At 52.1% G+C, this 56,255-nt stretch carries 61 protein-coding genes and 1 riboswitch (2 of these 62 only partly in view); of the genes, 47 read left to right on the top strand and 14 right to left on the bottom strand.

Going from position 1 to position 56,255, the window contains the following annotated elements:
- Window positions 1–397 carry the end of a DMT family transporter gene (locus tag L1D43_RS06110; protein ID WP_239851054.1) on the top strand. Its footprint begins 488 nt before the window's first position, so only the last 397 of its 885 coding nucleotides appear in the window; the start codon falls outside the window, past its left edge; its stop codon occupies window positions 395–397.
- Between the two features lie 92 nt (window positions 398–489).
- Here the strand turns inward: L1D43_RS06110 and L1D43_RS06115 are convergent, their stop codons facing one another.
- Window positions 490–987, bottom strand: a complete 498-nt coding sequence (locus L1D43_RS06115) for an ACT domain-containing protein (RefSeq protein WP_239850334.1) — start codon at window positions 985–987, stop codon at window positions 490–492.
- Window positions 988–1,267: 280 nt separating this feature from the next.
- Here L1D43_RS06115 and L1D43_RS06120 point away from each other — a divergent pair, with 280 nt between their 5' ends.
- From L1D43_RS06120 to L1D43_RS06165, 10 genes are all read left to right on the top strand, one after another.
- Window positions 1,268–3,526, top strand: coding sequence for an ABC transporter permease subunit (locus L1D43_RS06120; RefSeq protein WP_239850335.1), 2,259 nt, complete (start codon window positions 1,268–1,270; stop codon window positions 3,524–3,526).
- A 60-nt stretch (window positions 3,527–3,586) separates the two neighbouring features.
- The gene (pstA, locus tag L1D43_RS06125) at window positions 3,587–5,239 is read left to right on the top strand and encodes a phosphate ABC transporter permease PstA (RefSeq protein ID WP_239850336.1); all 1,653 of its coding nucleotides are present in this window, start codon (window positions 3,587–3,589) and stop codon (window positions 5,237–5,239) included.
- Between the two features lie 77 nt (window positions 5,240–5,316).
- Entirely contained in the window at window positions 5,317–6,135 is an 819-nt protein-coding gene (gene pstB / locus L1D43_RS06130) for a phosphate ABC transporter ATP-binding protein PstB (protein WP_011865499.1), read from the top strand.
- Window positions 6,136–6,186: 51 nt separating this feature from the next.
- Window positions 6,187–6,888, top strand: coding sequence for a phosphate signaling complex protein PhoU (gene phoU / locus L1D43_RS06135; RefSeq protein WP_041511503.1), 702 nt, complete (start codon window positions 6,187–6,189; stop codon window positions 6,886–6,888).
- A 203-nt stretch (window positions 6,889–7,091) separates the two neighbouring features.
- A complete protein-coding gene (locus L1D43_RS06140; RefSeq protein WP_239850337.1) occupies window positions 7,092–7,544 on the top strand; it encodes a hypothetical protein in 453 nt (150 codons plus the stop codon).
- Between the two features lie 12 nt (window positions 7,545–7,556).
- Window positions 7,557–7,922 carry a hypothetical protein gene (locus L1D43_RS06145; protein ID WP_239850338.1) on the top strand — a complete coding sequence of 122 codons (366 nt, stop codon included), beginning with the start codon at window positions 7,557–7,559 and terminating at the stop codon, window positions 7,920–7,922.
- A gap of 92 nt (window positions 7,923–8,014) precedes the next feature.
- Window positions 8,015–8,407, top strand: a complete 393-nt coding sequence (locus tag L1D43_RS06150) for a GFA family protein (protein WP_239850339.1) — start codon at window positions 8,015–8,017, stop codon at window positions 8,405–8,407.
- Between the two features lie 330 nt (window positions 8,408–8,737).
- Entirely contained in the window at window positions 8,738–9,700 is a 963-nt protein-coding gene (locus L1D43_RS06155) for a hypothetical protein (RefSeq protein ID WP_239850340.1), read from the top strand.
- A 113-nt stretch (window positions 9,701–9,813) separates the two neighbouring features.
- Window positions 9,814–10,392: a GrpB family protein gene (locus L1D43_RS06160; RefSeq protein ID WP_239850341.1), complete on the top strand. Its 579-nt coding sequence runs from the start codon at window positions 9,814–9,816 to the stop codon at window positions 10,390–10,392.
- 175 nt (window positions 10,393–10,567) lie between these two features.
- Window positions 10,568–10,933, top strand: a complete 366-nt coding sequence (locus tag L1D43_RS06165) for a YajD family HNH nuclease (RefSeq protein ID WP_239850342.1) — start codon at window positions 10,568–10,570, stop codon at window positions 10,931–10,933.
- Between the two features lie 13 nt (window positions 10,934–10,946).
- Here the strand turns inward: L1D43_RS06165 and L1D43_RS06170 are convergent, their stop codons facing one another.
- Window positions 10,947–11,189, bottom strand: coding sequence for a DUF1289 domain-containing protein (locus tag L1D43_RS06170; RefSeq protein ID WP_239850343.1), 243 nt, complete (start codon window positions 11,187–11,189; stop codon window positions 10,947–10,949).
- 161 nt (window positions 11,190–11,350) lie between these two features.
- Between L1D43_RS06170 and L1D43_RS06175 the strand changes: the two genes are divergently transcribed.
- The 6 genes from L1D43_RS06175 to oleD all read left to right on the top strand — a co-directional run bounded on the left by L1D43_RS06175 (window position 11,351) and on the right by oleD (window position 19,062).
- A complete protein-coding gene (locus L1D43_RS06175; protein WP_239850344.1) occupies window positions 11,351–12,514 on the top strand; it encodes a chemotaxis protein in 1,164 nt (387 codons plus the stop codon).
- Between the two features lie 133 nt (window positions 12,515–12,647).
- Window positions 12,648–13,895, top strand: a complete 1,248-nt coding sequence (locus L1D43_RS06180; protein ID WP_239850345.1) for a methyltransferase — start codon at window positions 12,648–12,650, stop codon at window positions 13,893–13,895.
- A 276-nt stretch (window positions 13,896–14,171) separates the two neighbouring features.
- Entirely contained in the window at window positions 14,172–15,221 is a 1,050-nt protein-coding gene (locus L1D43_RS06185) for a 3-oxoacyl-ACP synthase III (protein ID WP_041511492.1), read from the top strand.
- 90 nt (window positions 15,222–15,311) lie between these two features.
- Window positions 15,312–16,184 (top strand): alpha/beta fold hydrolase, encoded by an 873-nt coding sequence (locus L1D43_RS06190; RefSeq protein WP_239850346.1) that lies wholly within the window; start codon window positions 15,312–15,314, stop codon window positions 16,182–16,184.
- Between the two features lie 52 nt (window positions 16,185–16,236).
- Window positions 16,237–17,928 (top strand): olefin beta-lactone synthetase, encoded by a 1,692-nt coding sequence (gene oleC / locus L1D43_RS06195; protein ID WP_239850347.1) that lies wholly within the window; start codon window positions 16,237–16,239, stop codon window positions 17,926–17,928.
- A gap of 48 nt (window positions 17,929–17,976) precedes the next feature.
- Window positions 17,977–19,062 carry a 2-alkyl-3-oxoalkanoate reductase gene (oleD, locus tag L1D43_RS06200; RefSeq protein WP_239851056.1) on the top strand — a complete coding sequence of 362 codons (1,086 nt, stop codon included), beginning with the start codon at window positions 17,977–17,979 and terminating at the stop codon, window positions 19,060–19,062.
- A gap of 102 nt (window positions 19,063–19,164) precedes the next feature.
- On the opposite strand, the gene L1D43_RS06205 is transcribed toward oleD, so the two are convergent.
- Together L1D43_RS06205 and bioA are read right to left on the bottom strand one after the other, a co-directional pair.
- Complete coding sequence (locus L1D43_RS06205; protein WP_239850348.1) at window positions 19,165–19,590, bottom strand: globin domain-containing protein; 426 nt, start codon at window positions 19,588–19,590, stop codon at window positions 19,165–19,167.
- 177 nt (window positions 19,591–19,767) lie between these two features.
- Window positions 19,768–21,108, bottom strand: a complete 1,341-nt coding sequence (bioA, locus tag L1D43_RS06210) for an adenosylmethionine--8-amino-7-oxononanoate transaminase (protein ID WP_239850349.1) — start codon at window positions 21,106–21,108, stop codon at window positions 19,768–19,770.
- Between the two features lie 149 nt (window positions 21,109–21,257).
- On the opposite strand from bioA, the gene bioB reads away from it, so the two are divergent.
- From bioB to L1D43_RS06320, 22 genes are all read left to right on the top strand, one after another.
- Entirely contained in the window at window positions 21,258–22,310 is a 1,053-nt protein-coding gene (gene bioB / locus L1D43_RS06215) for a biotin synthase BioB (protein ID WP_041511487.1), read from the top strand.
- An 18-nt stretch (window positions 22,311–22,328) separates the two neighbouring features.
- Complete coding sequence (locus L1D43_RS06220) at window positions 22,329–23,492, top strand: 8-amino-7-oxononanoate synthase (RefSeq protein WP_239850350.1); 1,164 nt, start codon at window positions 22,329–22,331, stop codon at window positions 23,490–23,492.
- A 42-nt stretch (window positions 23,493–23,534) separates the two neighbouring features.
- Window positions 23,535–24,386 (top strand): methyltransferase domain-containing protein, encoded by an 852-nt coding sequence (locus tag L1D43_RS06225; RefSeq protein WP_239850351.1) that lies wholly within the window; start codon window positions 23,535–23,537, stop codon window positions 24,384–24,386.
- An 11-nt stretch (window positions 24,387–24,397) separates the two neighbouring features.
- Window positions 24,398–25,111 carry a dethiobiotin synthase gene (bioD, locus tag L1D43_RS06230; protein ID WP_239850352.1) on the top strand — a complete coding sequence of 238 codons (714 nt, stop codon included), beginning with the start codon at window positions 24,398–24,400 and terminating at the stop codon, window positions 25,109–25,111.
- Window positions 25,112–25,428: 317 nt separating this feature from the next.
- Window positions 25,429–26,292 carry a protease HtpX gene (gene htpX, locus L1D43_RS06235; protein ID WP_239850353.1) on the top strand — a complete coding sequence of 288 codons (864 nt, stop codon included), beginning with the start codon at window positions 25,429–25,431 and terminating at the stop codon, window positions 26,290–26,292.
- A 337-nt stretch (window positions 26,293–26,629) separates the two neighbouring features.
- Window positions 26,630–26,980, top strand: a complete 351-nt coding sequence (locus tag L1D43_RS06240) for a cytochrome c3 family protein (RefSeq protein WP_041511609.1) — start codon at window positions 26,630–26,632, stop codon at window positions 26,978–26,980.
- Between the two features lie 284 nt (window positions 26,981–27,264).
- The gene (locus L1D43_RS06245; protein WP_239850354.1) at window positions 27,265–27,795 is read left to right on the top strand and encodes a curlin; all 531 of its coding nucleotides are present in this window, start codon (window positions 27,265–27,267) and stop codon (window positions 27,793–27,795) included.
- Between the two features lie 431 nt (window positions 27,796–28,226).
- Window positions 28,227–28,853 carry a LuxR C-terminal-related transcriptional regulator gene (locus tag L1D43_RS06250; RefSeq protein WP_239850355.1) on the top strand — a complete coding sequence of 209 codons (627 nt, stop codon included), beginning with the start codon at window positions 28,227–28,229 and terminating at the stop codon, window positions 28,851–28,853.
- Window positions 28,850–29,317, top strand: coding sequence for a curli production assembly/transport protein CsgE (locus tag L1D43_RS06255; RefSeq protein ID WP_239850356.1), 468 nt, complete (start codon window positions 28,850–28,852; stop codon window positions 29,315–29,317). The genes L1D43_RS06250 and L1D43_RS06255 overlap by 4 nt, the downstream gene beginning before the upstream one ends.
- Window positions 29,318–29,332: 15 nt before the next feature.
- A complete protein-coding gene (locus tag L1D43_RS06260; protein WP_239850357.1) occupies window positions 29,333–29,752 on the top strand; it encodes a curli assembly protein CsgF in 420 nt (139 codons plus the stop codon).
- A gap of 2 nt (window positions 29,753–29,754) precedes the next feature.
- Window positions 29,755–30,603, top strand: a complete 849-nt coding sequence (locus L1D43_RS06265) for a CsgG/HfaB family protein (RefSeq protein ID WP_041511482.1) — start codon at window positions 29,755–29,757, stop codon at window positions 30,601–30,603.
- 214 nt (window positions 30,604–30,817) lie between these two features.
- Window positions 30,818–31,384: a hypothetical protein gene (locus L1D43_RS06270; RefSeq protein ID WP_239850358.1), complete on the top strand. Its 567-nt coding sequence runs from the start codon at window positions 30,818–30,820 to the stop codon at window positions 31,382–31,384.
- Between the two features lie 200 nt (window positions 31,385–31,584).
- On the top strand, window positions 31,585–31,935 hold the full coding sequence (hinT, locus tag L1D43_RS06275; protein ID WP_041511480.1) for a purine nucleoside phosphoramidase: 351 nt from the start codon (window positions 31,585–31,587) through the stop codon (window positions 31,933–31,935).
- A 30-nt stretch (window positions 31,936–31,965) separates the two neighbouring features.
- On the top strand, window positions 31,966–32,463 hold the full coding sequence (locus L1D43_RS06280) for a PaaI family thioesterase (protein ID WP_239850359.1): 498 nt from the start codon (window positions 31,966–31,968) through the stop codon (window positions 32,461–32,463).
- Window positions 32,460–32,924 carry a PaaI family thioesterase gene (locus L1D43_RS06285; RefSeq protein WP_041511478.1) on the top strand — a complete coding sequence of 155 codons (465 nt, stop codon included), beginning with the start codon at window positions 32,460–32,462 and terminating at the stop codon, window positions 32,922–32,924. The genes L1D43_RS06280 and L1D43_RS06285 overlap by 4 nt, the downstream gene beginning before the upstream one ends.
- Window positions 32,925–32,956: 32 nt before the next feature.
- Window positions 32,957–33,346, top strand: coding sequence for a YcfL family protein (locus L1D43_RS06290; protein ID WP_239850360.1), 390 nt, complete (start codon window positions 32,957–32,959; stop codon window positions 33,344–33,346).
- Window positions 33,347–33,473: 127 nt separating this feature from the next.
- A riboswitch (TPP riboswitch) is annotated at window positions 33,474–33,595 on the top strand.
- Between the two features lie 72 nt (window positions 33,596–33,667).
- Complete coding sequence (locus tag L1D43_RS06295) at window positions 33,668–35,809, top strand: TonB-dependent receptor (RefSeq protein ID WP_239850361.1); 2,142 nt, start codon at window positions 33,668–33,670, stop codon at window positions 35,807–35,809.
- A 62-nt stretch (window positions 35,810–35,871) separates the two neighbouring features.
- Window positions 35,872–36,132, top strand: coding sequence for a hypothetical protein (locus tag L1D43_RS06300; protein ID WP_041511475.1), 261 nt, complete (start codon window positions 35,872–35,874; stop codon window positions 36,130–36,132).
- 41 nt (window positions 36,133–36,173) lie between these two features.
- Complete coding sequence (gene pnuC, locus L1D43_RS06305; protein ID WP_239850362.1) at window positions 36,174–36,821, top strand: nicotinamide riboside transporter PnuC; 648 nt, start codon at window positions 36,174–36,176, stop codon at window positions 36,819–36,821.
- A gap of 39 nt (window positions 36,822–36,860) precedes the next feature.
- Window positions 36,861–37,877, top strand: coding sequence for a phosphotransferase (locus tag L1D43_RS06310; RefSeq protein WP_239850363.1), 1,017 nt, complete (start codon window positions 36,861–36,863; stop codon window positions 37,875–37,877).
- Window positions 37,878–38,029: 152 nt separating this feature from the next.
- Window positions 38,030–38,620, top strand: coding sequence for a DoxX family protein (locus tag L1D43_RS06315; RefSeq protein WP_239850364.1), 591 nt, complete (start codon window positions 38,030–38,032; stop codon window positions 38,618–38,620).
- Window positions 38,621–38,715: 95 nt separating this feature from the next.
- Window positions 38,716–39,264 (top strand): NAD(P)H nitroreductase, encoded by a 549-nt coding sequence (locus tag L1D43_RS06320; RefSeq protein ID WP_239850365.1) that lies wholly within the window; start codon window positions 38,716–38,718, stop codon window positions 39,262–39,264.
- 238 nt (window positions 39,265–39,502) lie between these two features.
- Here L1D43_RS06320 and L1D43_RS06325 read toward each other — a convergent pair whose 3' ends face one another.
- Together L1D43_RS06325 and L1D43_RS06330 are read right to left on the bottom strand one after the other, a co-directional pair.
- Entirely contained in the window at window positions 39,503–40,234 is a 732-nt protein-coding gene (locus tag L1D43_RS06325) for an MBL fold metallo-hydrolase (RefSeq protein ID WP_239850366.1), read from the bottom strand.
- 42 nt (window positions 40,235–40,276) lie between these two features.
- The gene (locus tag L1D43_RS06330; protein WP_239850367.1) at window positions 40,277–40,894 is read right to left on the bottom strand and encodes a chemotaxis protein; all 618 of its coding nucleotides are present in this window, start codon (window positions 40,892–40,894) and stop codon (window positions 40,277–40,279) included.
- Between the two features lie 76 nt (window positions 40,895–40,970).
- On the opposite strand from L1D43_RS06330, the gene L1D43_RS06335 reads away from it, so the two are divergent.
- The 5 genes from L1D43_RS06335 (at window position 40,971) to L1D43_RS06355 (ending at window position 43,913) form a co-directional block, all read left to right on the top strand.
- Window positions 40,971–41,474, top strand: a complete 504-nt coding sequence (locus L1D43_RS06335) for a GNAT family N-acetyltransferase (RefSeq protein WP_239850368.1) — start codon at window positions 40,971–40,973, stop codon at window positions 41,472–41,474.
- Between the two features lie 217 nt (window positions 41,475–41,691).
- Entirely contained in the window at window positions 41,692–42,297 is a 606-nt protein-coding gene (locus L1D43_RS06340; protein WP_239850369.1) for a GNAT family protein, read from the top strand.
- A gap of 190 nt (window positions 42,298–42,487) precedes the next feature.
- A complete protein-coding gene (locus L1D43_RS06345; protein WP_239850370.1) occupies window positions 42,488–42,940 on the top strand; it encodes a GNAT family N-acetyltransferase in 453 nt (150 codons plus the stop codon).
- Window positions 42,941–42,987: 47 nt separating this feature from the next.
- Complete coding sequence (locus L1D43_RS06350) at window positions 42,988–43,386, top strand: hypothetical protein (RefSeq protein ID WP_041511466.1); 399 nt, start codon at window positions 42,988–42,990, stop codon at window positions 43,384–43,386.
- Between the two features lie 137 nt (window positions 43,387–43,523).
- Window positions 43,524–43,913: a hypothetical protein gene (locus L1D43_RS06355; protein WP_239850371.1), complete on the top strand. Its 390-nt coding sequence runs from the start codon at window positions 43,524–43,526 to the stop codon at window positions 43,911–43,913.
- Between the two features lie 339 nt (window positions 43,914–44,252).
- On the opposite strand, the gene L1D43_RS06360 is transcribed toward L1D43_RS06355, so the two are convergent.
- Window positions 44,253–44,486, bottom strand: coding sequence for a hypothetical protein (locus L1D43_RS06360; protein WP_041511464.1), 234 nt, complete (start codon window positions 44,484–44,486; stop codon window positions 44,253–44,255).
- 658 nt (window positions 44,487–45,144) lie between these two features.
- Between L1D43_RS06360 and L1D43_RS19870 the strand changes: the two genes are divergently transcribed.
- From L1D43_RS19870 to drt3b, 3 genes are all read left to right on the top strand, one after another.
- A complete protein-coding gene (locus L1D43_RS19870; RefSeq protein WP_275659053.1) occupies window positions 45,145–46,761 on the top strand; it encodes a hypothetical protein in 1,617 nt (538 codons plus the stop codon).
- 1,041 nt (window positions 46,762–47,802) lie between these two features.
- Window positions 47,803–49,068, top strand: a complete 1,266-nt coding sequence (gene drt3a, locus L1D43_RS06370; RefSeq protein ID WP_239850372.1) for an antiviral reverse transcriptase Drt3a — start codon at window positions 47,803–47,805, stop codon at window positions 49,066–49,068.
- A 117-nt stretch (window positions 49,069–49,185) separates the two neighbouring features.
- Window positions 49,186–51,057 carry an antiviral reverse transcriptase Drt3b gene (gene drt3b / locus L1D43_RS06375; protein WP_239850373.1) on the top strand — a complete coding sequence of 624 codons (1,872 nt, stop codon included), beginning with the start codon at window positions 49,186–49,188 and terminating at the stop codon, window positions 51,055–51,057.
- 812 nt (window positions 51,058–51,869) lie between these two features.
- Here drt3b and L1D43_RS06380 read toward each other — a convergent pair.
- The 7 genes from L1D43_RS06380 to hypF all read right to left on the bottom strand — a co-directional run.
- The gene (locus L1D43_RS06380) at window positions 51,870–52,034 is read right to left on the bottom strand and encodes a hypothetical protein (protein WP_181006099.1); all 165 of its coding nucleotides are present in this window, start codon (window positions 52,032–52,034) and stop codon (window positions 51,870–51,872) included.
- A gap of 25 nt (window positions 52,035–52,059) precedes the next feature.
- A complete protein-coding gene (gene hypA, locus L1D43_RS06385) occupies window positions 52,060–52,410 on the bottom strand; it encodes a hydrogenase/urease nickel incorporation protein HypA (protein ID WP_239850374.1) in 351 nt (116 codons plus the stop codon).
- Window positions 52,410–53,420, bottom strand: a complete 1,011-nt coding sequence (gene hypE / locus L1D43_RS06390) for a hydrogenase expression/formation protein HypE (RefSeq protein WP_239850375.1) — start codon at window positions 53,418–53,420, stop codon at window positions 52,410–52,412. Before hypE ends, hypA begins: the two co-directional genes overlap by 1 nt.
- A 2-nt stretch (window positions 53,421–53,422) precedes the next feature.
- Window positions 53,423–54,538 (bottom strand): hydrogenase formation protein HypD, encoded by a 1,116-nt coding sequence (gene hypD, locus L1D43_RS06395; RefSeq protein ID WP_239850376.1) that lies wholly within the window; start codon window positions 54,536–54,538, stop codon window positions 53,423–53,425.
- The gene (gene hypC, locus L1D43_RS06400; protein ID WP_239850377.1) at window positions 54,535–54,783 is read right to left on the bottom strand and encodes a HypC/HybG/HupF family hydrogenase formation chaperone; all 249 of its coding nucleotides are present in this window, start codon (window positions 54,781–54,783) and stop codon (window positions 54,535–54,537) included. The genes hypD and hypC overlap by 4 nt, the downstream gene beginning before the upstream one ends.
- A 2-nt stretch (window positions 54,784–54,785) precedes the next feature.
- The gene (hypB, locus tag L1D43_RS06405) at window positions 54,786–55,598 is read right to left on the bottom strand and encodes a hydrogenase nickel incorporation protein HypB (RefSeq protein ID WP_239850378.1); all 813 of its coding nucleotides are present in this window, start codon (window positions 55,596–55,598) and stop codon (window positions 54,786–54,788) included.
- 113 nt (window positions 55,599–55,711) lie between these two features.
- Window positions 55,712–56,255, bottom strand: partial view of a carbamoyltransferase HypF gene (gene hypF, locus L1D43_RS06410; RefSeq protein WP_239850379.1) — the 3' portion only. 1,820 nt of this gene lie beyond the right edge of the window; only the last 544 of its 2,364 coding nucleotides appear in the window; its start codon lies off the right edge, out of view; it ends in the stop codon at window positions 55,712–55,714.

Consider the following 56,255-nt stretch of genomic DNA (forward strand, 5'->3'; position numbering starts at 1 on the left):
GGTGGACCATTTTACCTCCCGGGTTGCCCCTGTGGTGTTGGCCTGTGGCCAGTTTTTGGTCTGTGCCTTGGCAAGCTTCCTGGTCTCGCTGGTGCTGGAAACCACCACTATGGCAGGTGTTCAGCAGGCCTGGGCGGCGCTGGCCTATGCCGGACTGGTGTCTGTGGGTGTGGCCTATACCCTGCAGGTGCTGGCGCAGAAACATGCCCATCCCGCCCATGCGGCGATCATTCTGAGCCTGGAGACGGTATTTGCCGCCATCGGCGGTATCCTGTTTCTGGGGGAGAGCCTGTCGGGACGGGCCCTGTTTGGCTGCTCTTTGATGTTGCTGGGGATGTTGATAAGCCAGTTGCCGCTGCGTTATCTGGTAAAGTCTCGCCACGAGAAGGCGGCATAAAAAATCAGTATAAAAAAATCAGTATCAAAAAGTGGCATGAAAAAGCGGCATAAACTGCCGCTTTTTCATGCCGATCTAGTCTTGCCTAGAGGTTAATCGACAATATCCAGCACCACGTCATCGCCTATGGTGTAGAGGGCCTGGGTGAGTCGCTGCTCGGCGGCCTCATCTTTCACGCTCAGGCTAAAGTTGGCGCGAAACAGAGCGACACCCGTGTGGCTGGCGGTCTCATAGTGGGTGGAGAGACGCTCGATATTGGCGCCCAGCTCATTGATCTTATTTGAGATATCATGCACCAAGCCGGGTCTGTCATAGGCGACCAGGGAGTAACGGCGAATGGTCTGCGGCGCCTGGGACTTGCGCGTCTTGGCGTAGGTGAGGGTGAGGCCTTCGATGCATTCCAGGTTTTCAAGCAGGGTGTCCCAGTTGGCGGCGGGGACTTCCAGCAGCAAGATGGCGGCGAAGATGCCGTCGATATGGCGCAGCTCAGAGTCGAGCCAGTTGCCGCCGTGACGGCTAACGCTGTGGGCTATCTGTTCGACTAATCCCGGTTTATCGGCGACTTGCAGGGTAACTAAATATCGTAACATTTCGCATAGGCTCCATCAGTTGGTTTTGTGCGGTTTCGCCGCGCGCCCAGCTCCAGGCACGCTTGATTCAATTTCCTGTCATAACAATATGAAAAGCGGCTGAAAAAGTTTAACAAGCTCCTATAATGATGACATTTTCTGGCTGTAACATTAGTGTCATCTTTGCGTCATATAATCCCGACTGTCAGAAAAAGGGCTTGCCTCGATTCACTATAGTTAACATAGCAGAAACGACAATCCCAGCGAAAACTCTACTGAACAAAAATTAACGAGGTTCTTAATGGAAACTCAGGTCATTCAACCTGGTTCTACTGCAACAGATTTGTTGATGGGCAAGGGCTCCAGCAAGCGAGCATTTAAGGATAAGCTCACCCAGTTTGGGGTGACAATGGGCGGCACCATGGTCTTCGTGGCGCTCTTGCTGATCTTTTTCTACCTTCTCTATGTTGTAAAGCCGATTTTCGATGGGGCAGATATCACACCAGTGATAAATGTCGAATTGCAAGATGCTAAGGCGCCTGCGCTCATGGTGGGTAGCGACGAGCAGAACGAGATCCTCTATCGCGTGTCGCAAGATGGCGGGGTCAGCTTCTATAGCGCCCTGAGTGCCAATCTGGTCAAGCAGGCGCACATCGATGTGCCACAAGACGCCGAGATCGTCAGCAGCGTGGCATCGGTTCCGAGCGAGCAGCGCTTTGCCTTCGGCCTCTCTAACGGTCAGGTGATCATCGGTGGCGTTAACTTTGCCGTGACCTACCCAGATAACAAGCGTCTCATCACCCCAAGCCTGCGTTATCCGCTGGGCGAAACGCCGCTGCAGGTGTCTGAGGCAGGCACGCCGCTCTATCAACTGGCCTTCGCATCGGCCTCTGACAAGCTTAGCTTTGCCTACCATGACGCCAACGGTCGTTGGTTCCTGACCCGTCACAACGGCGAAGAGAACATGATGACCGAAGAGGTGGAGTGGGAAGCGACCACCAGTCAGATCAACGAGGCGCCTGCCCAGGTGGATCAACAGCTGATGACCCCTGACCAGCGCCAGCTACTGCTGCGCTCGGGCAATCGTCTGTATGTTTACGATATTCGCTATGTGGATGAGATAGCCCTGAGTCAGGTGCTCGAACTTGAGCGCGCCAAGACCAAGGTCACCGACGTGGCTCTGCTGGCCGGTGCCAGCTCACTCTTGGTGAGCTATGACAATGGTCAAATCTTCCAGTATTTCCAGGTTAACGGCGAGAAGGGCCGCCAGTATCAGGCGATCCGCGACTTTAAGAACAAGGCAGGCGTTAAGCGCATCGCCGGTGAGTTCTACCGTAAGAGCTTCGCCACCGTGAGCGAGTCTGGCGAGCTGGATCTGCTCTATACCACGAGTCAGCGTAAACTCTTCACCGAAACCTTCGATCTGGCTAACGCCACACAGATGGGCTTTAGCCCGCGTGCCAACGCCCTGGTGGTCGAGGCGGGCAACAAGCTGCACCTGTTTGCCGTTGAAAACAGCCACCCAGAGGTGTCTTGGAGCGCCATGTGGAGCAAGGTGTGGTACGAAGGTTACCCCGAGCCGCAATATGTGTGGCAGTCGACCTCAGGGTCGGATGACTTCGAAGCCAAGCTCAGCCTGATGCCGCTGGCATTTGGTACCATGAAGGCTGCGCTGTACGCCATGCTTTTTGCCACGCCGCTGGCGATTGCTGGCGCCGTGTATACCGCTTATTTCATGTCGCCGAAAGTGCGCGCCGTGGTTAAGCCGACAATTGAGATCATGGAAGCCCTGCCTACGGTTATTCTCGGCTTCCTGGCAGGTCTCTGGCTGGCACCGCTGATTGAGGATCACCTGCCGGGGATCATCATGCTGCTGGTGCTACTGCCTATCAGTATCTTGCTGACGGCACTGGCCTGGTACAAGCTGCCGGGTCGCTGGAAGCAGCGTCTGCCTGAAACTTACCAAGAGCTGATGCTGGTGCCAGTTATCTGTTTCGTGGGCTGGTTTGCCTTCTATATCAGCCCGAGTATCGAAGTGGCCTTCTTCGGCGGCGATACACGTCTATTTATCACCAATGAGCTGGGGATCACCTTCGACCAACGTAATGCGCTGGTGGTGGGTATTGCCATGGGCTTTGCGGTGATCCCAACCATCTTCTCTATCGCCGAAGACGCCGTGTTCTCTGTACCGCGTCACCTGTCTAACGGCAGCCTGGCGTTGGGGGCCACCAACTGGCAGACCCTGACCCGCGTGGTGCTGCTGACGGCGAGCCCGGGGATCTTCTCCGCGGTCATGATGGGCCTCGGCCGCGCCGTGGGTGAGACCATGATCGTGCTGATGGCCACGGGTAACACCGCCATTATGGAGTGGAGTGTATTCGAGGGGATGCGTACCCTGGCGGCCAACATCGCCGTGGAGATGCCTGAATCAGCTATCGGCAGCTCGCACTATCGTGTGTTGTTCCTGGCGGCCTTCGTACTGTTTATCTTCACCTTCCTGTTTAACACCATCGCCGAGGTGGTAAGACAGCGTCTGCGTGAACGCTACAGTTCACTCTAAGGGAGGCTGGCATGTTATCGATTTTTAATTTTTCGCCTGTGACGTTAAGAGGCCAATGTAATGGGTAAGTGGTTTAAGTCGGGCTCCCCCTGGATCTGGATGACAGGTGGCGCCGTGAGTATCAGTTTGATCGCCGTGTTGGGCTTGTTGCTGTTGATCGCCTGGCGAGGTTTGAGCTACTTCTGGCCGGCAGATATCTACCAGTGGGAAGTGGTGGATCAGCAGGGCAAGCGCTCAACCATTATCGGTGAGATCTACGATAAGGAAGAGGTGCCAACCGAGCGCCTGATCGCCGCCGGACACAAGTTTAGTGAAGATCCCGGTGAGCTGGTGACCCGTTACCTGATCAAGACGGGTAACCGCGAGTTTGTCGGCCTGGACTTTCGCTGGGTGCTGGAGACAGACATATTGTCACGCACCACACCAATCGATCTGGCAAAGCTTGAGCGTAGCAAGAATGGTGATTTCTTCGGTTATCCCATCGCCATCATAGAAGACGGTAAGCGCCTGGCGCTGGATGATGTGGAAGCCTCGTTTGAAGAGCATATCGAGCGCGCGGTCGCCCTGAGCGACAAGGCCACCACGCTGCAGAAACGTGAAATTGGCGCGGTGAACTATGCGCTGGAAAACCTGCGCCTTAAGGAGCGTCGCTATGAGCTGGATAACGCCCTGACCGACAGCCGCAAGCTGGAGCTGCAGGCCGAGCGTGACAAGCTGCAGGCCGATTACAAGATATTGGAGAAAGCCTTCTTCGACCTGCGAGCAGAGGCGGGCCGTGATGCGGTGATCGTCCGTGATATGCGCGGCGAAGAGGTGACCCTCAAGCTAGATAGCATTCTAGGTGTGACTTACTCTAATCGTCTGGGCGTCCTGGGTAAGCTGGGTCACTGGTTTAGCGGCGTGGGTAACTTCGTCAGCGCCGACCCCCGCGAAGCCAATACCGAGGGTGGTGTGTTCCCGGCTATTTTCGGTACCGTCTTCATGGTACTGCTGATGGCGGTGATTGTGACCCCGTTTGGCGTGGTCGCGGCTATCTATCTGCATGAATACGCCAAGAAAGGCCCAATCACTAAGATGATCCGCATCGCGGTGATCAACCTGGCGGGTGTCCCCTCGATCGTATACGGCGTATTTGGTCTGGGCTTCTTCGTCTACATGCTGGGTGGTTCTATCGACCAACTCTTCTACCCTGAAGCCCTGCCAGCACCTACCTATGGCTCGCCTGGGGTGATCTGGTCGGCGCTGACTCTGGCTATCCTGACGTTGCCTGTGGTGATCGTCTCTACCGAAGAGGGCCTGAGCCGTATTCCTAGCTCTGTCCGTCAAGGCAGCCTGGCACTGGGCGCGACCAAGGCTGAGACCCTGTGGCGCATCATCATCCCTATGGCGAGCCCGGCGATCATGACGGGGCTTATTCTGGCGGTGGCCCGTGCGGCCGGCGAGGTAGCACCGCTGATGTTGGTGGGTGTGGTAAAACTGGCGCCGACCCTGCCGATCGATATGAACTTCCCCTTTGTGCACCTGGAGCGCAAGTTCATGCACCTTGGTTTCCATATTTATGATGTGGGCTTCCAGAGCCCCAACGTTGAGGCGGCGCGCCCCTTGGTTTACGCGACCTCCTTCCTGTTAGTGTCTGTGATCGTGAGTCTTAACCTGACCGCCATAGCCGTGCGTAATCACCTGCGTGAGAAATATCGCTCGCTGGAACACTAACCTAAAACCCGAATTAATCGCGCCTGGGCTAGGCTAGGGCGCGAATAACCTTTATCCTGAAGTGATTAGGAACAGATATGATTTCGATAGATCAGTCGGTAATGAAAACAGAGACTTTAGACTTAAATAATTTAAGCAGCGAGCAGACCGCACTTGAGATCCGTAACTTAGATCTAAAATATGGCGACAAGCAGGCCCTGTTTGACGTGTCGATGAAGATCCCCAAGAAGAAGGTAACCGCCTTCATTGGCCCCAGTGGTTGTGGTAAGTCAACCTTGCTGCGCTGCATCAACCGCATGAACGATCTGGTAGATAACTGTAATATCGACGGCGAGATCCTGCTGCACGGCCAAAACATCTACGACAAGAAGGTAGATGTGGCATCCTTGCGCCGCAACGTCGGCATGGTGTTCCAGCGTCCAAACCCTTTCCCTAAGTCTATCTATGAGAACGTGGTTTACGGCCTGCGCCTGCAGGGGATCAACAACCGTCGTCAGCTGGATGAAGCCGCCGAGCGCTCGCTACGCGGCGCCGCGATTTGGGATGAAGTGAAAGATCGTCTGCACGACAACGCTTTCGGCCTGTCGGGGGGTCAGCAGCAGCGTCTGGTGATTGCCCGCGCCATCGCCATCGAGCCTGAAGTCTTGCTGCTCGATGAGCCAACCTCGGCGCTGGATCCTATCTCGACCCTGACCATCGAAGAGCTGATCACTGAGCTGAAGGCGAAATATACAGTGGTGATCGTGACCCACAACATGCAACAGGCGGCGCGTGTATCGGACCAGACCGCCTTCATGTACATGGGCGAGTTGGTGGAATATGCCGACACAAACACTATCTTTACCACGCCGAAGAAGAAAAAGACCGAAGATTACATCACGGGTCGTTACGGATAATTGGGCCTGCGCCAGATTTGAATTGCAAAGAATTGATAAGGTTGAATGTCAATGGAAAACATGAACTTAAATAAACATATCTCGGGTCAGTTCAATGCCGAGCTCGATGATATTCGTAACCGCGTACTGGCGATGGGTGGCCTGGTTGAGCGTCAGCTGGAACAGGCGCTGGATGCCCTGGGTAACTTAGATGCCGAGCTGGCGCAGAAGGTGATTGATGGCGACCACAGCGTGAATGGTATGGAGGTTTCTATCGATGAGGAGTGTACCCGTATCATCGCCAAGCGTCAGCCAGCAGCCAGCGACTTGCGTCTGATCATCGCCATCTCTAAGACGATTGCCGACCTTGAGCGTATCGGTGATGCCTGTGTGAAGATTGCTGCGGCGGCGCTGGATAAGCGCCTGAAGAATCAACAGCCATTGCTGGTGAGCATAGAGCACATGGGGCGTCACGCGACCCGTACCTTGCACTCGACCCTGGATGCGCTGGCGCGTATGGACGCCGAGGTGGCCGTCGAGCTGCACAAGGAAGACAGCAAGCTAGATAGCGAGTACGAGGGTATTATCCGTCAGCTGATGACTTACATGATGGAAGATCCCCGCTCTATCCCTGAGGTACTAGACGTACTCTGGGCGGCGCGCGCGGTCGAGCGTGTGGGCGACAGATGTCAGAACATCTGCGAATACATCATCTACTATGTTAAGGGTAAAGATGTGCGCCATACCTCTTATGAAGAGATGAAACAGATCTAAGCTCAGCACTGAGTCTTAATTGAAGAAAAGCAGCCTAAGGGCTGCTTTTTTGTGTCTGTTTTTGAGGCAATTGTCAGGCATCTAACCTACTTGGTCGCTAACGGCTTGATGCGTTTTACTATCTGCGTTAGTGTCCTTAGCCAGAACGGATTTCGAACGAGAGAAAGGCGCCGATGAATAGAGTGATAGGCGTTTAAACGGTTATGGCATGGACCTGTCCTCAATGCGGCTGGAAAGATAAACCCAGTCAGCACAAATATTATGCGTCGAAAGGCTTGGCTCGGCCCTGCTGTGAAGTGTGCAATCCCTCATTTAAGCAGAGACTTTTAGGCCTAAGGCGAGACCTTATTATCGGCTCATTTTCAAACACGTATATGGGCTATGGCCCCTTGGCCTCCTTGCCCTATATTCCCCTGGTGATGCTGCTACCCGTCGCCGTTCTCTTTTGGGTTCACGGGACTGCGGCCATAGTGTTAAGCCTGCTGCTATTCATCGTTGGCTGGCTTAGCAATGCTTATATCGCCACTAAGGTTGGAGAGCTGATTCGCCATCGCCTGCAGCGAGGTAGGTCGATTTATGACCTTGTGCTTGGCTATTACGCGCCTTTGTTGCTGGTGCTGGTAGCGGCGCTGATATTGGCGCCATTTCTTATTTAACAGGGAGACGTTATGGATATATACGATATTTTTCAAAACTTCAGAATCAACGATTTAGCAAGGGAAGCGGGGCAGGCTAAGTCTCACGCCAGAGCCAATGAGGTAAGCTTGCAGGGCCTTCAAGAGCAGATAGATCACCTCTCCATGGTGTGTCTTGCCATGTCTGAGTTACTCGAAGAGATAGGCTTTAACAAGGAGATGCTGGTTGCCAAGATCCAGGAGATCGATCTGCGCGATGGCAAGCTCGATGGAAAATTTACCCCGGCCATTCATTGCGTCGGTTGTGGTAGAAAACTAGCGCCGCGCCATGTTACCTGTCTCTATTGCGGCGCCAAGGTGAAGAGTAACTCGGTGGTGCAATCACAACATGGTTGCTAATTTTTTTATCTAGAACAAACGTCTTGGAAAGCTTAGACGATGGCTAGCAACTTAAGCGCTATCAAGCTAAGCGTTAGCGAGGAGAGAGCACGATGAAACGAGTCGGTAACACCGAGATTTTGCCTGTGCACAAGGCGAGTTGTCATTGTGGGGCGGTGGAGTTGGCCTTGAGTCTACCCAATGGCATAGAGAAGCCCAGGCGCTGTGATTGCTCTATCTGTCGCCGGAAGGGGGCTATCGTAGTCTCGGTGACGCTAGACGGATTAAGCGTCGTTAAGGGGCAAGAGCAGCTTAAGCTGTACCAGTTTAATACCCATACCGCGAAGCATTTTTTCTGCGGGATTTGCGGCATCTACACCCATCATCAGCGGCGCTCCAATCCTCATGAATATGGCGTTAATCTAGGCTGTCTCGAAGGGGTTAACCCTTATGATATCGGAGAGGTGGTCGTGAGTGATGGGGTGAATCATTCCTCTGACAGCTAGCCAATTCTGACAGCTAGCTGGCGCTGCCGAGGCCCCCAATCCGACTGTGGCCTCGTTTTGAGAGAAGAGATAGCGCCTTTCTTCCAGCAGTTGGCATGATTATCTAGGCTAGTCCCAGAGCAGGTATCTTATTGGGGGCCAGCTTTGTTGGTCAGACCCATTATTTTTCAGTTAGTTAGCTTTCAATCCCTCTAGGGGAGATCTACACTAGGGCGTCTTTAATTTGGCAGGCAATGTCTGGCTGGCAATGTTTGGCGTTTGGCTGGCTCAGTTAGGACTGTGAGGGCTTTGTGCCTGCGACCGAATATCGATTTATAAGAGGGATTTTGAGTGCTTGGGATATTTAATAAGGGCGAAGGCAATAAGATGAGGGCGGGCCTTGGCCTATTGTTTGTGTTGCTCTTGGGGTTAACCCTTGCCAAGGGGGGCTATCTGTATCTTAAGGATATTGCCCTGACTAAGCCGTTTTTTACTTTTACCAACCCCGCGTGGGGGCTCTGGTTGATACTGCTCTTTGGTGTCCGCCCCAGTGTGAATCTGCTGGTGAGTGTGATAATGCTCTTTTCCCTGCCACTCTATGCGGCGTGTTTGCTCTTTGTTGGTTACTGGCCGGTCGTCACCTATCTCATTGGGGGGCAGGTGCCCAGCCTGTTCGAGCTGAGTAATTGGTTGCTAAGCATAGCTTATGGCCCACTCGCGGCGCAGGTGGACTATTTCACCATAGCCAACCGCTTGGCTCAGTTTGCCGATCTGCGTTATTTCATCATGCTGGTTACTCTCTCTGGTGGTCTGGCGATGGCGGTCATCTTACCCATGGCGCATCTTCCCCTTGCCGGGGGACTCGCTAATCGGCGGGGGCTGGATCTCGATGCTGGAGCTGAAACGCCGATTTGGCTTAGCCTGTTCGGGCGACTCCTATTGGGGATTCTTTTTTATAATGTCGCCTATCCCTTGCTGGCCTTCGCCAGCATCTTGCCCCTTGGGCTCAACTATCTGGCGGTATGGACAGTGCTTTTGACGCCTATACTGGGTTTTGGGCTGGCGTTGATTAATTGGCATCGGCTACATGATGAGAAGCTGGGCGCCGGGTTGATTCGCTATTTTTCCCTCGCGCTGTTGGCGTTGCTGGCAGGTTATATCTGGCATAATTTCGACGATCTATTTGGGGCGCTTCTTAAGGTTACACAAGGTGATCTGACCCAGGCGCTGGTATTCCTCTTTCTGTTAACCGGCTTATTTGTTCTATTTATGCTGGCGAGCCTGGTAAGAGCAGGCGAGGGTAGTAAGAGTTAGTGGAGGGCTAACCTTGCAAGGTTAGCGCGAGACTATCTTGTGATGCGTTAGTCGACTTGTCACTCTTGCATTTGTTTATTAACCCATCAGCCCAATCAAAGAGGAGAGAAGAGATGGCGCGCAGCATAGTGGTGATCGACCATCAGATGAGTTGGCATCAGGCGTTTAAGGTCGAGAAGGCGCAGCTGCTGACGGCGCTGGGGGAGTGTGTCGTTAGCCTTGAGCATATCGGCAGTACCTCGGTGCCTGGGCTGGCGGCCAAGCCGATTATCGATATGCTGCTAGAGGTCGACAGCTTGGCGGCGCTGGATGCACAGGCCGAGCAACTAAGGGCCTTTGGCTATGTCGCCCGTGGTGAAAATGGCATTAGCGGGCGGCGCTACTTTTGCAAAAGCGAAGAAAGTAAAAGCGACAAAGATAAGAGTGATGAAGGGAAAAGGGATGAATACAAAGCTGGTCCGCAACGCACCCATCATCTGCATGCCTTTCAAAGCGGCAGCCAGCAGCTGTTCGCCCACCGCGCCTTTCGTGATTATCTTATCGCCCACCCAGATTTAGTGAATCAATATGGGCAGTTAAAGCGACAGGCTGCTTCCGAGTGTGACCATGATAGCTGGTGTTATATGGCGCTGAAGGAAGATTTTATGCGCCAGAATCAGGTGCTGGCCATGAAGTGGTATGCTCAAACCTAAGAAAGTTGCGAATAATTCCTCGTGGCACTCTCTTTTGTAAGCCGATGTAGAGCATACATGGGGCTTGTTGGCTCCTTCTCCGGTAAAGGATCATCTTGATTCCCTTTTGCGGCGACTATGGGTATATTGCCTGTGAATAGAGTCGCCCAATAGGGGCAAGAACAGAGACGAGCTTATGTCTACCCATCAAGGTCAAAGTAAATTAGATAGAGTGCTGGCCGAGGCCCGCGAGTATAAGGCCAAGCGCGAATCGGGCTACCGTGAAAAGGCCCTGAAGTTATATCCCTGGATCTGCGGCCGCTGCACCCGCGAATTCACCCATTCCAATCTCAGGGAGCTGACGGTGCATCACAGGGACCACAATCATGACAACAACCCGAGCGACGGCTCCAACTGGGAGCTACTCTGCCTCTATTGCCATGATAACGAACATGCCAAGTATGAAGAGTTGATCCAGTACGGACCGACGAGTGAGACTCAGGTAGAGGCGGCGACCTACAATCCCTTCGCCGATCTCAAGAACATGATGAACAAGAAGTAAGGCTCATGCTTTGCTAATTATCGGCGTCTTGCGCTGCGAGACGCCGCTCCGCCTCTAGCCACTTCTGACGGCTGATGATCTGCTGGTTTTCCCCGGTTTTTCCTTGCTGCTTTCGACGCTTCACATTGGCCCAAATTTCGGCCTGACGTGACTCGTCCGCCTGTCCCCAACCGACTATTTCGTCGATATGGCGATAACAGCCCATACAGATATCTTCATCATTTAGGCCACAACGGGCCACGCAGGGTGATTGCATCTTAGCTTTATATACTCATGTGAAGTGGTGGCGGCATTCTAAAATAGCTAGGGTGAGGGTTCAACCTGGCTGTGATGCTGGTGCACGCTGCTTATCGGTGCTAGCATCTTGTTATTAGTCATTTAAATTCAATTGGTTGTGAATTTTTGCGGGGTGTTGTTATGGGGCTGAAATACAGATCTGTCCTCTTGGTGATCGGCATGTTGAGCTTATCGGCCTGTTCGTTACTGGAAGTTAAACTCGAGAGTGGTATCGAACCCTTGCCACAGGCACAGCTTAACATGCGGGTCTTCAGCCGCGACTTTAGCCATACCTTCTACGCCAAGGTGGAGCAGGGGGCAGATCAGATAGTGCTGGAGAAAGGGGATGATCTGTTTACCAAATCCAATGCCTTGATGTGGAAGATCAACAGCGAACAGGCGCTGCAGCGGGCGATCTTTCAGGCATCTCCGGTTGCGGCCATGGTGGATACCTGGACACTAACGGCGCAGATGAGCGCGTTTTTCGATGGCGGTGCGGGCGCATCCCTGTTTGGCGATCAACAAAACATCGCCATCGAGGTCAGCAAGGTGCTGCAGGCGGATTTTGAACGGTCCATAAAGGGCTTTGTTGAGCCAGGCGAGTTTAAGAAATATCAGGCGTTTATCTTAGATTATGTGGCCAAGAATCCCATCACGGACCTCAGCTTTGCCCGGCATTCCGCCTTCAACGACTGGCTGGCCTATCGTAACATCAGCGAATTTGAGGCGGTGACAACCTTTGGTACTGTGCCCGAGGTGATGAGTGACGTATCGGATCGCATGGCAATGATCGCCGAGCAGATGCCCAAGATCTTAGGCTGGAAGGCGGAGCTCTACGCCCTGCATGCCAACATCAATCCTGAGACTGTGCAGCAGACACTGCAGAGCATCAGCGATACCTCGGCTAAGTTTCAACAGTTGATGGCACAGAGCCCAGAGATGATGCAGACCCTGGCGGTGGATCTGCGCCGTGAGCTGATGCCACTGCTTGCGCAGCTCAGTGAAACCACAGACGATAAGCTGGCCAAGCTCTCTGTGGAGCGTGAGGCGTTAACCCAGATGGTTAAACAGGAGCGTCTGGCGCTGGAGGAGATGGTCAATCGTCAGCGCGTGGCGGCTGCTGCGGATCTCGATGCTATCAGTCAGCACGCGGTCGAGCGCGCGTTTGCCGAGCTGACCAAGACCCTCAAGAGCCTGATCCTCTATCTGGTGCTCTTCTTCGTGGTCTGTTTCTTTGCTCCCTTGGGGCTTGGCGTCTGGCTGGGTAAGCGCATGGCCCTTAAACAGCAGGCGTCTTCGACATGAGCTGGCTGACCAGAGCGGCGGTCAGACTGTGATTGCAGACCAAGCTGGTTTACAATTGGCGTGCGCCGGCGGGGATTCGCCGGCGTTTCTATTTTGGCCCTATTAGTTAGGGTGAGTGAGCCGGGGGGCCTTAATGTCGTATGCCAAGCAGTTTAAAGCCTTAGATAGTTTACTAACGGGCAGCCGCGCGCTGTGGCAGGTGAAGGCCTTCGAGGCGCAGACCTTGCCCTGGCAAGACGCGTTTCCAAGGCTTGCCGAGCTGCTCTGGCAGATCCATGACGATGAAATTGACGGTCTCGATAGCGACAGTGCGGCGCTGCACGCGCGCCTGGCGCCCGCCCTCGAGGCGGATCTGGCCGCTAACGGATTGAGCTGGCCGCTCTCCTTGCTGGCCGAACTGGCACAAGGGATCAGGCCGACAGACAAAGCTTCCCAAGACGCCGGTTTATCAGAGAGTGAACAAAGTCATTTCAGCGCCCATATCAAGGGGCGCAAGTGGCAGCAAATTGTTGATTTTTCCGCGAGAGTCACCCCGAGGAATGATGAGATCTTGGAGTGGTGCGCTGGCAAGGGACATCTGGGCCGCTTGCTGGCCAAGGCTCAAGCGCGAACCGTGGTGAGCCTGGAGTGGCAGCAGTCGCTGTGTGAGGCTGGTTCGCAGTTTGCCCACCAGTGGCAGTTGCCCCAACGCTTCGTCTGCGGCGATGCCCTGGCTGAGTCTGCCCAAAAGCTGCTTAAGCGTGAGCAGCAGGCGGTGGCCCTGCATGCCTGCGGCGAGCTGCATATGAGTCTGCTGCGCGGCGCCGCCAAGGCCAGAACCCGTGACCTGGCAATCGCCCCCTGTTGCTATCATCTGATCCCCTGCAGCCATTATCAGCCGCTGTCAGTGCTCGCTCAGGCGAGTGAGCTCTCGCTCAGCAAACACGATCTTCAGCTTCCCTTGCAGCGATCTGTGATTGCTAATGCCAAGGCAAGGGAACTTCGCCTTAAAGAGGTGGCCTGGCGATTGGGTTTCGATAGCCTGCAGCGTGATGCCAGCGGCCGAGCTAAGTACCTGCCAATACCCGCAGTGAAACAGAGTCAGTTAAGCGGCAGTTTTCGCGACTTCTGCCACTGGGCGGCGGCGCAAAAGCGGGTGGACTTGCCCGATCTTTGGGATGATGAGACCTATCTTGCCAGGGGGCTTGAGCGTCAGCGACTGACACGGCGCATCGATCTGGTGGCGCACCTGTTTCGTGAGGCCTTGGAGCTTTGGCTGCTACTCGATAGAGTCTGTTTTCTAGAGGAGCAGGGCTATGAGGTAAGTCTCAGCGCCTTTTGCGATCTCGAGGTGACCCCGAGAAACGCATTGATCCAGGCCCATCTGCCTGAGCCCAGTTAGGTGCTCTTAGGCTTCCTTGAGCGTTGCATACCAGAGTCGCTTTTTTGACCATTTAGCGGCGCCTTAAGGCGCTTAACTGGTTTTTTACTCGTTTGCTCTGTGGAAGACACCCGGCGTGCGCTGTCATAAATTTGCCAACTCGCGCCTAAAAAAAGCCGCCCTATGGCGGTTTTTTATTGAATCATTCGCCGTTTCTTGCTCAAATGGCGGGTTAACACAGAAAGATAAAAATTGGCCGAATAAGTGCCGATATAATGAGCGAAACAGAACGGTTTCATGAAATATTCTCGCGTTTTTATAAATAGTCTGGCCTATGAGCTGGCACCTGAAGTGGTTTCGACTTCAGAGTTAGAGTCTCGATTAGCTCCCCTGTACCAAAAATTCCGGATCCCCATGGGGCAGCTTGCCGCATTAACCGGGATCCACGAGCGTCGCTGGTGGCCTAAGGGGCATAGATTGTCCGACGGCGCATTGGCAGCCGCCCACAAGTCTATCGAGGAGACGGGGATTGATGTGGCCGATCTCGGCGCCGTGGTCTATACCGGCGTCTGCCGTGATCAGCACGAGCCGGCGACCGCATGTCGTATCGCCGCCGAGCTGGGGGTCTCCAAGGATACCGCCATCTATGACATCAGCAACGCCTGTCTGGGTGTGTTGTCGGGTATTTTAGATATCGCCAACCGTATCGAGCTGGGTCAGATCAAGGCCGGCCTGGTGGTCTCCTGTGAATCGGCGCGTCATATCGTGGACATCACCATAGACAACATGCTGGCCGAGCCGACCATGCAGAACTATGCCCAGTCGCTGGCGACCCTGACCGGCGGCTCTGGCGCCGTGGCCGTGCTGCTCACTGATGGTAGCCTGCCGCTGAAGAGTGAGCGTCAGCATCAGCTGCTTGGCGCGAGTCATCTTTCGGCGCCCGAACATCATAATCTCTGTCAATGGGGATTACAGGAAGCCGGCACCCAGCTGTACCGCGAGTTTATGCGTACCGATGGCGTCGCCCTGCTTAAAGAAGGGGTCGAGCTGGCTCGTCATACCTGGGCGCATTTCCTCGAGCAGCGTAACTGGCTGGTGGAGCAGGTCGATAAGGTGATCTGTCATCAGGTTGGTGCCTCAAACCGTAAGCAGGTGCTGAGCGCGCTTAATATCCCTCAGGAGAAAGAGTTCCCCACCTATCAGCTCCTTGGCAACATGGGCACTGTCTCGTTGCCCGTGACGGCCGCCATGGCCCACGATCAAGGATTTCTGCGTAAGGGCGATCAGGTGAGTTTTCTCGGCATAGGCAGTGGACTCAACTGCATGATGCTCGGGCTCAAGTGGTAATCGGCCCGTCTACTCATTCTGGATAGCACAGCATAGGGGCGACGCCGAGCGGCGTCGCCCACTCAAGGCATAATCATAACAGGTACCCCCATGCTCGATTCGTTATTTCCTTTTAAACGCAATTACTTAGACCGCAATGGTCACAAGTTGCAATATGTGAATGAGGGCCAGGGTGAGCCCGTGGTCATGGTGCATGGCAACCCGAGTTGGTCTTTCTATTATCGTAATCTGGTGAAGGCCCTAAGCCCGAATCATCAGTGTATCGTGCCGGATCATATCGGCTGTGGCCTGTCGGATAAGCCAGACGATGCCGGTTATGACTACACCCTTAAGAATCGCATCGACGATCTCGAAGCCTTGCTCGACCACCTCGAGGTGAAAGAGAAGATCACCCTGATCGTTCACGACTGGGGCGGCATGATTGGCATGGGCTATGCGGCCCGTTATCCCGAGCGGATCAAGAAGATCGTGGTGCTTAATACCGGCGCCTTTCATCTGCCGGAGGCCAAGCCGTTTCCCTGGGCGCTGTGGATCTGCCGCAATACGCTTTTGGGCACGGTACTGGTGCGTGGCTTTAATGCCTTCTCCTCTATCGCTTCCTATGTGGGCGTCAAGCGCGCGCCTATGTCTAAGGCGATTCGTGAGGCCTATGTGGCGCCATTTAACTCCTGGGCTAACCGCATCTCGACCCTGCGTTTCGTACAAGACATTCCCCTGAAGCCGGGCGATCGCAACTATGAGTTGGTGAGCGAGATCAGTGAAAAACTGAGCCAATTTAACCAGCTGCCTATGATGATCTGCTGGGGACTCAAAGACTTTGTGTTCGATAAACACTTCCTCGATGAGTGGAAGCGTCGTTTCCCACAGGCAGAGGTGCATGAGTTTGCCGACTGTGGTCACTATATCCTGGAAGATGCCAGCGATGAGGTAGTGGCTCAGGTTCAGCAGTTTATGGCGCGCTAAAGTACTAAAGCACTAAAGCACTAAAGCACTATCGCATTAAGGGGTGAGGCGAATGTCTGAGACAGAGCAAGTTGGCGCTAATTTGTGTCGTCATCTCAACCGGGCGGCCAAAGAAGCCCCCTATGAGCTGGCGGTGGCGGTGCAGAAGGCCAGAGGCGTTTTCAGTAAACAACTTGACTATCAAGAGCTGAATTTTTCCGAGCTCGACACCATCAGCGACACGCTGGCCCACGGCCTTTATGCCTATGGCATCAGACGCGGTGCCAAGGCGGTGTTGATGGTCACCCCGAGTCTTGAGTTTTTTGCCTTAACTTTTGCCCTGTTTAAGGCAGGGATAGTGCCGATCCTGGTCGATCCCGGCATGGGAGTGAAAAACCTTAAGCAGTGTTTTGAAGAGGCGGCGCCCGATGCCTTTATCGGCATTCCCAAGGCGCATCTGGCCCGGCGTCTGTTTGGCTGGGGCAAGTCCAGCCTGAGACACCTGGTGACCGTCGGTGGCAGCAAGCTGTGGGGCGGTGCGAGTCTGGAGCAGCTTAAGCAACTGGGGCAAGGCAAGGGGCCTTTCGCCATGGCTAGGCTCGATGATGACGAGATGTGTGCCATCTTGTTTACCAGTGGCAGCACGGGCACTCCCAAGGGCGTAGTCTATTCTCATCGCATGTTCGAGGCGCAGATAACTGCCCTCAAGCAAGATTATCGAATCGTCCCAGGCGAGCGCGATCTGGCAACCTTCCCGCTGTTTTCCCTGTTCGGCCCGGCACTTGGCATGGCCTCGATCGTGCCTGAGATGGACGCCAGCAAGCCTATCACCGCCAATCCCGACTATATTTTCGCGGCCATCGAGCGCTATCAATGCACTAACATGTTCGTCAATCCGGCGCTTATCGAGCGTTTGGGACAGGCGGGCACAAGCAGACAGCCTAAGGTGCAGCTTAGTAGCCTTAAGCGGGTGATCTCGGCGGGCGCCCCGGCGACCATAGCGTCCATCAAGCGTTTCAGTGAGATGCTCAAGCGTGACGTGCCCGTGCTTAACTCCTACGGGGCCACCGAGTCGCTGCCGCTGAGCATGATAACCAGTCACGAGTTGTTTGATACCACAGATATCACAGATAACGGCGGCGGGATCTGTGTCGGTAAGCCGATAGCGGGTGTCGAGTTAAAGATAATCGCTATCGATGAGGCCGAGATCCCTAACTGGTCGGCGGCTCTCTGTCTGCCAAACGAGCAGATAGGCGAGATAGTTGTTAAAGGCCCCATGGTCAGCTCTAGTTATTATCGCCGCGATAAGGCCACGGCCCAGGCAAAGATTTTTGATGACCAGGGTCAGCACTATCACCGCATGGGGGACTTGGGTTATCTCGATAATCAAGGACGCCTGTGGATGTGTGGCCGTAAGGCCCACAGAGTGGATTGCTTAGTCGATGGCCAGCAGCGCCGCTATTTCTCCATCCCCTGTGAGCGTATTTATAACACCCACAGCGATATCAAGCGTTCCGCTCTGGTGGGAATAGACGTTAAAGGTGAGGTGCAACCGCTCATCTGCCTCGAACTCAAGCAGGGTCTGAGCTGCAGCAACGCCGCGGCGCTCTACAACGAGCTTAGGCTGCTGGGTGAGGCCCAAAGTCAGACCCAGGGGATCACCCGCTTTCTGATCCACCCGGGCTTCCCCGTCGATATCCGTCACAACGCCAAGATCTTCAGAGAGAAGCTGGCGGTGTGGGCGCAGTTCACCTACAAGGAGTGATAGGGCGTGAGCATCACTAAGTTTGCCAATAACAAGGATAACCTCAAGCTGCACCCCGAGGAGGTTGAGGCGCTGGCTCAATTGGCCAGGGTGAGCCGTCACGCCTTTGTGACCGGCGCCGGTGGGTTTCTGGGCAAGGCGATCTGCCAACGTCTTTGCGCTGCCGGTATCAAGGTGACAGGTTTCTCCCGGGGGCATTATCCCGAGCTAGAGGCCATGGGCGTTAACATGGTGAGTGGTGATATCTGCGATCTTGATGCGGTAACCCATGCCATGGCGGGATGCGATCTGGTGTTCCATGTGGCCTCCAAGGCGGGGGTATGGGGCAGCAGGGAAAGCTATTTTGCGCCGAACGTACAGGGCTGCGATAACCTGCTCAAGGCCAGTATCGTCCATGGTGTCGACAGTTTCGTCTATACCAGTACGCCGAGTGTGACCTTCGCCGGCGAAGATGAGTCGGGTATCGATGAGCGTGCGCCCTATGCCAGCCGTTTCCTAAACTATTACGGCGAGTCTAAGGCGATCGCCGAGCAGAGGGTGACGGCAGCCAATGCCACACCACTTGCGAGCGGAAAATCGTCTAGCCGAGACAAGCTCAATACTGTGTCACTCAGGCCACACCTTATCTGGGGGCCGGAAGATCCCCATCTGGTGCCCAGGGTGATCGTCCGCGCCCATACCGGCAAGCTCAAGCTGGTGGGTAAGGCGGATAAACTGGTGGATACCATCTACGTGGGCAACGCCGCCTATGCTCATATTCTGGCGGCCTTGACCCTCAAACTGCGCCCGCAGCAGTGCGCCGGCAAGTGTTACTTCTTGAGTAACGATGAGCCGATCACCATGGCGGCCATGCTCAACAAGATCTTGGCCTGCGCCGATCTTGCACCTGTCGATAAGCGGGTGCCCGCCAGCATCGCGTATCTGGCCGGGGCACTGTTAGAAGGGGTCTATGGTCTGCTGGGTAAGCGGGAAGAACCTATCATGACCCGCTTCGTGGCCAGACAACTCTCGACCAGTCACTATTTCGATATTTCGGCAGCCAAGTCGGATTTAGGTTACCGACCACTGGTGTCTATCGATGAGGGGATGGTTTCTCTGCGTCATTGGCTATCTTCGACTGACAACAGTCACTAGTGTCGCCATTGGGCCTAAGTCTGTTTGGGGCTAAGTCTGCTTGGGCCTGGCTTGTGTCTGGGATTGTGTCTGGTTTTGTGCCAGATCTTGTATCTGTGCTGCTTAAGGGGCTGGCGCCTCTTCCATGGCGGCGATCATTACCTTGGCAATTTCATCGTAATAGCTGGACCAGGCCTGCTCTATGGCCGGATTACACGCATCTCTCAGGCAATCTTGAATCGATAGCATCAGGGCCGAGCGCACCACATCAAACTGCGCCGGTGTGACGCCGTAACCCCTATGTTTTCGCCCCAGCACCACCAGGCGGGGTTTTATCTCCTCGAACTGAAATACCTTGGTTGCTGCGGTGGAGATCAATTCATTGAAGTGATATTCAAATACCGGTCGTTCGCTCTTGAACATGGGGCGGATCAAGGGGGCCATGGCAAACAGGCAATCGTAGAAGATGGCGGCAAAATTACTGCTTTGCCGATCGATCTCCGCATAGGATTTCTGGATTAATCTTTTTTGCTCATCGGTGAGAGGCATGGCATACCCTGTCGGCTCAGATCATCTTTTACACTGCAATTTGCCCCCACTTGAACAAGGACAGTGCAGGCAAATTAACTATAGCCTATGCATGTGCCTAGGCTGTAGTTGAGGGTCATTGACCTAGGCTCACACCTGTGGGTTTACATCTATGGGCTTACATCTTTGGGCTTAGGGCTATCCGTGGCTGATAAAGCTCGAGTTCGTGTCTGAGTCTTCAGTTTTTTGCCCACCCGCAATGGCGGCGACTTCGATCATCGCCTGGGTGAGTCGGCTGAGCTGGGCCGCGCTGATGGTGTAGGGCGGCATGATGTAGATGTAGTTTGAGAAGGGACGAACCCATACGCCGCGATCCACAAACGCCTGTTGTAGCGCCGCGGTATTCACGCTTTGCTGCATCTCAATCACACCGACGGCGCCCAAACAGCGCACCGCCTTTACCCCTGCTATTGTATTGGCCGGCGCTAACTCCTGCTTCATCTGCCGTTCGATGGCGGCGACCTGCTCGGGCCATTGGTTTTGATTGATCAGATCCATGCTGGCACTGGCGGCCGCGCAGGCCAGCGGATTACCCATGAAGGTGGGGCCATGCATGAAGACGCCGGAGGGAGAGTCGCTGATCCCCAGGGCCACCTCGTCGCTACATAATGTGGCGGCCAGGGAGATATAGCCGCCAGTGAGCGCCTTACCCAGGCAGAGAATATCGGCCTCTATGTCCGCGTGTTGGTAGGCAAACAGCTTGCCGGTGCGGCCAAAGCCGGTGGCTATTTCATCTAAGATCAACAACACCTTGAAACGATCGCACAGTTCTCGCAACCCTTTCAGGTAGTCGGCGCTGTAGAAATGCATGGCGCCTGCGCCTTGCATGATCGGCTCGATAATTACCGCCGCTATCGTCTGATGATTTGCCTCCAGTAACGCCTCCATCGCCTCGAGATCGCCCTCCCCTAACGCCTCACCGAAAGGAGTCTTGGGCGCCGGGGCAAACAGCTGCTGGGTTACCGCCTCACCAAACATGGTGTGCATGCCGCCTTCGGGATCACACACGCTCATCGCGGCAAAAGTATCGCCATGGTAGCCGTGCTTTACCGTGAGTATCCGTTGTTTATTGGGATTGCTGCGTCCCTGCCAATACTGCAGCGCCATCTTCATCGCCACCTCTACGGCGATCGAGCCTGAATCGGCCAGAAACACCTTGGTAAGATTGTCGCTGGTCATGGCAATCAGTTTCTTGCTGACCGCGACGGCGGCGGGGTGGGTAATACCACCGAACATGACATGGCTGAGGGTGGAGAGCTGCTTCTGCATCGCCTCCAGGATATGGGGGTGGCCGTAACCGTGTACGCAGGCCCACCAGGAGCTGGTGCCATCGATTAAGCGTCTGCCGTCTTCCAGGATCAACTCACAGCCCTCGGCCGCCACCACCCCATAAGCCGGAAGGGCATGGGTCATCGAGGTGTAGGGATGCCAGATATGTTGTCGGTCGAAATGAAAGTCGATCTGTGGACTTACAGACATAGAAACTCCTGATTGATTTTTAACCGGTAGTAAACCAGTTTAACTGGTTGGCGTTGACAGATTAAGGCCTCAGGGTATGCTAAGCAAGATAAATGTCGCCGGAAATCAAGCATTCCGGCTAAAAATAGCAACTTGAAGGTTGGTAATCAATGTCCGAATTAGCCTTACGTCACGATTGGCAACGTGATGAAATTGAAGCGCTTTTTGCGCTACCTATGAATGACCTGCTGTTTAAGGCCCATAGCATTCATCGCCAGCATTTCGACCCAAATGAGGTGCAGATCTCGCGTCTTTTGTCGATCAAGACGGGTGCCTGTCCAGAGGATTGTAAATATTGTCCTCAGAGCGCCCGCTACGATACCGGCCTTGAGAAAGAGCGACTGATCGAGATTGAGAAAGTGCTCACCGAGGCGCGTGCCGCTAAGGCCGCCGGTGCTTCACGCTTCTGCATGGGCGCCGCCTGGCGTAATCCCCATGAGCGCGACATGCCTTATCTGAAAGACATGGTGAGTGAAGTAAAAGCCATGGGCATGGAGACCTGCATGACCCTGGGGATGCTCAGCGAATCTCAGGCTCAGGAGCTGGCAGAAGCCGGACTCGACTATTACAACCATAACCTGGATACCTCGCCGGAATATTATGGCGACATCATTACCACGCGTACCTATCAGGACAGACTCAATACCCTGGATAACGTGCGCGCCGCCGGCATGAAGGTTTGCTCGGGCGGTATCGTCGGCATGGGTGAGCAGGCCAGCGATCGCGCCGGACTGTTACAGCAGCTGGCCAACATGGCCAAGCATCCCGAGTCTGTGCCCATCAACATGTTGGTGAAGGTTGCCGGTACCCCATTTGAAAACTTGGACGATCTCGATCCGCTGGAATTTGTGCGCACCATCGCCGTGGCGCGTATCCTGATGCCGCTATCTCGGGTTCGCCTGTCGGCGGGACGCGAGAAGATGACAGATGAGCTGCAGGCCATGTGTTTCTTTGCCGGCGCGAACTCCATCTTCTATGGCTGTAAGTTGTTGACCACGAGTAACCCGGAAGAAAATGAAGACATGACGCTGTTTAAGCGCCTGGGTCTTCATCCCGAGCAGGGGCAGGCGGGCACGGTGGAAGAGGAAAAGGCGGTATTTGCCAAGGCGCAGGCCGCTAAAGACAAGGCCTCTAAGCCATTCTACGATGCGGCGGCCCTCTAATTTAAGGTGAGTAAGCCCATGACCCGGCCGCTGCAGACGCTAGCGCAGAAAATTGAGCAGAAGATGCAGCGCGCGGCGCAAAGCGGGCTGCTCAGGCGTCGTCAGCAGTTGGCGCAGAGTCCCGATTGCGTCAATCGTCTGGTGCATCAAGGCAGCATCAAGCATAACTTTGCTAGCAATGATTATTTAGGCCTGAGTCAATCGGGTGAGTTGATCGAGGCATTAGCCGAGGGAGCGAAGCGCTATGGCGTAGGCAGCGGCGCCTCGCCCTTGGTGACAGGCTATAGCGAGGCTCACGCCAAACTCGAACAGGCACTGTGTGATGCCACAGGCCATGAGGCCGCCTTGCTCTTTAGTAGCGGTTTTAGCGCCAACAGCGCCCTGATGAAGACGCTGCTGGACAAAGAGAGCGTGGTGGTGGCCGATAAGCTGATCCATGCCTCCTTGATCGACGGCTTGCGAGAGAGCGGCGCGCTGCTCAAGCGATTTGTCCATAACGATATTGCTGGCGCGAAGCGGCTGACAAAAAAGCACCAGCCTCAGGCGATAGTCACCGAGAGCATCTTCAGTATGGATGGCGACCTGGCGCCCATAGATGAGCTTTATGGGGTGGCGAAAGACAATGGCGCCTGGTTAGTTGTCGATGATGCCCACGGTTTCGGTGTCTTGCCACTGGGCGGGCACAAGAGGGTCGATGCCAGTTGCTGCGATATTCAAATTGTCACCTTTGGTAAGGCGCTGGGCTGCCAAGGCGCGGCGATTCTTGGCTCGCGAGCCTGTATCGATTTTCTGGTGGCTCATGCCAGGGACTATATCTATTCCACCGCCTTGTCACCGGCCAGTGCCTATGTGGCGCTAAAGGCCGTTAATTTGGTGACTCGAGACGGTCAGCGCAGAGACAAGCTGGCTCAGGTGATCCTGGCATTTCAACAGGCCGCCAAGGCGAGGGGAATTGAGCTACTTGGCAGCCAGACGCCCATTCAACCATTGGTGGTGGGGGATATCGACAAGCTTGCTAAGATCGATATAGCGTTAAAGGCCGCCGGGTTCTGGGTGGGGGCGATTCGGCCCCCGACTGTGCCGCAAGGCAGTGCCAGGCTGAGGATCACCCTGAACGTGCATCATACCCAGGCCGACATCGACGCTCTGGCCGAGCAGTTGCAGCGAGTCTTGCAGGGCTAAGCCCGCAGAGGCGTATAATTTTTTCAGAGGAAGTCTGATTCTGTGTGTAGTGAATTAGCCAAAGATGTGCCTACGAATATGCCAAGCCAAGTGTCTAAGGCGCCGGATAAAGAGGGGACTAGCGTGGTTAGCCCTGTATCGACGGCCGACGTTGACAAGATAGCGGGGCAGTTCTCTCAGGCGGCCCGGCACTATCAGGAACATGACAAGGTACAGCGCCTCAGCGCGCAGCGGCTCAGGGCAAGCATGTCTCCTGTTGGCCGCCTGTTAGATATCGGTTGTGGTCCAGGTACAGATTTTTCTGCGGCGCGAGGTCTTAATGAGGTGCTGGCGCTGGATATCGCCCCCGGCATGCTATCGCAAATGCGCGCAAGTTTTCCTGGCTACAAGGCGCTGTGCGGCGATGCCCAGGCGTTGCCCCTATCCGATGCCAGCATAGATACCCTCTACTCAAACCTTGCCCTGCAGTGGTGCAGCGATATCAAGACGGCCATAGGTGAGCTTGCTAGGGTGCTTAAGCCCGGCGGTCAATGCCATCTCGCCATCGTCGTCGATGGCAGCCTGGCGGAGCTCGATGCCCTTGGGTTAAGGGTCAATGCCTTCGAGGCCGCCCAGACGGTTCTCTATGGGTTTAGCGATAACCAGTGGCAAATTGAACACCAAACGGTAGAGGCGCTGCGGGTGCATTTCGACGATCTTAAGACGCTGCTTTATTCCATCAAAGGGGTCGGGGCCTCTACGGCGACGGGGGTTAATGACCAGCCATCAGTCAGGCTGCGCGGTCGCCGGGATTGGCAGTCACTGTGTGAGCGCGTCGAGGCAATGCGTCAGCCAGAGGGACTTCCCTTGACCTATCAAATCTTATTTATTCATGCGAGCCGTAAGGCGAGTTAAGGAAAGGGTTCATGCGTTATTTCATCGCCGGCACAGATACCGACAGTGGTAAGACGCTGGTGGCTTCCTCACTCCTCTATCTAGCGAGTAAGCAGGGTAGCACCTTGGGGGTTAAGCCCATCGCTTCGGGTTGCGAGCAGACGTCTGAGGGACTGAGAAACAGCGACGCCCTGGCATTGATGGCTCAGTCCAATGTGAAGCTTGCCTATGAAAGAGTGAACCCCTTTGCTTTTAAGCCTGCCATCGCGCCGCATATCGCCGCCAAGCAGCTAGGCGTGCCCCTTAATGCTGATCTGGTCACGGCTCACCTTAAGACGCTGCCATTTGATCAGGTAGATTTCGCCTTGGTTGAGGGGGCGGGTGGCTGGCGGCTGCCGCTTAACCATGCGCTTCGCGTTCAGGGTAAGCTTAATCCACAGGCCTTTCTTTCCACTGTGGCAATCGATCTGCAGCTGCCGGTGATCTTGGTGGTCGGGGTTAAGCTGGGTTGCCTCAACCACGCACTGCTGACTCAAGAGGCAATTCAGGCCGATGGGGTAAAGATAGCTGGCTGGGTAGCAAACTGCGTCGATCCCGATATGCAGGTGACTGACGAGAACCTCTTGGCGCTTACTGCCTTGATGGACGCCCCATGCCTAGGTGTCATCCCACATCTTACTGAATGTTCTAGCCAAAACGCCGCGCAATACTTAGATCTTACCAAGCTGGCGCCCGGTCAAGGTTAGCCAACGCTAGCTAACATAGTGCCTGTTGAGTGGAGGCTTGATGATTAACAAAGCGCCATTTCTTGGTTGCTGGGGTAATTATTAATAAAGATTAACGGCTTATCCCATCAAAGCCGATAAATTTAAGATTGGCTTAATATAGGGCTTCTAGACTCCACGCCAAGGTCTACACTTTTTGGCGTGGCTGCACATTCAATCGTACCCACCAAAAAAATTTTTACGTTCAACCCTTGAACTCTGACTTATCGGACATATTATGTCGTTAAGAGAGGCTGATGACACATAGGGTGTCTCATACAGGGCTTATAGGAGCTTACATGAAGCGTATTTTCTTATTGATCGCGACAAACATGGCAATCTTGCTGGTCGCTTCAATTGTGATGTCTATTTTAGGGGTTAACACCTCGACCATGGGCGGACTATTGGTCTTTGCCGCCATCTTCGGTTTCGGCGGCGCCTTTATCAGCTTAGCGATCTCTAAGTGGATGGCAAAGAAGACCATGGGCTGTGAAGTAATCACCACACCACGGGACAACATGGAGCGCTGGTTGGTCGATACCGTTGCACGTCAGGCTGAGCAGGCGGGCATCAAGATGCCTGAGGTGGCCATTTATCAGTCACCCGAGCTAAACGCCTTTGCCACGGGCCCGAGTAAAGATAACTCGCTGGTTGCCGTGAGTAGCGGACTGCTCTACGGCATGACCCAGGACGAGATCGAGGGTGTATTGGCCCACGAGGTGAGCCACGTAGCCAACGGTGACATGGTGACCCTGACCCTGATCCAGGGCGTGGTCAATACCTTTGTTATCTTCGCCGCGCGTGTGGTTGCGAGCATTATCGACAACTTCGTTGCCAGCAATGACGAAGAGGGCGAAGGCTTGGGTATGTTTGCCTACATGGCCGTGGTCTTCGTGATGGATATGCTGTTTGGTATCCTGGCCTCAATGATCGTCGCTTACTTCTCACGTGTGCGTGAGTTCAAGGCCGATGCCGGTGGGGCGCAGCTTGCCGGTAAACACAAGATGATTGCGGCGCTGGACAGATTGCGTCAAGGCCCCGAAACCGGTGCCATGCCTGCACAGATGGCCGCCTTCGGTATCAATGGTAAGAAGTCGATGGCCGAGCTGATGATGAGCCATCCACCACTGGAAAAGCGTATCGAAGCATTACGCGCACAGTAATTAAGTTTTAATGACGAAAACGGGAGCCCAGGCTCCCGTTTTTTTTGTCTCATTTTTGCAGTCAGCTTTTGGGGTGAGCAATGGCTGGGAAAAATGTCCATATGCATAGCCTGAGTGTGACGCAGATCATACTTATATGTGAGTATGAGGCTTGTGGCATAGATATTTGATTAAGTGCACATTTTTGGCGAGTGGCTACTGTTAGTATGCCCGCAAGAGAAATTTGCCTATTTGCAAAACCTTAGCTATTTTAAGCTGAGTTGTGCAATCTAGGAACAAGGCAGGATGGGACATAATAACTAACCCCACAACGCCAAACATAAGAGAGGAAATTATCGTGAGCAATAAAATTCTAAGTGCGTTATTCGGTGCTGGTTTAGCGGCGCTTGCATTGTCACCAGCGGCAATGGCAGAGCCACAAGAACTTGCAGAGATGCATGCTGAGATGGAAGGCTGTGAAGCGTGTCACGCAGACGGTGAACCATCAGCCGATGGTGCTCACGAGTTTGAGCAGTGTCAGAGCTGTCACGGTACACTGGCCGAGATGGACAAGGTGCACCAGCCACACGACGGTAACCTGATGTGTGCCGACTGTCACGCACCGCACGATTCTAACGTGGGTGATAAGCCTGCATGTGACAGCTGCCACGACGATGGCCGCACAGCAGATTCAGTGCTGAATAAGTAAGATCCTTGTAAGATAATCGACAAACACCGGCAGCTGCCGGTGTTTTTGTATGTGTCGCTGGCAGAGCCTGTCTGCCTCTTTTCCGTCTATACGAATGCCAACTCGGTAAGATAAAACTCATCATTCCCTCACCAAACATTAGTAGAAAAGTATTACTCCTCTTCATTGAATAGATATTTTGTCTAGCCTGACTTAATACTCTTTGTGGACGTAAGTCCTTTGTCTTAGCTAGATAATCTTGGCAAGAAAAACAGATAGGTGCGCCAAGGAAGGAAACAAATTTGATGCAAGCAGTCTTTAAGGTCAGGCAATTTGCCTGGCGCCGGGCATTCTGCCAGTTGTGCTTGTTAGGGGCGCTTTTTGGCGGCCAGCCTGTATGGGCCGATGATCTCAGTAGCCTAGATGAGTTAGCCCATGGTGATAACGCCAGTATCATGCAGCTTGGGGATGCACTACAGGCCGATATTACGCAGAGCGGCGGCGCTAACCGCGCGCTCATCACGCAATCGGGCGTGGCGAACAGCGCAGGCGTACAACAGCAGGGGATTCACAACCAGGCTTATTTGCTGCAGCAAGGAGAGGCGATAGAAGCCAGCTTGTTGCAGGTGGGGGTGAACAATAGCCTGATAGCCAATCAGCTTGGATCTAGCCTATCTTTGGTGGTGGAGCAGCGAGGCAGTGATAACCAGGCCTACGTGCAACAGAGTGGTTATGACAATGAGGTCAGTATTTATCAAAACGGCTCGGGTCATGGGGTGATAGTGACACAGTGGGGCAATGCACAAAGGGCCAGTGTTACTCAGGGATATCGTTAGGGAAGGTGCGAACAGGTCGTCGTACAGCTCTGGCTTTGATAGCAGCGACAGTTCAAGGCATTCAACTGAGGGCATGCCGAGGCCTGCTGAAGTTGAATAACGCCGAAATGGTGTTGCTAGCCCCGCAGGGCGAGGCTTACAGCGGTATTTGCTGCGTTACAGTTCTTGCGAAGGACTAGGGCCATTCGCTGCAAACTGTGCCTTGCATCTATCCACTTTAAGCACACGCAGAGCAAGCACGGGACTTATTCGCACCTTCCTTAGCAGTAAGGCGGTGAAAGATAGGGTGAAGGGATCTCGCCTAGAACAGATAATCTGGTAGAGCTTGATAAAAATGGCGCAATTAAGATGTTATTTTTAATTCTATAGTTGTTATTATATGTGTCGGTTTAATGGAATACGCTTATAACTAGCGACATGGAGTGAGCAGGATGTTCAAAGTGATAAATTGGGTAGTGGTATCGCGATCGCAGTTGTTGATTGATCTGTTGGAGACGCGTTGGCCCCAGGAGTTTCTGGTTAAACTGGCTAAGGTTACCCCAGAGAGTGTTGAAGTGACCATGAGTGAAGGGAATTACTCTTTGGTTGTTATCGATCTCGCCACCATAGATGTGCAGCGCGCCTATCAGGTGCAAAAGCAGATCGAGAAGCGCCACAGCGCCCGCGTGGTATTCTTACACTATCCGAAACAGATAGACGCAAGATTTCTAATTTCCCCCATTACCGCCGCCGTCTTCTATGGTGATGCATCCTTAGAGCAGATAGGCAAGGCCTTAGCCAATGTGTTGCGTGGCCAGACGGTGATCCCCCATACTTTGCTATCGGCTTCTGCGGATCAGGAGCAGCTGGACGGCGCCGACAACCTGACTATTCGCGAGCGCGAGGTACTGCAGGCCTTGCTGACAGGCAGTACTAACGTGGATATCGCCAATCAGTTGTTTGTCAGCGAGAGCACCATCAAGACACATCTCTATCGGGTGTTTAGAAAAATTGGTGTCTCAAGCCGTGGACAGGCGATTGCCTGGGCACAGACTCATCTGCATGAGGTGCAGCAGTGAAATATGTTGGCCGCTTACTCTTGTTAGCGGCCTTCTCGGGCCCTGTTTATTGTCAGGGGCCTGATGTCGACGAGGGCAGTAAACTGGCCGCGCAGAGTACCAGTGACACGCCGCCCAGGCTGGAGTCTGATCTCATCGATGGCTTGATCCTCAACCGGGCGATGACTCGTGTCGGTCACAGATTTTATCGTGAGTTTGTTGCCGCCTATCGCGATATCGGCGGCATGACTGAGCACGGTGGACTGAGTATTGTCGAGTTGGCTACTGCGCGTAGTGGCAGCAAGATTAGCGTGTTACACAATCGCAAACCTATCTTTGTGACTGTGGTGTCACCGGCGAGTCGGCAGTTGGATAAGCTGGCGGAGCAGGTGGCCAGGCGTGTCGACAGTATATTGAAGCAAAACAAGAAACAGGCTAGCTGGGCTCAGTGGTTGGATCCCGATTTAGCGCCTGATGAATTTTAATAGGGACATTAAACCATGAATCGAGCTAAGTCTCGTCTGTCGATGGCTATTCTATTGACGGTCGCGTTCAGCCTGAGCAGTCAGGCGACACAACTTATCTATACCCCAGTGAACCCCAACTTTGGTGGCAGTTATCTTAACGGCTCCTACTTGCTGGCTAACGCCTCGGCGCAAAACGATCACAAAGGGGGCTCAGGGTATACGCCTCCCAGTGCACTCGAGCGTATGGCGAGTTCACTGGAGTCTCGCCTGATGAGCCAGCTCTTTAATGATGCGGCCAATGGCGGCGAGGGATACCTCAAGACAACTGACTTTGAGATCCAGGTGCTCAACGAAGATGGCATGCTGCTGGTGCATATCACAGACCTATTAACCGGTGAGACCACGGTTATTGAGGTGGGTGGGCTGAGCGATAGTTCGAGTGTAGGTGGCTAACGATGAAACCTTTGTTGATTGCCGCTGGCCTGCTACTACTCTCTGCCTGTTCCACCACCAGTGACCTCGAACAGGTGCAAGCCTCCTCGAGTCTGATGCCGAAGGGCGAGAGTTACTATGATCTCATTAACCTGCCTGCGCCCCAGGGGGTAATGCTTGCCGCCGTGTATGACTTTCGTGATCAGACAGGTCAATATAAGCCCATCCCTTCCAGTAACTTCTCTACCGCCGTGCCCCAGAGTGGCACTGCGTTTCTGGCCCAGGCCTTGAATGATTCTAGCTGGTTTATTCCCGTCGAGCGTGAAGGGTTACAGAATCTGCTCACAGAACGCAAAATCGTCAGGGCAGGCCTAAATGGTGAGGCCAATAAGTTGCCACAGCTTAATTCGGCGCAGATTTTGATGGAAGGCGGTATCGTTGCCTATGACACTAACGTCAGAACCGGCGGCGCCGGCGCCCGCTATTTAGGCATAGGTGCGGCAACCCAGTTTCGTGTCGATACCGTAACGGTTAATCTCAGGGCGGTGGATATTCGCACCGGACGCTTGCTCAGTAGCGTGACGACGACAAAGTCAATCTTGTCGAAAGAGATCACCGCCGGTGTGTTTAAGTTTATCGATGCACAAGAGCTATTGGAGTCTGAGCTTGGCTATACCTCTAACGAGCCGGTGAGTCTGTGTGTGGCATCGGCCATAGAGAGCGCGGTGGTACATATGATCGCCGACGGTATCTGGAAGGGTGCATGGAATTTAGCCGATCAATCCAGTGGGCTAAGCAGTCCCGTGTTACAAAAATATTGGTTGGAAGCCCACTCTGAAGCCAGAGTACGCGCAAAGATCAATCAGGGATGAGACGGGCTGTCGAGATGGTTCATACTTTTGCATTACCATTGCAATGCCGTGTAATACTTTGGTGTTAACGGTCTAAATCGGTAGTAACTATTTTGCTACTTTGGCCCAACATTGCATAACTATATATTTTTATTGTTTTTTGGCTCGTTTCGGTTTCACATTTACCCTCTCTGAGGTAGAATCCGTCAAGTTTTTGACTTGCTGAATAGGTACGATGAAGAAGTTAGCATTGCTGTTAGTGTTAGCGCCACTTTACGCACATGGATTGGCGCCTTTTGGGCTTGATTGGGGAGAGGATGTCAGCCGGTATGGCGAGGTCAAACGCCAGGGAGATGAGCTCAGGGTAGAAACCCATGCTTTACCTAAATCTTTATCTTTAGCCAATGACTATGTGCTCTATGCCGATAAGCAACACGGGCTACTAAAGGTCACCATGACTAGCAAAATCTATGGCTTATATGATGATGATTATAATCAGGATTTTAATTTTATTAAGCAATCTCTGATGGATAGTGGTTATCAAACTACAGAGTTTATCTCTAGTGAGATGAGTTCATATAAATGCGTATTACAGGGAAGCTGCTCGGGTAAGCGCTGGTATGGCTTTGTGGGCGATGGCACTAATGTGGCGCTGGAACAGTTGGCCAAGACGCGCCAAGATGCCTTTATCAAGTTAACCTTCAAGGCGCCTAAGTTGCTGCAGATAGAGGCCGAGCGTGAAAATCTTAAGCAACTTAAACAGCAAGATCAGATGAACAGCGATAGATTAGCATTCGATTAAATAGCACTTAATATTAAATCTTGGCCAGTGTCGCTGCGATGAGTAATAAGGCCCACCTGTTCATCTGGTGGGCTTTTTTGATCTCTGTGCTAAAAATCATCACTCGTTAACCGAGTTAACTCCTTTATTTATATGAAGGATCACAAATTGGTCATTTGTGAGTATACTGACAGGAATAACGTCACATCGAGGATAGTGCAATGGCCGAAGAGACCATTTTCAGTAAAATTATTAGACGCGAAATTCCCGCCGATATCCTATATCAAGATGAGTTGGTCACGGCCTTTCGCGACATTCAACCTAAGGCGCCAACCCATATTCTCATCATCCCTAACCATCTTATTCCGACGGTTAACGATGTGAAGGCATCTGACGAGAAGGCATTAGGGCGCATGATGACGGTGGCGGCTAAGCTGGCTGATGAGGCGGGGATCGCCGAAGACGGTTATCGTCTCATCATGAACTGTAATAAGCATGGCGGCCAGGAAGTCTTCCATATTCATATGCACCTATTAGGCGGCGATTTTATGGGACCGCTGGTGTCGCGTTAATCCTGACTTACTTCTGGACTGTGTTGAGCAATGAAGACAAATCCTGATTTTTTCCCGCTGACGGACTTGGCCACACGCTTTGTCGGCCAGCTAGTGCAGTGCCGCCGACTCGGACTCAGTGTGCTTGAAGCCAGCGAACAGCACGTGTTGATCGAGCTTCCCTATAGCAGCGAGCTGATCGGTTACCCCGATACCGGTGTGATACACGGCGGGGTGATCACCACCTTGATGGACACCGCCTGTGGTACGGCGGTGGTGTGCAATATTTTCGATAAGTACAAGTCACTTGAGTTATCGCCAACGCTGGATCTGAGAGTCGATTACATGAAACCGGCCGAGCCAAATAAGAGCGTTTACGGTTTTGCGGAGTGTTATAAGCTCTCTTCGAGCGTGGCCTTTACTCGCGCCATCGCCTATCAGGATTCTATCGATGACCCTATCGCCCATGCGGTGGGCTCTTTCATGCGCATCAGCCCAGAGATGGTGGGTGATGCCTTCAGACAGGCCTTGATGGGAGAAGGGGAATGACCATGGTTTCGCCAGAGGCTAATCAGGCACTAAACGTTAAAGATATCGTCAAGAAGGCCACCGAGCTCAACGATTTCGGTCACCTATTGGCACACGTACCTTATGCAAAGTTTATCGGCATGCAGGTGGCACGCTTTGGCGACGAGCTGGTGTTTCAGCTACCCAAGAAAGATGAGAATATCGGTAATCCAACCCTGCCGGCCATTCATGGCGGGGTGATCGCCGGTTTCATGGAGATGTCGGCCATCGTACAGTTGATGGTATTTATGCAGACCACTAAGGTACCCAAAATTGTCGACTTCTCTATCGATTACCTGCGAGCCGGCCATCATAGAGACAGTTTTGCCGAGTGCAAGATCACTCGCCAAGGGCGACGTGTGGCCAACGTTAACATCAACTGCTGGCAAACCAACCGTAAGGCGTTGATCGCCACGGCACGTGCCCATTTTCTGATAGAGTAACCGAGTCAATGGTCGGCGTTAGGAGGGTAAAGATGAACAAGGGATTAGTGTTAGGCTGGATGTTATTGGGACTGGCAGCCTGTGCGCCGCATACCGGCGGCATCATGACCAGCTCTACCGGCGAGGTGCGGGTGGACAACGGCTCCTTCCACTCGGATGTGGATGTCAGTGGGGTGACGACCCAGGCTGAGGCCGGTTTCTTGCGGGCCCGCGCTACCGTTATCAGCAAGGCGGCTACAGATCTCCATCTGCAATATAAGTTCACCTGGTACGATATCAATGGTGCGACGGTGGAAGATGAGGGCGTAAGCTGGAAGGCGCTTAAGCTCCATGGCAAGCAGCAGATGCAGGTAACGGCGCTGTCGCCTAATGCCACTGCGGTGCGCTGCGAACTCTATGTGCGCGAGGCCATTTCCAATTAAAAATCGCTTTCATGGATGAGTCTAGCGAATGATTTGATGAAAACGTCAGCAATGCTGGCGTTTTTTATGGGTCAGGCGCAAATTTTGCGTTAAATATGTCAACTCTTTGTATGAGTCATGTATAATCGGCCTCGCCAAGGGGTGTTAACGCCAAGCCATAGGCTTTGTGATTGACTGAGATGTCCGCTGGACGAACCCTTAGAACCTGATCCGGCTAATACCGGCGTAGGAATGGGCCACATCACTAGATTCAACGCGATCTGTCTGTGCATTCTTTCTCGCTTTCTTAAGTGCCGGATCTCAATATTAATTTGAGGTCCCATGTTTACATTAAAATCTTATTCACCCATCGCCCTTGCCGTCGCTGCGGCGTTAACTCACACCAGCCTTATGGCGAGCGATACGCCGCCGACTAATGACGAGATGGAAGTGATCGTCGTCACCTCTGATTTTCGCCAATCCAGCCTGGACAAGGTGCCATCGAGCATCAGCGTTATCGACCAACAGCAGATAGAAGACGAGGGCGCCCAGCACTTCGAAGACGTACTCAACGGTATTGCCAACTTCAACTGGTCTGGCGGCAGCTCACGGGCAAAATATTTCCAGATCCGCGGCGTCGGCGAGCAGGAGGAGTATCAGGGGGCGCCTAACTCCTCCGTGGGCTATATCATAGACGACATAGATCTGTCTGGTATTGGGATGATCTCCAGCATGTACGATCTGCAGCAGGTCGAGGTGTTGCGTGGTCCTCAGGGGACTCGCTATGGTGCCAACGCACTGGCGGGACTCATCTATCTTAAGAGTAACGATCCCACCTCAGTATTCGAACATGGCGCCGAGGTGCAACTGGGTGACGATAACCTGCGCACCTATAGCGGCTTCAGCTCAGGTCCATTAAGCGATTCGGGCAAGCTCTTGTACCGCGTATCGCTGCAGCAACATGAGCAGAACGGCTATCGTGACAACCTTTACCTGGGCCGAGACGACACCAACGGCCGAGATGAATTTACCGGCCGCATCAAGCTGCGCTGGTATGCCACAGACGATCTGGTGGCAGATCTCAGCCTGATGCACGCCGATTTTAACAATGGCTATGATGCCTGGACACTGGACAACAACGGCTTCGATACTCTTACCGATGAACCTGGTGTCGATAAGCAGCGCACCACGGGTGGCTCACTGAAGCTGACCTACTCGGGCGCCGACAGCTTCGAGCTGGTCTCATTAAGTTCAATGGCTCAGAGTGATACTCACCACGGCTATGACGGTGACTGGGCAAATCCTGCATATTGGGCGGCCCGCAGCTGTGAGGGTGAGCCCTGCCAGTATGACTACACCTGGAACAAGCTGGGCGAGAGAACCACCCTGTCTCAGGAGTTTCGTCTAAGCTCCACGGAGGCGGGACGTATCTTAGGCGGTAGCACAGACTGGTTGGTGGGTGTCTATGGCCTGAGACTCACAGAAGACAACGACACCACCGAGGTCTACAACGGCTGGGAAGACAATCTCATGGCCGAGTATGAGGCGACTAACCTGGCCGTTTTCGCCCAGTTAGACAGCGACCTGGGCCATGGCTATGCGCTCTCAGTCGGTGCGCGTCTCGAGCGCCGCGAGAGTGACTACAGCGACTCGGCCAACGATGCCTTCGCGCCGTCTGAGAACATGTGGGGTGGCCATATTGCCCTGAGCAAGACGTTGAGCCCAGAGCATCAGGCCTATGCGCGTATCGCCCGTGGCTATAAGGCGGGTGGTTTCAACATGTCGCTGCCGACCTCATTGAGTGATAAGAAAGAGTTCCAGGCCGAGACACTGTACAACTATGAGCTTGGCCTCAAGTCCGAGTGGCTCGATGGCGACGCCACCACGCATTTCTCGCTGTTTTACATGGACAGACGCGATCAGCAGGTCTCTGCCTCACAGCAAAACCCGGATGAACCACAGAAGTTCATTCTCTATATCGAAAACGCCGGTAGCTCCCACAACTATGGTGCCGAGCTGGAAGCCAACTGGTACGCCACTGATAACCTTAAGCTATACGGCACGCTGGGCTGGTTAGAGACCGCCTATGGCGATTACGCCTACCAGGATAAGTACGGTGGACTGGTGGATCTCAGTGGCCGCGAACTGGCTCACTCGCCTAACCTTACCTATAGCGCGGGGGTGACCTATCGCAGCGATCTGGGGTGGTTCGCCAACCTGACCACAAGTGGCAAGAGTGAGTTCTACTACTCAGACAGCAACGATTCCAAGTCAGAGCCCTATACTATCTTCAATGCCCGTGTTGGTTATGAGACAGAGACCTGGTCGGCTTACCTTTGGGGTCGCAACCTGTTTGACGAGCAGTATGGGGTGCGCGGCTTCTATTTCGGTAACGAGCCAGATAACGGCTGGGCCGACAAGCAATATATCCGCTACGGCGATCCTCGCCAGCTAGGCGTTACACTTAACGTCAAGTTTATGTAATCGCCTGTATAGTTGCTTATTACGACAGGGGCGGGCAGGGCTCGCCCCATTAAGGAGTTAAGATGAAATTAACGGCTGAAATCAGCATGTATCCCCTCAAGGATAACTATATCGATCCCATCAAATGGTTTATCGGCAGGGTAGATGGTTACCCCAACATAGAGCGCCGTACCAATGCCATGGCCACTCAGGTGTGTGGTGAGTATGGCGAGGTAATGCAGATGTTGGCCACCGAGATGGAGGCCGCCCACCAGAAGTGGGGCAAGGCGGTGTTCGTGGTCAAGTTTATCGGCGGTGAGCTGGACCTGTCTCATCAGGAATAAGGCCAAAAGGCGAATAAGTTAACGGGAGCGACACTCATCCTATGATAGATTTCTGGTCCGCTTTGGTCAGCACCCTGACCCAGGCTTTCGAGCAGGCCAACGCCATGACGGCCTGGGAGGCCGTTGCCGTGGTCTTGGCACTGGCCTACCTGGCGCTGGCGATGCGCGGCAACATCTGGTGCTGGGCGGCGGCGTTTGTCAGCACCGCCATCTATACCTTGCTGTTTTGGGAGGTTTCCCTGCTGATGGAGTCGCTGCTCAACGTCTACTACATGGCGATGGCCGGCTACGGCTTTTGGCTGTGGCGCTATGGCGGCGGTGAAGACCATGGTGTCGAGGTGGTGAGCTGGTCGCTGGGACGGCATATCTATCTGATTGTCGCGACCAGCGTGGTTTCCCTGGTGGTCGGCCATTTGATGGCGAGCTACACTCAGGCCTCTTACCCATATCTGGACGCCGCAACCAGCTGCTTTGCCGTGATGACTACCTATCTGGTGGCTCGCAAGGTGCTTGAGAACTGGCTCTACTGGGTGGTCATCGATCTGGTCTCCATCTATCTCTATCTCAACAAGGGCTTGATGCTCACCTCTATGCTGTTCATCCTGTATGTGGGCATGGCGATTGGGGGCTACTTTCTGTGGCGCACCAGCATGCAGCAGCCAAGCGAGGCGGATTACTCCTATGACTAATGCGGGCCGTGCTGTGACACCTGTCGAGGCTAGCGGCTGATGTCTGGCGATAGTCGGCGTGATGGCTTGCATGAAAGCCTGCCTGAGGCGGTTAAGACGCAGCTGGCCAGCCTTGGCTGCCCACTCGATGCGACCACACATATACAGGCGCTCTCGCGGGGGCTGAGCAACCAAAATTATCATCTGAGCAATGCCGGCAAGCAGCTGGTGCTGCGGGTCAACAGTCAGGCGAGTAGCCAGATCAGTGCCCGGGATCATGAGGTGGCGAACTGGCGTCTGGCACAGCGGCAAGGCATAGCTCCCGAGCTGGTATATGTGTCGCCTGACAACCGCTTCTATCTGAGTCGTTTCATCGACACAGAGGAAGATTGGAGCCGCCTGATGACGGCCAATCCCGCTCATCCGCTGCAGGATGAAGCCGTTACCCGAACCGATGCCGAGGTGTTGCTGCTGGAGCTGCTTCGCGGCCTGAGTTATCTGCCCGTGCCAGAGAACCCCATCTCTGTGAGCGAGCAGTGGCGGCGCTACTTTCAACGGTTAGCCAGCGTAGCCGAAGGTTGCCGAACTCCTGCGCCATATCGCGATCAATGGCAGCAGAGGTGGCTTGAGCTTAAGGCCCATCGAGTGCGCGTCGATGCCGTCCTTGCAGAGCTGGATGCCTGTGAGCTGGCACCGCAATACAGCCACCGCGATCTCAACCCCCATAATCTCTTGATGAGTCAGGGGCGGCTCTGGTGTATCGATTACGAATATGCCTGTAGCTCGCATCCCTTGGTGGATCTCGCCAGCGTGCTGGCGACCCATAGGCTCTCCACTGAGCAGCGCCATAAGTTGATTTTGGGCTACCTCGAGGGGCATCCCAAGCTAAACCACAAGGCGCAGGCGGCTATTCCGGCGGCGCTGGCACTCTATTGGTATTTTGCCGCCTGTTGGGCGCTGTTGATGGCCAGTCAGGGCGGGACAGAGGCGGGCGAGAGTGCACCAGATGCGAGTCTGCCTCACAGCGTGAGCGACTATCTGCAATGCTTCGACGACTTCATGGTGCTCATCGTCTGACTCTTCTATCTCCCCATCTCCCCATCTCCCCATCTCCCCATCTCCCCATCTTCCATACTCCTCTTACGCTTGTCTTTATGCAGTCTTGCTGAAATTAAATTGTTCAGCTAAGGGTCTATTAGGTAATGACAAAATAATGAGAGAGTGAGGTTATGCAGAAACTGTACGCTAAATTTACCCAGGGGATCGCCCAGCTTGATGGTGTGGCGGCCCTGGCATTGAGGCTTTATCTGGCGCCCGTACAGATGCAAGCGGGTTACAACAAGTTGTCCCACTTTAGCGATACGGCAGCATGGTTTGGCAATGCCGAGTGGGGATTAGGTCTGCCCATGCCCGCGGTGATGGTGGCACTGGCGGCTGGCAGCGAGTTTGTCGGCGGGATCTTGTTGATCCTGGGCTTAGCCACCCGATTGATCTCAATTCCCTTGATGGTCACCATGGCGGTGGCGGCCTTTAGCGTGCATTGGAAAAATGGCTGGTTGGCCATCGCCGATCCTAGCTCTTGGCTGGCCAATGAGCAGGTATTGGCGTCCGCCGAAAAACTCGCGGCGGCCAAGTCGCTGTTGCTGGAGTATGGAAATTATGACTGGCTGACCTCCTCGGGTAACTTTGTGATCCTCAATAACGGCATCGAGTTTGCCGTGACCTATCTGTTCATGCTGTTTGCCTTGTTGATCATAGGTGGTGGACGTTATACCAGCCTGGACTATTGGATTGCCCGCAAGTATCAGCCAAAGGCTTAAGCAAACGCGGTAGAGTGTAAATCCCACTGTTTTGGTGGGATTTTTTTTACCAATTTGTTACCCTCGTGGTCGGTATTAATGACAGGATAATCTTTGTGGATGCGATCGAACTTCTGTTGACTCGGCAGTCTTGCCCCAGATTAGTCGCCCCGGCTCCCGATGAGGCGCAATTAGCCCAGATCTTAAACGCCGCGGTGCGAGTGCCGGACCATGCCGGCCTTACGCCGTGGGAATTTATCGTCGCCGAGGGTGATGGTTTAACCCGCCTGGCGGATCATTTTGTGAAGGCCATGGAGCAAGATGGTGGCGACGAGGCGGCAGTCGCTAAGGCGGCCAACATGCCGATGCGCGCCCCTATGGTGGTGACTGTGGTGGCTAAGGTCAGCGATCATCCTAAGGTGCCGGCGCTCGAGCAACATATTGCCGCGGGCTGTGCCTGTATGGCAATGCAGCAGGCGGCCTTCGCCCTGGGGTTAGGTGGCATCTGGCGCACCGGCCCCTTGGCCTTTAATCGTTATCTGCACCGGGAACTAGGCCTGGGCGAGCAAGATCAGATAGTGGGCTTCCTCTATCTGGGCACGCCCGCGGTGAAGGCGCCGTTAAAGCCGCAAAAATCTGCTGGTTCGGCGGTGCGTTACCTCTGATAAGAGGGATAGCCCTAGTTTTAGGAAGCGATAGAGATTGTGAAGCCTGGCCAGGGACTTTCGACTTTGGTCGGGTTTACAGGGCGGTAAAAACTGGCAAAGTGGTCAGGAGCCTGCATCCTACCTATGCAAGGTTTTCACCCTAAGTGATTGTGTTGCCCGCTTGCTGCGGGCATTTTTTTGTCTGTGGGAAGAGGTAGCTAAGACGCTAACGCTAGCCCCCAGCATAAACTCTTTTTTATACCCCCACACCCACATTGAGGCTCTCGAACCAGTCGAGGAACTGCTTTACCTGGGGACCGCGGAAGATCCTGCCGTGCTGAGGGCAGAGGTATTGAATATCCAGCTTACGCACCCGCTTTATCCAGTCATTCTTGGCACGATTTGATGGCATCCACCTCTGATGAAAATAGGCCATCTTGGCGCAGTGTTGCTCGAAATCATCCACATAAATATCAGCCTGGGGATCCTCCAGCGCCGCGCCAATATCGCCGCTCATCAAGACCTTAGTCACAGGGTCGTAAACATGAAAGTTACCCGAGGCATGCAGGTAGTGGGCGGGAATAAACTGCAACTCGACTTGATCTAGGCTCACGCTGCCGCCGTTGTCGGCGATAGGCTCATAGCTGATGTTATTCATGCCGAAGTGGCGGATAAATCCCTCCCATAGCCAGGGAGAGTAGAGCTTGGCCTTGGGCAGGGTTTGGTCCCACAGGCCGAGTGAGGAGATGATGTCCGGGTCCTGATGAGAGGCGAACAGATGGGTCAGCTGGCTCAGGGGGATATGCTTGACGATGTTGGCCAGCATGGCCGCAAACAGCTCAATGCCGCCGGGATCCATCAGCAGGGCATGATGGCTGCTTACCACCATGTATTGGTTGGTGTCGATGATCTTATCGGGTTTTTCGGGGTCGCGACCGAAGTAGAGCCATTTGTGGGTGGGGGTTTCTATGATTAGCTCACTCTTCATGGTGTGACTCCTTGTCGTTAGCTTTTCAGTAAAAAGGGGGGCTCAGGGGGCTGTGTTGCCAAATAGGGTAATGGCATGGTCGACCCGGCGGCGGATCAACTGGGCCACATCGTCCACCCGGTTAGCCACGTCGTTGAATATGGTCTGGTTGGCGGTATCGACCCGACACGCCTCGATGCGGCAGATGGAGGCCAGAATGTTGGCGGTGCGTAGATTACGTTTAAGTTCAAACAGCTGGTTTTCCATCTTGTCGATCAGGCGATCAAATTCCTGCTGTAACTTGCTGTGATGGGCCTGAGTGGCCTCAACGGCCGGGTTGATGGTGTCGCCATAGGGCGCGCCATTGGCCTTGAGTTTTGCTCGCTGGAAATGATTTAGCGCGACCGCCGCCCTGGCGGTCTCTGTGGCGAGTCGACTGGTCTGATGGGCCAGTTGATTGATGTCGGTGGCCGCCTTCATGGTGTAGGAGGCCAGATCGTCGATGAAGCCGGTTAGCGCCTTAAAGCCGAGCGCCGCATTACCCACCCGCGCCGAGGCTGCCTGGGCATTGCTGGCGGTGAGATTTATCTGTTTGCAGTAGCTAAGTGTCTGATTGAGCTCGGCGGCGACCACTGCCGCAATGACATGATATTGACTGATTTTCGGCGCGTGTTGTGTCATTAGAACCACTTCCTATGTAGAACCAATCACAGTATAGTCGAGATCACCCAATGCGAAAGTAACCTAGGAGAATGAATTGCTTACCCTAGAAACAGAGCGTCTCGTCTTACGTGAAATGACAGTAAAAGACGCCCCCTTTATGCTGACCCTGCTCAACAGTCAGGGCTTTCTCGACAACATAGGCGATCGCGGCGTGCGCACCCTGGCGCAGGCGGAAAACCACCTCATCGAAGGGCCGATCAACAGCTATCAGGAACATGGCTATGGCATGTACTGCATCGAACTCAGGCAAAGTGGCGAGCCAGTCGGCGTGGCCGGCCTGGTGAACCGCGAGCAGTTGCACGGTATCGACCTTGGTTATGCTCTGTTGCCGGAATTTTTAGGTAAAGGTTATGCGGTCGAGGCCAGCCGCGCCGTGTTAGCTCACGCTAAGGCGCTCAGACTTAGCAGCCTGCTGGCGATAGTGAAAGAACGCAATGGTCCCTCCAGGGCGCTGCTTGAGAAGCTCGGCTTCCAATGTCAGGAACTTATCGCCTGGGGCGAGGGCGACGAAGTATTACTTTACAAGATAACACTTTAATTAAATTGGCTATTTTGATAGCGTGTGTATTAGCAATCTCGTGATCTAGCTTGTAAACAAACTCGGAAACTATCTGGTCACCGTCTTGAAAAAAGCGGTCTTGTAAAAAGCAGTCTTGTAAAAAAGTCATCGCGAGTAAACAAGGCCACTGGCTAGACAGGCAATTTCATCTATCGGTCATATGGCTTTGTTATAACAAACCCATTGGAGCATCAACATGAGTCAGGACGCATTGAGAGGCTGTTTAAGTGGTGAGCGTGTGGTGTTAGAGCCGCTGCAGGAGGAGCACATTCCCGCCCTGTCCATCGCAGTCAGCGACGGCGAACTGTGGAACCTCTGGTACACCTCGGCGCCCCATCCCGATGAGATGAAGACCTATGTCGAGCAGGCCCTGGCCAGCGAGCAGCGTGGTGAGGCGCTGGCGTTTGCCGTCAGAGACAGACACTCGGGGGAGATTGTCGGCTGTACCCGCCTGATGTCATGGGATCAGACCCACAGACGCATAGAGATAGGCCATACCTGGTATGCCAAGGGGGCGCAGCGCACAGGGGTAAACAGCGAGTGTAAACTCCTGCTGCTCACCTACGCCTTCGAGACCTTAGACGTGATTGCGGTAGAGTTTCGCACCCACTGGCACAATCAACGATCCCGCGAGGCGATCACCCGCCTGGGCGCCAAGCAAGATGGCGTGCTGCGAAATCATCGCATTCTGAAAGACGGCACCATACGCGATACCGTGGTTTACTCTATCATCGCCTCAGAGTGGCCGACCGTGAAACAGAACCTTAAGTTTCGAATGCGTCAGTATCAAGAACACCAATAATATCAATCACAGTAAATATGTGATCAGAAATAGCGCAGGAAAAACGCTTGAGAACAAAGCAGGATTTTTAGATAAGTAGTTATTCTACAATTAAAAATACTAATACAGTTATCGAGCGTTTTAACAAGCTAGAATGATCAATTGTTTATTACGATTGGTATAAGTTAACTTTAGATATCAGGGAGGATAAATGTCGGGAGAATTACGCAGGGCAAGCTTGGAAGATGCCGCCGTAGTCGCGAGTCTGTTTGACGAATATCGCCAGTTTTATGGCCAAATGAGCGATATCGACCTGGCCAACAAGTTTATCAACGCCAGATTGGCTCGCAAGGATGCGGTGATCTTCTTGATGTTGGATGCCCAGGGCTATGGCCTGGGTTTTTGTCAGCTCTATCCCAGTTTCAGTTCTATCCATGCTCGCGCCAATCTTATCTTGAGCGACCTCTATGTCACCCAGCATGCCCGCTGTGTCGGGGTAGGGCGGCGATTGATGAACACCGCCATCGATTATGCCAAGGCCAAGGGCATCGCCTCTATTTTCTTAGAAACCCATAAAGACAACCATCAGGCTCAGGCGCTGTATGAGTCTCTGGGCTTTAAGGTCGAGCAAGAATTTTTAAGCTATAACCTTGATATTCAGTGACATCTAAAGTAGAAATGGTTCAAACTCATTGCTCAAGGACAGTATTGATGCGCAAGACTCTCACACTTTCGCTGTTAGCCCTCATGGCCAATAGCGCCGCCGCAGCTCCCTCAGAAGCCGAATTGGCCTTTAACAAAGAGGTGCTGGAGTGCGCCGCCTATTATCAGATTGCTTCAGAGACTATCGCCGGCATGAATGCGCCGCAGATGAAGCCAGTGGGTGAAAGGCTTAAGCAATCTGGCCAGGACGCCGTCACCTTGGCGAAAAAGTATCAGGACGCCGACAAGGTGGAGCAGCAGCTAGCGGCGACCATCGCTGATCAAAGAGCCAGCCTGCCGAGCAACAACAATCTGGGCAGTCTCATGGGCCGCTACAAGGGGCCTTGCCAGAAGCTGATGGCCAATCCGCAGCAGCGCCTGGACTACTGGATCATGGCAACCATGTAAACTCGTCTGAGTGGCCGATTAATTTTTCGAAAAAGAGTGCGCTGGTGCACTCTTTTTTGATCGGGCATGAAACAAGGATTCGACTAGACTGGTCTAGGTAAGAGTGATCTTTACTCGCTCGTTTTCATGGAGACTCGATGAACATCTATTTTCTCATCGCCGGCATCATCGCCATCTTGACCTGTATCGGCCATTTTACCTTAGGTAAGACCCGTTTCTTAACCCCTATGCTTGAGGCCGATTTCGATCCCATCGCCAAATCTGTCATGCACTGCGTGTTTCACTATATCTCGGTCTTTCTGGTGCTATCGGCGCTGGTTCTGCTGGCCTGTTCCTTTGCCATGGTGTCTAGCATGCAAAGCTATGGCTTGCTGCTTTTTATCGCGCTGAATTTTGTGTTGTTTGCCATCTGGCAGATCTACATAGGGTATTTTGCTGAGATGAAGGGGGCGTTTCGTTCTATGTTTCAGTGGATCTTCTTCGCCCTAGTGAGTGCCTTTACCCTGGCGGGTATCTTGCTTAATTAATCAAAGGGCTAATCTAGCGCTAAACCTAACGTTAAACCTAGCGCTAAATTTAGCGCTAGGTGAGGGGCGAATCTAGGGTGATTCCAGGGTGAAGCAAGGATAGCGCTAGGATGCCAGGGAAGGGGATACAGGCTTAGTGTTGTGTGAATCTAACTCTCGCAATAAAGCTGAATCTCACGATAAATCTAAGTCTCACGATAAAGCTAAGTCTCAGGATAATAAAATTCACGAATCTAAAGCTCTCGAAGCTAAAGCTCTCAAAGCTAAAGCGAGTAAATCGAAATCTCGTGAACCTAAAGCTCATACTAATAGCTTATCGACTCAAGTTAGGCTAGGACGTTATTCGCCCAGTGGCGCACTCGCTTCGTAGCAGCTGTTCGTGGCCTGGCAATCATTGTCCTGGCTGCTGAGGTAAGTGGTGTTCAGTGCTGGCTCATCATCTTTAAAGTTGGCCCACTCGCTCTTGATGGTCGATAGCCAGCCATCTTCTTCTGCGCCCAAGTAATTGGAGACGTCGACAAAGGTCAGCCAGAAGGCATAGGCCACGATTGAATAAATTGTAAAACGAAACATGATTTTCACCCTAGCGTCACTAAATTAGAAACGCACTATACGCCGCTTTTTTGAAGAAATAAACTGTCAATGTTTTGCCGCGAAAACCGCCCGTCATAATTGCATCAAGTCGATGTTTATAAAGAAATAAACTTTATTTAGCTTTGTCTGATGTTGGTAAAAATGACGCCGTCATTTTATTAGCAAAAAGCCTGTTTTTTGACTCTTCGTGGGGAAAGTTTGGAGAGTTGGCATTGTTTTTGACTAGCGGTTTGATGGCTGAGATGGGATTAATGGGTGGTGATTTGGTGAGCGATTTAGGCGCTGGTTTTGTTAATTGTCTGTCCAGCGTATGCCTGTATAGGTATCTACATAGTGCAGTTGAAGCTCGCACCTTCTAGGCTATCTACGCTTGTACGGCGGGTGCAGTACATGGAAGTAGCAGTGTACTGATCATAGGGATGTGAACATAGGAATGCGAAAGAGCAGAAGTGTACATATGTTGCAATTTTGTTTTCTTTGGCGGTGAATTCGTGGTATTCAGTTTGCCTGTGCACCAAGGTTACGCGGTCATCCTTGATGAAATCCAAGGAAAACTCTGTATTTCGCACATTTATTTTCAATTAAATTATTGACTTACACTGGGGCTTTTTAGTTAGTCGCACAAAAGGAACTTGGATTGACTCATTTTTTGGCAAAAAAGGCCATTTGTGGAAATGACCAAATCAATCCTTCCTTCCCGATGCTAAATCGTTACAACGCCCAGGAAAAAGGAAGCTCAAGGGGAAACCGAATGTCTTTATCACCAGCTTTTTTAAGCCGGATCCATCGTCTGTACACAGGGTTGAGGAATTTCGCCCATTCATCGAAACCGGCACTCATAGTGCTGGCCTGCTCCATGGGCGCACTGCAGGGCTGTGACGGTAGTGAAAACGGTCCGACTGCGCGACTTACGGCAATGGAATCGTCTAACGTGCCCGGCCGAATGGAACTCGATGGAAGTTTTTCCGTTGCAGGCGGTGAGAGAAAACTGGTTGCTCATACTTACACAGTAAAAAACCTGGATACGGGCGAAACCGTCTATGGGCCGGTTACCATTCAGGGCGGGCCTAACCGGGGGCCGCTCAAAGTCCACCCCTACGCCGATACCGCCTCAACCAATGGTGTCAAAGACGTTTCGGGGAACTACCAGGCGACGCTCACCGTCATGGACGATGTGGGCCAAATGCACACCGCAGTGACAAATTTCGAACTGGGTGGAGCGGTTTCGTACGCTATCGAGGACTGCGATGCAACCTGTTCTCTTGCCCCCGCCAATTCAAACCAGGTGGTTTGCAGCCTAAATACCAGCTGTAATCAAGCGGTTTTCTGGACCAACATTGCAACCCAGGCAAGTCCCCTCAACAGCGCCATAGATGAGAATACAACCTTATGGATACAGGCTATCGGTGCCGGAGGAGGTAACGGCACTAACAATTCAGTAGGCGGCGGGTCGGGAGAAGGCGGTAAAGGAGGCTTTGCACAGATGGTAACCACAGGCACCGAGTATGGAAATATTTTCGGCAACGCGATTTTCTACTACTACTTGGGGCAAGCGGGAAGTCACGATAGCAGCGGAGGGGCCGGAGGCGCTGCCACGATCGTGACAAGCTTTGAGCCGGACGGCTCCCTGTCGCACAATGAGATAGTTCTGATCGCCGGCGGCGGTGGCGGTGGCGGCGAGGGCAGCGCCTTCTACAGCGGTTCTATGCAAGGCGGCGGCGGTGGCAACGGCGGCTTCGCGTATTCAAGCCAGGTTGGCAAATCGGCAACCGGCGTAGGCGCAAACGCCTTTTACGATGGCCTGCCATCTTTGGATGGGTCTTGGTTCACCAATACCAACGGCATGGGCGGGGGCGGAACCGATTGCACGGAAGGCGTGGCCTGCGGGGGCGATGGCCATAATGGTGGGTATCAGGGATTCGGCGGAGCGTCGGGAGGTTCGGGTTCCGAAGGATCAAAGGGCTGGATAAACGGTGGCCCCAATCTGGCTGTTAATGCCGGCAAAGGTGGTGAGGGCGGTAACCCGGCCACCTGCGGCGGTGGCGGCGGTGGCGGCGGCTATGGTGGCGGTGGCAGTGGTACCGTATATGGCACGGACGCTTCTGGTGGGGACGATTACCGATGCTATGGCGGGGGCGGTGGCGGTAGTTATGCGATGCCTTCAACCAGGACGGACAGCAAGGCCCCGACTTCCTATGCAGGAAACTCCGGAAACGGTGAAGTGCTTTTCATCTTCAACACCAATCCCTCATAGAAGGTGCCTGATACATGCTGGCTTGAAAAAGCATCAAGACCAGCAAGTCGACTAAAGTCGTTTGAGTCATTTGCCAAAAAGCAGCTAATAAATAAAGTGTCGGCTAGGCGACACTTTATTTGGCTGTTAAACAAGCCAGTCGCTTTAATAGATAAATTGCTTTGATGCGCACTATAGGAGATTTGAAGGTCGCACCTTCATTGCAATCTATCACCTGCGGTGGGCTTATGTGCAGATACATCTGCTACACGCCGTGAATACTTCCTTGTAGGCTCGACGATGGCATCTGACCTAAATGGATGTAGGAAATGCCAATAAATGTAGGGAACATTTTTGGCCCTGCCATCGACGTCCGCAGATGCATCTACACTCGATATCTAGCGTCTCTTCGATTTAGCGTCATTAGGCTGGCATTGAGACAAGCGATTATTTCTCTAGAAAAAAACAGGCGAATATGTGACATAACATGTTGATAGCCATTAACAAGATAGATTAAAGTACCACCACTTAAGGACAGGGCTAGGCCAAATTGGATCAGACATCTACCACGCCAATCAGGGAATGAAAAAGCCTATCAACATGCTTCAATCGAATCCCTCAAAAAGTTAACTCTTACCCCATTTATTTAGGATTTAGTTGGTTAATCATATGGCATAAAAGGCCTCTGTATTAATTATGTTCAGCTGTTTAGGGAAAGTTGAAACGATACTTTATTATCAAGATCCACACTTTATAAATCGAGATTAAGCTGTTAGCAGTTAATTGTTAGATCTACATGGCTTCATCGCTTAGCAAGATGTTGCTGTTCAATATGATATTGATGCAAAGTATCTGGCTATATTTAGATGCTGCCGCAGGCATATGTATTGCATTTTCTTGGGTTTGCAGCCTTTGCTCTTGTTGGTGCACGAGGGTTTAACATGTGCAGCAGTTAGTTTACCTTTGTCTAATTTTGGCTATATGTCATTAAGTTTAAATAATTATTTATCTAGCTTCTTGATTGGTATAGTATCAGGATAGTATTTTTTGGTAGAGTCGCTAATGAATAAGCAGTCGTTCAAGGAAGAGAATTTACAGGATGTACTTGGCCTCAGGAATAGAACATCTAAGTCTATTGCCAAGAAAAGGGAGCTTATCGATTTAGCGACGGTTGCCGAACAGATATCATTAGGGACATTTAGACTTCAAGATCTAGATTCACATCCGATTAAACAAAATCCTATATACACTCCTAATACAAAAGAAGATGATATTGTTTTATCAAAGTTAAATCACAATATAAAGTCAATCTATAAAGTAAAACAAAGCGATAGACATACTATTGTTAAACAGATCATATCTCTCTTAAAGGAATCTACGCCAAAATATATATATAAGTTAGATATTAGTGAGTTTTATGAGTCGATTGAACCAAGCTTGTACTGTGATAAAATATTAGGTGATAGTATAATATCATCAGAGTCTAGTTATATTTTAAAAGAGTTTTTAACTGCTGTTGAGAATAGTGGTGTTGTCGGTTTGCCCAGAGGTATTGGCTTAAGTTCAACATTGTCTGAACTGGCTATGAGAGATTTCGATAAAAAGATAAAGTCTAATAATCGAGTGTATTTTTACACTCGATTTGTTGACGATATTTTGATTATGGCCTCAGAGAGGCTTGAGTTGAAATGTGATGTAATTAAACACCTGCCTAAAGGTTTAAATCTGAACTGGAAGAAAACTAGATCTTTAAAGGTTCTTAGTTGTTATTGTGGTGAATCATGTCGTTGCAATAAAGATAAATGTGCGTGTTTTGATAGATGCAGTTGTAGTAAAAAAGATAAGGTTGTAATCAATTTTAGTTACCTGGGGTATAAATTTTCATTCCCAATGCTTTTAAAAAAAGGGAAAGGGCAAGAAGATATTACAGTTGGCATGTCTCAATCGAAAATAAATAAAATTAGGAATAGGATTTATCTTAGCTTTAAGTTTTATGAAAACAGTGGGGATTATAAACTACTAGAAAATAGAATCAAGTTCCTAACTGGAAATCATTTTATTTCACAGGGCAAGCATAGGACAGATAGAATGAAGTCTGGTGTTTATTATAATTATATTCATTTGACTGATATTTCTGCTTACGAAGAGTTGGATGTTTTCTTACGAAGGATGATATTTTCATGGAAGTCAACAAAGCATATTCTAACTGACATTAATCAAGGTAGGTTGAATCAATTGTCATTTGTTTCTGGTTTTAAAAACAAGTATGTGACAGAGTTTAGTGGTACTCAGGTTAACAAAGTTAAAGGGTGTTGGAATAATGGATAAAGTTATAATAAAAAAGCATGATAAGTATCGATTCCTATTAACTGACACGTTACCATATGAAACGCCATTGTTTTTTTCTAATCTTGGATTTTATTGGTTTCTAAAAAAAATTATAGTATGGATTCATATTTAAAAGATATCTTTATCGGTGATATGAAGAATACTTATCAACCATATAATTTCAGGATTAAAAAGGGGGAGGATAAGCACAGAGTTATAAGTGTAGCACATCCAGCATCACAATTTTCTATATGCAATTTGATTCATAATAATGCCGAGTTAGTTACGTACTTGTGTTCAAAGTCAAACTTCAGTATCCGAAAGCCTACTAGAGTGGCATCTTACTTCTATCAGAACAAAGGGTTAACAGCTTTAAATAAGGAGTGCGAGGAAGTTAAGGATAATGATGTTGAACAGCAAAAATCTATTTCAGATGAAAGTTATTCAGAAGACAAGTATGGTACATCATATTTTTCATATGATGGTTATACACTGCTTTACAAGTTCTTTAGTTCTTTGAAGTTTCAAGCGGTAGAAAAAAAATATACAAATTTTTTAAGGTTTGATGTCGCTAAGTGTTTCAGTAGTATTTACACGCACAGTATTAGTTGGGCAATTAAGGGTAAGAGTTTTTCAAAGATTAATGCTGGTTCCTACTCCTTTGATGATCAGTTTGATAAAATCATTAGGAATATGAATGAGGGAGAAACAAATGGCATTATTGTCGGGCCAGAGTTTTCAAGAGTATTTGCAGAAATAATTCTTCAAAAAATTGATACTGAAGCTGAAAATAGACTGTTAAAACTCGGTTATAGAAATAGAGTTGATTACGAAGTAAAAAGGTATGTAGATGATTTTTTTGTCTTCACTCGTAGCACAGAAACGGCTGATGATATTTATAATACTTTTATAGATGTTTTGTCTGAGTATAAGCTTTTCGTAAATGAGTCAAAAGACTTTAGAGATACAAGGCCTTTTATTACGAATCTAACAATTGCAAAAACAGAGGTCGCTGATGTACTTAGTGAGTTTTTCAAATCAATAAAAAGGGACCGATCTGATATTTCTAGCATTAAAGATATCGTATCAACCCCTTCCATACAACACATATATAAGCCGTATACAAGATCTAATAACTTAATTACTAGATTTAAGTCGATAGTCAAAATTAACAATGCTAGTTATGATGCTTTTAGCGGATTAGTAATGACTATATTTAGATCTAGAACTACAAAGTTGTTAGAGGAAGTTGAAAAAATTTCTGATATGGAAAAATATAGTCCCGTTTATAGAAATTACATTATATTCCTTTTGGATTTTCTTAGTTTTATTTATGTGATGAGTACGAGGGTGAGGACTAGTCATATAATGTCTCAGATTTTTGTTGTCATACGTGGGATAAATATTAAGCTATTAAAATCTGATCAGTTAGAGGTTGAAAAGAAACTTAGAGATGAAGTGAAGCTTTTTGTTAGGCTTGCAATTGAATGCGATAAACCAAGAATCGAATTTGTTAATTCACTTATATCTTTGAGAAGTCTATTCGGTGAAGATGTATTGGATGACTCTCTAATTCTAGATTTTTTTAATACAAGCAAACAAGGATGCGGCGTAGATTCATTAGATTATTTTGACCTGACTAGCTTGATGTACTTATGTTGTTTAGATGGTAATAATATTGACATTGTTACTGCTGCATATAGTAGTTTAAAAAAGAGAATATCTGCTTGTGACTCTCCCAAAAACTCTTCGGAGCTAATACATTTGTTAGTTGATTTAGGTACTTTCCCATTCATAGATGAGGAACAATATAAATCTGCTTTAAATGTTTATTTACTCAAAGAGTATGGAGCCGTGCCACCAAATGACAAAGTAAATCGCATGTACAACTCTATTAGAAAGCAACGATTCTTTGTTGATTGGAGAAAAAATATAAATATTAATAAGATGCTTCAAAGAAAAGAGATGCAGAGAGGCTATGATTCTTAATGTTTTGATGGTAGGATTTACGTGCCTTCTCCGTTGATGAATTCATTCATTATTAAGGGCTGAAATTAACATTGAACCGCAAGTTTTTTGTCGTCAGTCTCTGAGGCTATTAGATGAGCGACTTGTTTATGTGCTAACGCATTTAGACTCGAAGTGAAATCTAGCAATCTCCTTACTTCGGTTTGGGGGACGAGATTATGGGAAGCGGATTGTACCGTTGGGAAGGTTCCACAAAAACTGGACTACGAATAATCTAGTCGCAAACACACCAGCGAGGAGGCACCAAATTGTACAGAGTAAGGATGCTTGTTTGTTGTTAATAGACATCATCCATACTCCTCATTTTGAGGTATTAGGGGGTCAATGAAATACGGGCCATTCCACATCAAAATACTGCCATTCATATACTGACTTGTACTAGCTCAGACTTGATAGACTCGTACGAGTTGGATTTCATTTAGTCCAACTCAACTTATCCGAATCTGCTGACTTCGAGCTTCAACTCTACCGGTTTTTGTCCAAAATGAGTTGAACAGTGGCAAGGTTTTCGGATGAAGCACTAAAAAAGTGTCTGTTCGAGTCGTTTAAGCCGGATTTAAGTTTATTGAGGGGAGAGGGCGCAAGTTGCTAGCTCTTGGGGGAGTGAGCAGTGGATGATTTGCTGAAGCTTGTTTGCCAACACACAGTCTTGACCGTTAAAGCGAACCTATTCGAAGCTAACAGAATCAAAGCTAGCTTTGGCTAGACGGATCAAGATAGCGCTAGACTCTGGGGAGTCTAACGCTGTCTTTACGCTTAGGGTAACGCTTGTGTTATGAGCGTTTCTTCCACAGCATCACGCCGGCGACGATGATCACCAGCGCTATGATGGGGAGTAGGTCGTTAAGGTGGTGGAACAGACCTATGCCATTGTGTCCTGGGTGTGCCCAGGCCGCCGCAGGAAGAAGGCTAGCGAGTAGTAGTGAGGCTTTTTTCATTGTAATACTCCATATATGTTTGGTTTTATTCATCGGTTTCTAGCTCTAGTTGCATCAGCAGCAATTCTTCCCCTTCGATGATGCGGGTCTCATAGCTGTGACAACTAGGACAAATGACACTTCGTTCTTTAATGGTATGAGTGCTTTGGCAAGCCTGGCACTCGAGCACCAATTCCTGATGTAGAATCTCAAGTTTCGCCTCTCTGGCGCGCCCCTCCAACTTGAAGGTTTCAAACGCGGTCGCTAGTAGGGCGGGTTCGACGCCGCTGAGGACGCCGATCTTTATCACCACCTTAGTGATCTTGCTCGCCTGATTGGCGATGGCGTGCTGTTCACACTGTTCCAGCAGGGCGGTGACAATCGAATATTCGTGCATTAACAGATCCTTGGCAGCAGTTCACCCTGGGGCAGGTCGAGGTAGCGGCTGCTGCCCCATGGTGTCTTGAGCACCACTTTGCCCGGATGGGGTTCTTCCACATGGCCTATGATGGCCGCCTGCTGGCAGTGGCCGTAGCGCTGGATGATCTCCAGTGCGCCGTCGGCGATTTCACCCGGCACCGCCAGGATGAAGGTGCCTTCGTTGGCCAGGTCATGGGGCTCGAAGCCATAGAGCTCACACAGGCCCTTTACTTCGTCACACACGGGGATCTTGCTCTCCTCGACATTGATGCCGACATTGGAGGCGCTGGCCCATTCGTTGAGTACCGCCGCCAGGCCGCCACGGGTGGCGTCGCGCATGGCGTGCACTTCGATGTTGCAGGCGATCAGCTGCTCGACCACAGGCCAGAGATTGGCGCAGTCGCTGACCAGCTCAGATTCCAGGGTGAGTCCTTCGCGGGCCATCAAGATGGCGGCGCCGTGACGGCCTATATCGCCCGAGACCAGGATGGCATCGCCGGGACGCAGATTTTTCACCGAGATCTGTGGTTTCAACACGCGGCCTACGCCAGAGGTGTTGATAAACAGGCCATCGGCGCAGCCCTTAGGCACTACCTTGGTATCGCCGCAGACGATGCGGGTGCCGCTCTTGTGCAGCTCCTCGGCCATGCTATCGACGATGGTTTTCAGATCCTTGATGGCAAAGCCTTCTTCTATGATGAAGCTGCAGCTCAGATATTGAGGTTCTGCGCCCATCATGGCGAGATCGTTGACCGTCCCGGCAATGGCGAGCTTGCCTATGTTGCCACCGGCAAAAAACAGCGGCGAGACGGTGAAGGAGTCTGTGGTAAAGGCGGCCTGACCCTCGAAGTGGAGCAGGGCGGCGTCTTCTTCGCTCGCCAAAATCGGGTTATTGAAGGCCTTGAAGAAGATCGACTTGATCAGACGATTCATCTCCTTGCCGCCACCGCCGTGACTGAGTTGTACGGTTTTTTCATTATCGGCCATGATTAGACTCCGTTATAGCGGTAATAGGCGTTGCAGGCGCCTTCCGAGCTGACCATGCAGCTACCGAGTGGCGTTTCTGGGGTGCAGCCGCGGCCGAAGACCTTACAGTCTTTCGGCTTGGCGATACCCCTAAGGATGTCGCCGCACTGACAGGCCTTGTGATCGTCGATATCGGGCACGTTCAGCTTCTCACGGTAGATCACCTCGGCGTCGCGGTGGGCAAATTCAGGCTTTAGCATCAGGGCGGACTCGCCCAGCGGCCCCAGACCGCGCCAACGGAAATGCGGCCTGATGGTGAGGTATTGATCCACCTTCTGCTGGGCATGGACGTTGCCTTCCTCGCTCACGGCGCGGCTATATTGCACGTCTAACTCGGCGACGCCATCGACCTTCTGCTTGACGATGCGCAGGATAGATTCCATCACATCCACAGGCTCAAACCCAGATACCACTACGGGCGTGCCGTATTGGTTAACGGCCGGGCGATAGAGCTTGGCACCCGAGATCACGCTCACGTGAGCCGGGCCGATAAAGGCATTCACCTTGGCCTGGGGATCGGCCATCACGGCGTCGATGGCTGGCGGCACCAGCACGTGGTTGATATGAAACAGCAGGTTATCTATCCCTTGCTGCTCGGCCTGTTCGATCAGCACCGCCGTCATGGGCGTCGAGGTCTCGAAACCTATGGCGAAGAAGATCACCTGCTTGCCAGGGTTTTCCTTGGCGATGGTCAGGGCATCCAGCGGGTCGTAGAGAGGGCGAATATCGCAGCCCTTGGCGCGAAACTCTGCCAGACTGCCGTTGGAGCCGGGCACGCGGATCATATCTCCCAGGGTCACCAAAATCACGTCTGGCTGTGAGGCCAGGATGGCGGCGTGGTCGATGCGCTCTTTCGGCATGACACACACGGGACAGCCGGGCCCATGCACAAACTCGATATTGTCTGGCAGTAGCTGGTTGAGGCCATATTTCATGATGGTGTGGGTATGACCGCCGCACACCTCCATGATGTAGATGTTGCCGTCGTGCTTGGCGGCGTGCAGGGCGATCTCCTTGGCCAGATTGTGTATGGTCTCGGGATCTCTAAAGCCCTGATATAGCTGCTTGAGCGCTATCATGACTGGGCCTCCTGCTCATTCATCTTTTCGACGATCTCCTGATACAGGGCCAGGCTCTGTTCGGCATCGGCCTTATCTATCTTGTTCATCACGAAGCCGATATGGATAAGCACATAGTCGTCGAGCGCCAGCGGCTCATTCATCAGGTGGCTGCTGACCTTACGCTTGACCCCCAGGGTCTCGACGGTTACGGCCTGCTCCTCGGGGTGGAGTTCTACGATTCTTGAGGGGATGGATAGGCACATGGTTATTGGCTCCTGTGGGCGTTTAGCCAGTCGACCACGGCGCGCATGCTGTCGCCATCTTTGATGGAGGTGGTGATCACCTCGGCATCAGGGTTGAGACGTTTGACCTGGGCCCTGGCTTCTTCGACGCTAAAGTCGAAGTGTTGCAGCAGATCGGCCTTAGTGATCAGTACCAGGTCGGCCTTGCGGAACATTACCGGGTATTTCTCAATCTTGTCGTCGCCCTCGGGGACAGAGACCAGCACTATGTTGTAATGGGTACCCACATCGTAGGAGGCGGGGCAGACCAGGTTGCCGACGTTTTCCACGAAGCAGATGTCCAGCGGGGCCAGATCCACGTGATGCAGGGCGTCGTGCACCATGAAGGCGTCCAGGTGACAGGCCGAGCCGGTCTGGATCTGAAAGGCGGGAATGCCCTTGGCGGTGAGGCGGTCGGCGTCGCGGGAGGTCTCAAGATCGCCTTCGACCACGCCATAATTGAGCTCTGTATACTCTTTGAGGTGTTCAAGCAGTGTGGTTTTACCGCTACCTGGACTGCTCATTAGGTTGAAGGCGGTGATATTGTGGGCCTCGAAATGGGCACGGTTATGGGCCGCCTCGTGGTCGTTCTTATCGAGGATCTTATGGATGACAGACAGTGTCTTCTTGTCATTGAGCTGAGGATTGCTACGAACCGTGCCGTGGTCGTGATGATGCCCGTGGCTGTGTTCATGACCGTGTGCGTGGCTATGATCATGTTCGTGGCTGTGAGCATGGTGGTGATCATGCTCATGGCTGTGATCCCGGGTAATAGAGCAGCCGCAGTCTTTACACATAATGAACTCCATAAATCTAAGGCGTTTATGCCATTTTGCGCTAGGGACCCGGTGACTTCATTGACCCGGGTCAGTTTTAGGCAAAGTCCTGTTAATCAAATTGGCTCAAACCGTTAGCGGAATGCGTTTTCCGTCGACGTTTGCGCCTCGTTATCTTGGTGAATGGCGTACCAGAGTTGCCCCAGGGCAATGCCGCCATCGTTAACCGGTACCTGATGTGAATCCAGCACCTTAATCTTAGCCATGCTCAATCGTTTACGTGTCTCGCTGAGCAGATAGCGGTTTTGAAATACGCCGCCGCAAAGCGCCACGCTAAGGGCGCTATGTTTACGCGCGCAGTCGGTCACCGCCTGTGCCAGGGCGTTCATGAAGGCGCGGGCGATAAGGCTTATGCCATCGGGCTTGTCCTGCCAATGCAGCAGGGCATCCACCATCTGCTCCCACAGGGATGCGAGCTGCCAGACCCCATCCTCTTCGCTCAGGCTAAAGACAATGCCTGATCTGCTAAGCTGCACGGCGCTGATCTCGTTGGCCTTGGCCTCGATCAACATGCCGGCCTGGCCTTCAAACTGGGTGGTTTGCATCAGGTTCAGCAGGCAGGCGGTGGCGTCGAACAAACGGCCGATGGAGCTGGTCATCTGGGTGGCGACGCCTTTG

Source organism: Shewanella sp. Isolate8 (genome assembly GCF_022398495.1).
GTDB classification, from domain to species: Bacteria; Pseudomonadota; Gammaproteobacteria; order Enterobacterales; family Shewanellaceae; genus Shewanella; species Shewanella aquimarina.

What these genes read in the sequence shown, in the direction of transcription:
- L1D43_RS06115 (WP_239850334.1), bottom strand. Translation starts at nt 987, where the DNA reads ATGTTACGATATTTAGTTACCCTGCAAGTCGCCGATAAACCGGGATTA.
- L1D43_RS06120 (WP_239850335.1), top strand. Translation starts at nt 1,268, where the DNA reads ATGGAAACTCAGGTCATTCAACCTGGTTCTACTGCAACAGATTTGTTG.
- pstA (WP_239850336.1), top strand. Translation starts at nt 3,587, where the DNA reads ATGGGTAAGTGGTTTAAGTCGGGCTCCCCCTGGATCTGGATGACAGGT.
- pstB (WP_011865499.1), top strand. Translation starts at nt 5,317, where the DNA reads ATGATTTCGATAGATCAGTCGGTAATGAAAACAGAGACTTTAGACTTA.
- phoU (WP_041511503.1), top strand. Translation starts at nt 6,187, where the DNA reads ATGGAAAACATGAACTTAAATAAACATATCTCGGGTCAGTTCAATGCC.
- L1D43_RS06140 (WP_239850337.1), top strand. Translation starts at nt 7,092, where the DNA reads ATGGCATGGACCTGTCCTCAATGCGGCTGGAAAGATAAACCCAGTCAG.
- L1D43_RS06145 (WP_239850338.1), top strand. Translation starts at nt 7,557, where the DNA reads ATGGATATATACGATATTTTTCAAAACTTCAGAATCAACGATTTAGCA.
- L1D43_RS06150 (WP_239850339.1), top strand. Translation starts at nt 8,015, where the DNA reads ATGAAACGAGTCGGTAACACCGAGATTTTGCCTGTGCACAAGGCGAGT.
- L1D43_RS06160 (WP_239850341.1), top strand. Translation starts at nt 9,814, where the DNA reads ATGGCGCGCAGCATAGTGGTGATCGACCATCAGATGAGTTGGCATCAG.
- L1D43_RS06165 (WP_239850342.1), top strand. Translation starts at nt 10,568, where the DNA reads ATGTCTACCCATCAAGGTCAAAGTAAATTAGATAGAGTGCTGGCCGAG.
- L1D43_RS06170 (WP_239850343.1), bottom strand. Translation starts at nt 11,189, where the DNA reads ATGCAATCACCCTGCGTGGCCCGTTGTGGCCTAAATGATGAAGATATC.
- L1D43_RS06175 (WP_239850344.1), top strand. Translation starts at nt 11,351, where the DNA reads ATGGGGCTGAAATACAGATCTGTCCTCTTGGTGATCGGCATGTTGAGC.
- L1D43_RS06180 (WP_239850345.1), top strand. Translation starts at nt 12,648, where the DNA reads ATGTCGTATGCCAAGCAGTTTAAAGCCTTAGATAGTTTACTAACGGGC.
- L1D43_RS06185 (WP_041511492.1), top strand. Translation starts at nt 14,172, where the DNA reads ATGAAATATTCTCGCGTTTTTATAAATAGTCTGGCCTATGAGCTGGCA.
- L1D43_RS06190 (WP_239850346.1), top strand. Translation starts at nt 15,312, where the DNA reads ATGCTCGATTCGTTATTTCCTTTTAAACGCAATTACTTAGACCGCAAT.
- oleC (WP_239850347.1), top strand. Translation starts at nt 16,237, where the DNA reads ATGTCTGAGACAGAGCAAGTTGGCGCTAATTTGTGTCGTCATCTCAAC.
- L1D43_RS06205 (WP_239850348.1), bottom strand. Translation starts at nt 19,590, where the DNA reads ATGCCTCTCACCGATGAGCAAAAAAGATTAATCCAGAAATCCTATGCG.
- bioA (WP_239850349.1), bottom strand. Translation starts at nt 21,108, where the DNA reads ATGTCTGTAAGTCCACAGATCGACTTTCATTTCGACCGACAACATATC.
- bioB (WP_041511487.1), top strand. Translation starts at nt 21,258, where the DNA reads ATGTCCGAATTAGCCTTACGTCACGATTGGCAACGTGATGAAATTGAA.
- L1D43_RS06220 (WP_239850350.1), top strand. Translation starts at nt 22,329, where the DNA reads ATGACCCGGCCGCTGCAGACGCTAGCGCAGAAAATTGAGCAGAAGATG.
- bioD (WP_239850352.1), top strand. Translation starts at nt 24,398, where the DNA reads ATGCGTTATTTCATCGCCGGCACAGATACCGACAGTGGTAAGACGCTG.
- htpX (WP_239850353.1), top strand. Translation starts at nt 25,429, where the DNA reads ATGAAGCGTATTTTCTTATTGATCGCGACAAACATGGCAATCTTGCTG.
- L1D43_RS06245 (WP_239850354.1), top strand. Translation starts at nt 27,265, where the DNA reads ATGCAAGCAGTCTTTAAGGTCAGGCAATTTGCCTGGCGCCGGGCATTC.
- L1D43_RS06250 (WP_239850355.1), top strand. Translation starts at nt 28,227, where the DNA reads ATGTTCAAAGTGATAAATTGGGTAGTGGTATCGCGATCGCAGTTGTTG.
- L1D43_RS06260 (WP_239850357.1), top strand. Translation starts at nt 29,333, where the DNA reads ATGAATCGAGCTAAGTCTCGTCTGTCGATGGCTATTCTATTGACGGTC.
- L1D43_RS06265 (WP_041511482.1), top strand. Translation starts at nt 29,755, where the DNA reads ATGAAACCTTTGTTGATTGCCGCTGGCCTGCTACTACTCTCTGCCTGT.
- L1D43_RS06270 (WP_239850358.1), top strand. Translation starts at nt 30,818, where the DNA reads ATGAAGAAGTTAGCATTGCTGTTAGTGTTAGCGCCACTTTACGCACAT.
- hinT (WP_041511480.1), top strand. Translation starts at nt 31,585, where the DNA reads ATGGCCGAAGAGACCATTTTCAGTAAAATTATTAGACGCGAAATTCCC.
- L1D43_RS06280 (WP_239850359.1), top strand. Translation starts at nt 31,966, where the DNA reads ATGAAGACAAATCCTGATTTTTTCCCGCTGACGGACTTGGCCACACGC.
- L1D43_RS06285 (WP_041511478.1), top strand. Translation starts at nt 32,460, where the DNA reads ATGACCATGGTTTCGCCAGAGGCTAATCAGGCACTAAACGTTAAAGAT.
- L1D43_RS06290 (WP_239850360.1), top strand. Translation starts at nt 32,957, where the DNA reads ATGAACAAGGGATTAGTGTTAGGCTGGATGTTATTGGGACTGGCAGCC.
- L1D43_RS06295 (WP_239850361.1), top strand. Translation starts at nt 33,668, where the DNA reads ATGTTTACATTAAAATCTTATTCACCCATCGCCCTTGCCGTCGCTGCG.
- L1D43_RS06300 (WP_041511475.1), top strand. Translation starts at nt 35,872, where the DNA reads ATGAAATTAACGGCTGAAATCAGCATGTATCCCCTCAAGGATAACTAT.
- pnuC (WP_239850362.1), top strand. Translation starts at nt 36,174, where the DNA reads ATGATAGATTTCTGGTCCGCTTTGGTCAGCACCCTGACCCAGGCTTTC.
- L1D43_RS06310 (WP_239850363.1), top strand. Translation starts at nt 36,861, where the DNA reads ATGTCTGGCGATAGTCGGCGTGATGGCTTGCATGAAAGCCTGCCTGAG.
- L1D43_RS06315 (WP_239850364.1), top strand. Translation starts at nt 38,030, where the DNA reads ATGCAGAAACTGTACGCTAAATTTACCCAGGGGATCGCCCAGCTTGAT.
- L1D43_RS06325 (WP_239850366.1), bottom strand. Translation starts at nt 40,234, where the DNA reads ATGAAGAGTGAGCTAATCATAGAAACCCCCACCCACAAATGGCTCTAC.
- L1D43_RS06330 (WP_239850367.1), bottom strand. Translation starts at nt 40,894, where the DNA reads ATGACACAACACGCGCCGAAAATCAGTCAATATCATGTCATTGCGGCA.
- L1D43_RS06340 (WP_239850369.1), top strand. Translation starts at nt 41,692, where the DNA reads ATGAGTCAGGACGCATTGAGAGGCTGTTTAAGTGGTGAGCGTGTGGTG.
- L1D43_RS06345 (WP_239850370.1), top strand. Translation starts at nt 42,488, where the DNA reads ATGTCGGGAGAATTACGCAGGGCAAGCTTGGAAGATGCCGCCGTAGTC.
- L1D43_RS06350 (WP_041511466.1), top strand. Translation starts at nt 42,988, where the DNA reads ATGCGCAAGACTCTCACACTTTCGCTGTTAGCCCTCATGGCCAATAGC.
- L1D43_RS06355 (WP_239850371.1), top strand. Translation starts at nt 43,524, where the DNA reads ATGAACATCTATTTTCTCATCGCCGGCATCATCGCCATCTTGACCTGT.
- L1D43_RS06360 (WP_041511464.1), bottom strand. Translation starts at nt 44,486, where the DNA reads ATGTTTCGTTTTACAATTTATTCAATCGTGGCCTATGCCTTCTGGCTG.
- drt3a (WP_239850372.1), top strand. Translation starts at nt 47,803, where the DNA reads ATGAATAAGCAGTCGTTCAAGGAAGAGAATTTACAGGATGTACTTGGC.
- drt3b (WP_239850373.1), top strand. Translation starts at nt 49,186, where the DNA reads ATGGATTCATATTTAAAAGATATCTTTATCGGTGATATGAAGAATACT.
- L1D43_RS06380 (WP_181006099.1), bottom strand. Translation starts at nt 52,034, where the DNA reads ATGAAAAAAGCCTCACTACTACTCGCTAGCCTTCTTCCTGCGGCGGCC.
- hypA (WP_239850374.1), bottom strand. Translation starts at nt 52,410, where the DNA reads ATGCACGAATATTCGATTGTCACCGCCCTGCTGGAACAGTGTGAACAG.
- hypE (WP_239850375.1), bottom strand. Translation starts at nt 53,420, where the DNA reads ATGGCCGATAATGAAAAAACCGTACAACTCAGTCACGGCGGTGGCGGC.
- hypD (WP_239850376.1), bottom strand. Translation starts at nt 54,538, where the DNA reads ATGATAGCGCTCAAGCAGCTATATCAGGGCTTTAGAGATCCCGAGACC.
- hypC (WP_239850377.1), bottom strand. Translation starts at nt 54,783, where the DNA reads ATGTGCCTATCCATCCCCTCAAGAATCGTAGAACTCCACCCCGAGGAG.
- hypB (WP_239850378.1), bottom strand. Translation starts at nt 55,598, where the DNA reads ATGTGTAAAGACTGCGGCTGCTCTATTACCCGGGATCACAGCCATGAG.